This window comes from Pseudomonas sp. ANT_H4 (assembly GCF_008369295.1).
Classification (GTDB): domain Bacteria; phylum Pseudomonadota; class Gammaproteobacteria; order Pseudomonadales; family Pseudomonadaceae; genus Aquipseudomonas.
This window is the reverse complement of sequence record NZ_VOBG01000037.1, coordinates 1-44,602: the sequence shown is the minus strand read 5'-3', so window position 1 is coordinate 44,602 and position 44,602 is coordinate 1. Positions and strand designations below refer to the sequence as shown.

Sequence of the window (44,602 nt, the reverse complement as noted above, 5' to 3'; positions counted from 1 at the left end):
ACGCCGATTTGAGTAGGACATGACTCACCCTCAAAGGACTGAGTCAACCCTAGATGTTAAGCGCTAAAAATCAAGGCTTCTTGTCAATGTCTTTCTTGTTAAGCGATTCGACCCAAGGGTCTAACTTATGGAATAGCTTGGGATACCGCCCTTTCAAATCCTTCTTCACCTCGGCATAAGTACTACGCCAGAAGTTCGCCAGGTCCTGAGTCACCTGCACCGGCCTTCGCGCTGGCGACAACAGGTGCAACTTAACCACTTGCCGCCCGCCCGCAATACGCGGGGTGTCGGCCAACCCGAACAACTCCTGCAACCGCACTGCCAGGATCGGTGGTTGCTCGCTGTAGTCCAAACGCACTGATGAGCCCGATGGCACTTTCAGATGATGGGGCGCCAGTTCGTCCAGGCGTTGCGGCAACGGCCAGGGCAGAAGATTGTGGAGGAAGCTGGATACATCCAGATTGGCAAAATGGCTCAGGCGCGAGACCTTGCCCAGGTATGGCATCAACCAATGCTCCAGGCTGGCAAGCAAGGCGCTGTCGCTGACATCGGGCCACTCACTGACCTTACCGTCGTCCAGGTGGCGCAGCAGCATCACCCGCGCCTGCCACTGGCGCAGCTCCGGGGTCCAGGGCAGTAGCTCCAGGCCCTTGCGCCGCACCAGGTTGACCAGCGCTTGGCTGCGAGCGGCTTCGTCCAGACCGGTCAGCGGCTCACGGCTGAGCACCAGTTCGCCAACCTTGCGCTGGCGTTCGGCGCGCAGCACACCTTCGCGCTCATCCCAATCCAATTGATCGACGCAGCGCACCTGTTCGGCCAATACCGAATCGAACAACGCCGGATCGAAGTCCGCCGCCAGGTAAATCCGCTCTTCACGCTGGCCCTGGCGACTGCCCAGATCGGCAATCACCAGCCACGGCTGTTTCATCAGGCTGTCGGCTTCGGCAAACAGCGCGGCGCGGCCATTGGCCAGGCGGTATTCGGCACCGCCGGCGCGACGTTGTTGAGCGACGCGATCCGGGTAAGCCAGGGCCAGCAAGGCGCCGAGCCAGCGCGGATGCTCGGGGTCGGCGACCGCTTGTTCGGCCTTGCCGCGCAAGTAACCGCGATATTGCCGCGCCAACTGCTTGGCACGCTGCACGCCGCCTTGAGTGCCACGGGCCCGTTCTTCGCCAGACAACAACGCCAGGCGACTGTGCAAATCCGCCCCGGCACCGCGCAAGATATCGCGCTCGCCCAACAGCGCCGCCACATCACAGGCCATGTTTGCCAGCCCCAGATCCTGACCGCGCAACAGCAGATGAGCGATGCGTGGATGAGCCGGCAACCCGGCCATTTTCTGGCCATGGGCCGTCAACGTGTTTTCACTCAATGCCCCGAGACGTTCAAGCAAATCCTGGGCCTGTGCATAAGCGGCAGTCGGTGGTACGTCGAGCCAGACCAACTGCGCGGGCATCACGCCCCAGCGCGCCAATTGCAGGGCCAATCCAGACAAGTCCGCCTGAAGGATTTCTGCACTGGCATACGCCGCCAACGCTTCGTGCTGATCCTGGGACCACAGCCGATAACACACGCCTGGTTCCAACCGCCCTGCCCGACCGGCGCGCTGGGTGGCGCTGGCACGGGAAATACGCTGGGTGTCCAGGCGCGTCATGCCGCTGCCCGGATCGAAGCGAGGCACCCGCGCCAGCCCCGCGTCAATTACTACCCGCACACCATTGATGGTCAGGCTGGTCTCGGCGATGTTGGTGGCCAGTACCACCTTGCGCTTGCCAGGTGGCGCCGGGTCGATGGCCGACCGCTGCGCCGCCAGGTCCAGTTCGCCATGCAGCGGGCATAGCAACACGTCGCCGCGATCACCCAAGGCGTCGGCCAACTGTTGATTGACCCGCCGAATCTCCGCCTGCCCCGGCAGGAACACCAGCACACTGCCGGTTTCGTCATTCAGGGCTTCGAGGATGGTCTGCACCAGCCGCGGCTCGATAAATTCACCGGGCTGGAAGGGGCGACCCCAGCGCATTTGCACCGGGTACATGCGTCCTTCGCTGCGCAGGATCGGGGCGTTGTCCAGCAGAGCAGCCAGGCGTTCGCCTTCCAGGGTGGCGGACATCAGCAAAATTTTCAGCGGCTGCTCGTCGCGAAACAAGTCGCGGCCATTGAGGCTCAAGGCCAGCGCCAGGTCAGCGTCGAGACTGCGTTCGTGGAATTCATCGAAGATCAGCAGGCCTACGCCTTCCAGCGCCGGGTCGTCCTGCAAGCGGCGGGTGAGGATGCCTTCGGTGACCACTTCGATGCGGGTGTTGGGGCCGACTTTACTGTCCAGGCGGATGCGGTAGCCGACGGTTTCACCGACTTTTTCACCCAACTCGCTGGCCAGCCGTTCGGCTGCCGCACGCGCCGCCAGGCGCCGCGGTTCAAGCATCAGAATGGTTTGCCCGGCCAGCCAGGTCTCATTTAACAGCGCCAACGGCACCCGCGTGGTTTTACCGGCGCCGGGTGGTGCTTCGAGCACGGCTTCATGACGCGTCGCCAAGGCTTCACGCAGGGCGGGTAAAACATCATCGATTGGCAACGAATTCATACTGGCTCCAAAGCAGAGCGGCGAGTATAACGGCGAACGGCCGGGTGTCGGTGGCGGTCTCATCGACGCCGCCCCTTCACTTGGAGCGAGGGGGACGACCAGTTCTTGCTCGCGAAAAACGCGAGAGCGCCGCGCACATTCAGGCGGCACGCGTTATCGTTACGTCCAGCGCTTATTCAGGAGAGTTCCATGCGTATTGCTTCCCGTGTCATCGGCGGTGTTCTGGCCGCCACCCTGCTGAGCCAGTTGACGGCCTGCGGTTCGATTTTCTACCCCGACCGCCGTGGCCAGATCGACGGCAAGATCGACCCGGCGATTGCCGTGCTCGATGCAGTCGGCCTGCTGTTCTACGTGATCCCCGGCCTGATCGCCTTCGGTATCGACTTCGCCACCGGCGCCATCTACCTGGAGCCAGGCAAGACCGCCCAAGTAGCGCCGGAAAAACTTCAGGAAGCCATTGGCGCCGACGGCAAAGTTGATAACGCCAAGCTGCAAACCATCATCCAGACTGAACTGGGCCGCCACCTGCCACTGACCGACCCGCGCCTGATCCAGTTTAAGGGCAGCGTTGAACAACTGGCCATACTTGGCCTGCAACCCGCCGCCTGAAGGATTTGATCAACTTATGACCAGCAGTCCCGAACACGCCCGGCTGTTGCGCCTGGCTACCCGCGCCTCAGTCGGTGTGGCCTGTGTGCTGATTATCACCAAAGCCATCGCCTGGTGGCTGAGCGGTTCGGTGAGCATGCTCGCCGGGCTGACGGACTCGCTGCTCGATGGCGTGACCTCGCTGCTCAACTTGCTGGCGGTGCATTACGCCTTGCGCCCAGCCGATGACGATCACCGTTATGGCCATGGCAAGGCCGAATCTCTTTCCGGCATGGCCCAGGCGCTGTTTATTGCGGGCAGTGCGGTGCTGATCGCCTTTCAGGCCTTCGCACGCTTGCAGCATCCGGAGCCGGTGGGCGCGCCATGGCTAAGCATTGCGGTGATTCTTCTTTCCCTGGCGCTGACGGTAGCGTTGCTGATTCTGCAACACCGGGTGATTCGCGAAACCGGTTCGAATGCGGTGCGCGCCGATTCGCTGCATTACCGCTCCGACTTGCTGCTCAACGGCAGCATCCTCGTGGCGCTGGTACTGGCTGGGTTTGGCTTTCATCAAGTGGACGCCTGGTTTGGCCTGGGCATCGCCGCCTATATTTTGTGGAGTGCGATCCAGATCGCCCGGGAAAGCTTCGCGGTGCTGATGGATGAGGAACTGCCTGCGAACGTCAGCCAGCACATGCTGGAGCTGGCCTGCAGCGTGCCAGGCGTACTCGGTGCCCATGACTTGCGCACGCGGATTTCCGGCAGCCACTGGTTTGTGCAGCTGCATCTGGAATTGCCGGGAGAGTTGACTCTGACAGTGGCCCACGGCATCAGCGACCAGGCCGCCGATGCCATCCATCAAGCCTACCCACGGGCCGAAGTACTGGTGCACGCCGATCCACAGGAAGTGGTGACGGATGCCAAGGCCTAGTAGGTCACCTGATAGCCGCGACTGCTCAGGCAGTTGCCCTGGGCCTGGCGATAGGTTTGCACCACCGCAGGCGCCGGAGCATAGGTGACGGTACGAGGGTCGAAGCCGCTCTGTTGCACGGCCCAGCGATAACAATCGTAGCCATCCTGCTGCACCTGTTCCGGCGTTTGGCCGTTGCCGGGATACGCAACCACATCATAACCGTTGCCCTGTGGCGCCGGCTGCGGTGGCAGGCTCGCCACTGGCGGTTGCACCACTACGTACTGCTGGCTGCTGGTCTCGTAGGTGTAATAGGCACCGGCGGCAAGGAAAAACAGCGCACTGCCAACCCACACTTCCCGCGCATAGTCCGGCAGGTAATGCACCCGTATCCCGTACGGCGGCGTCACTATTATGTAGCGCGGGCCTTGCGGACGGTACCAGTAACCACCGGAGAAAAAGTAATCCTGGCCACGATAGGGCACGCGGTAGTTGCGGTCGGGGAACCGATCCACCATGTAGCCGGGACGATGTTGCGGCCCAGGGCCCCAACCGTTGCCATGCCCATCGGGACGGCCCGGCCAGCGGTTGTCATTGGAGTGGCCGTTGTAGCCCGGCCGTGAGCCGGGGCCGCCAGCTTCCCAATGCTGGTTACCGTCGTTGCGCCGGGGAATGTCACGGTCGCTGCCGGGCCGGGGTTGCTGGGTTTGGCGCACCGAGTCAGGACGTCCCTGGATCGGGAAGTTGTTGCCCGGCTGAGGTGCTGGCCGAGGCTGCTCATTGCCTTGAGGACGGCCTTGCCCCTGACCATTCTGACCTCCACGGTCAAAATGCTGGTTCTGGGGGCGCGGCTGATTATTTTCCGGGCGAGGTGTGTTGTTCTCAGGACGTGGCTGATTGTTGCCCGGCCGCCCGCCTTCCTGGCCTCGCTCATGTTGCCCCCCGCCACCGCCCTGCGGGCCTTGCCCCTGGCGCGGTGAATTATCTCGCTCGTCGGCCATGACCTGCGCGCCAACGGTGACCAACAGCAAACCAACACCTGCCAAACGCCAGACGCGCTTCATGCTATTCCTCACTGCGGATTAGGGCCTGTAGATGAGACTGAAAAAGCCCCGCCCGGTTCTGCAACAGGTTATCAGTCACGAGAACAATTTTCGCCAGCACACATAAAAAGGGGCGACCCGTCGGTCGCCCCTTGAGAACTTCGTCCTGGCTCAACGCTTTTGACGTTGGCTCATCTCACGCCGTCTTGTGGACAGTGTGCAGCCCGGGGGCCGGGACAACCCTGTGGGGTTGGCGGCCGCAGCTGGCCTGATTCGGCGGGCTGCAGTGGACTCTATGTCCGGGCAGTGATTCTGTTGGTAATCATAGGCCTGAGACTCCGACAGATGATTGCGAAGATTGCGTCAATAAACATCGCTTGCGCAATTTTTAACCCTGGATAGATAATTAACCGCAATAGTTATGACAAAGGCCAGCCCCATGAGCAAACTTGACCGATACGACCTGAGTATTTTGGCGGAATTGCAGCGCGACGCGAGGATCTCCAACCAGGAGTTGGCCGAGCGTATCGGACTGTCGCCTTCGCCCTGCTCACGGCGGGTCAAGCAGCTGGAAGACGACGGCTACATTGCCCGCCAGGTCGCCTTGCTGGACCGCAAGATGCTCGGGCTGAGCCTGACGGCCTACGTACTGATCGGCATGGACCGACACACACCCGAACGTTTCGAGAACTTCGAAGCGGCCATCCGCACCTTGCCCCAAGTACTGGAATGCAGCCTGGTGACCGGGATGGATGCCGACTATCAGTTGAAGGTGGTGGTGCCGGATATGGATCATTATCAGAAACTGCTGCTGGGGCATTTGACCCGAATTGAAGGCGTCACCAGCGTGCGGTCGAGCTTTGTGTTGAATCAGGTATTGAACAGCACCGAGTTGCCGCTGACCCACCTGCGCACCTAAGGCCAGCTCCCACATTGACCGCGTCTTAGCCTGCGGCAGACCGACGCAGGTCAACATTGAGCGTGTTGCCCTGGCGTATACTCGCCGCCCTGCCCCTGCTGGAGATGTTCGATGGACTCCATCGATCCTGTGCTGTTTGAAGAATGGATGATGACCGGCCTGGTCACGATCCTGATCATTTTCATGGGCTTTATCGTCTGGGACCTGGCGAAGAAATCCAAGGCCGGGCGCTTTGGTTCTTTCATCCTCTTCTTCGTGCTGGGCCTGGGTGTTGCCGCGTTCATCATCAAAAGCGTGGTGATCGGCCTGATCGAGTCCGGCGTTTTATAAGCGCGCGGGCACTTCTTTCCATTGGCCTTGATCAAGGCCTTCGATAGACCAGTCCCCAATACGCACCCGTACCAGGCGCAAGGTCGGCAAACCGACCGCAGCCGTCATGCGCCGCACCTGACGGTTACGCCCCTCACGAATCACCAGCTCCAGCCAATGAGTCGGCACGCTCTTGCGAAAGCGCACGGGCGGGTTGCGTGGCCACAGTTGCGGCTCATCCAGTTGCCGGACCTCAGCGGGCAAGGTCATGCCATCGTTCAGCTCAACGCCGTCGCGCAGACGTTGCAGTTGTGCCTCTGTCGGCTCGCCCTCCACCTGCACCCAATAGGTTTTCGCCAGTTTGTGCCTGGGATCAGCAATTCGCGCCTGCAACTGGCCGTCATTGGTGAGTAACAACAGGCCTTCACTGTCACGGTCCAGACGCCCCGCGGGGTAGATGCCGGGGATGTCGATGAAGTCCTTGAGGGTCGCCCGCCCTTCTGCGTCGCTGAACTGCGTCAGCACATCGAACGGTTTATTGAACAGGATCAACTTCGGCTCAGCCGGTGGCGCCTTGGCAACACGGCGCGGGGCTGACGAGGTTTGCGGGCTTTTCACGCCAGGGCGGCGGGAAATGGGACGGGCAGGACGGGACATGGCAAGGGAACATCTAACGGTCAGGACCGACAATGCTAGTGGCCTGACCGTTAAATAACCATCCCAACCGTTTAGCGGAACGGCGGCTCGTCGAAGCTGCGCAATTTGCGCGAGTGCAACGAGTTGAGTTCGGTGCGCAACAGATCCACCGCCTCGATGCCGATTTTCAAGTGCTGGCTGACCGCTCGCTCATAGAACGCGTTGGCCGAACCCGGCAACTTGATCTCACTGTGCAACGGTTTGTCCGAGACACACAGCAAGGTGCCGTAAGGCACCCGCAGACGATAGCCTTGCGCCGCGATAGTGCCGCTCTCCATGTCCACCGCTACGGCGCGGGACAGGTTGATCAGCGGCCGTTCCTGAGCCCAGCGCAACTCCCAGTTACGGTCGTCGTAGGTCAGCACGGTGCCGGTGCGCAGGCGTTTTTTCAGTTCTTCGCCCTTCTCGCCGGTCACGTTGGCCGCTGCTTGCTGCAAGGCCATCTGCACTTCGGCCAGGGCCGGGATCGGAATATTCGGCGGCACTACCCGATCGAGAATCCCGTCGCGACGCATATAAGCATGCGCCAGCACGTAGTCGCCGATGGTCTGGGATTGGCGCAAGCCGCCGCAGTGGCCGATCATCAGCCAACAATGAGGGCGCAACACCGCCAAGTGATCGGTGATGTTCTTGGCGTTGGACGGGCCGACACCGATGTTGACCAGGGTCACGCCGTGGCCGTCGCTGGCCATCAAGTGGTAGGCCGGCATCTGGTAACGGTGCCAGACCACGCCAGCGGCAATGGCCGACGCTTCGCCATGGTCCATGCTTTTTTCGATAATCACGTTACCCGGCAGTACCATGCGGATAAACCGTGGATCGCTGCGCAGCTTCTCCAGACCATGGACGATAAACTGGTCAACATAACGGTGATAGTTGGTCAGCAGAATCCACGGCTGCACATGCCGCCAGTCGCTCCCGGTGTAATGCACCAGGCGACGCAGGGAGAAGTCGACACGGGCCGCGTCGAACAGTGCCAGGGGCAACGGATCGGTATTTTCCCAGTCGTAAAGGCCATCAGCGATGCCATCGGTGGCCGCCGACAGGTCAGTGCTGGGAAATACCCGCGCCAGGGTGGCGGCGGTTACGCCGGAACCGGCCAGTTCGTCGCCCTGCTCCACCACATACGGATACGGAATGTTTTGCTGGCTGACACCGACTTCCACCGTCACGGTGAAGTCATGCATCAGCGGCACCAGTTGCTCCAGCAGATACTTACGGAACGCCGCCGGATGGGTGACGGTAACGCTGTAGGTACCCGGCAACTGGACCTTGGCGTAGGCCCGGGTAGTTTGTGGGACTTCGCCGTGGCAGTGGTAAGTCAGGCGCAGTTCCGGATAACGAAACATCGCGCGTTGTTCGGCGTCGGGTTCGACGCGGTCTTTGAGGTACTGCTTGAGGGCTTGATTGAGCGTACCGGTAGCACGCTCATGAAGAGCCGCCAGCCGATCCACGGCCTCTTCGGCGGTTTGAACGACAACAAAAGCTTCGGTCACGGTAAGCATCCTGTGTTCTGACTTGCAGACCTTCATCTTGCCTGCATCGCTGTCAGACGGGAACCTTGGATTGGAGTGCAGTCAACCTTGTGGCGTAGATCGCGCGACAATACCTTCCACATCCACGCCGCGTGGCAAGGTGCCATACACCCGCCCCGACGATTCCCCCAATCGACTGGCAATAAACCCGTCACTAACACTGGTATTGCCCGCCTCCAGCAGCAACTTGGCCTGCAACGCCACGGCGATATCCTCGGTCAGTTGCCGAGCACGGTACTGAATATCCTGGGTATCCATAAACGCTGACTTGAGTTGCTCAATATGTCGGGCCAAGCGCTTGTCGCCATGGCCATCCTCCAACTCGACAAACAACGCCTCCAGCACACCTGGTTCTTTCGACAGGGCTCGCAGCACGTCCAGGCACTGCACATTGCCAGAACCTTCCCACGTCGAATTGACCGGCGCCTCACGGTACAGTCGGGGCAGGATGCTGTCCTCGACATACCCGGCACCGCCCATGCATTCGGCGGCTTCGTTGATCATTGCCGGCGCACGCTTGCAGATCCAATACTTGCCCACCGCCGTCACCAGCCGGGCGAATTTGGCTTCCTGCTCATCATCGAGATGATCCAGGGCCCTGCCCATGCGCATGCTCAGGGCCAGCGCCGCTTCGCTTTCCAGGGCCAGGTCGGCCAGCACGTTTTGCATCAGCGGTTGCTCACTAAGGACGCGGCCACCCACCCGCCGATGGGCACAATGATGGCTGGCCTGGGTCAGCGCCTGGCGCATCAACGCGCTGGAGCCGACCATGCAATCAAAGCGAGTCATGGAGACCATCTCGATAATGGTCGGCACGCCGCGCCCTTCCTCGCCGATCATCCACGCCAGCGCCCCGCGAAACTCCACTTCGCTGGAGGCATTGGAGCAGTTGCCGAGTTTGTTTTTCAGGCGCTGGATATAGAACTGGTTGCGCGTGTCATCCGGGCGGTGGCGCGGCAGCAGGAAACAGGTCAACCCCTTGTCGGTCTGGGCCAGGGTCAAAAAGGCGTCGCACATCGGCGCCGAACAAAACCACTTGTGACCCACCAGCTCATAGGCCTGGCCCGGGCCACCGGCACCCACCGGGTAAGCGCGGGTGGTGTTGGCGCGCACGTCGGTGCCACCTTGTTTTTCGGTCATGGCCATGCCGATCGTGGCTCCAGCCTTGTGGGCGATGCCGACATTACGGGGGTCGTATTGAGTGTTGAGGATTTTCGGCAGCCACGCGTCAGCCAAGTCCGGCTGCAAGCGCAGGGCCGGGACGCAGGCGAAGGTCATGGTCAGCGGGCAGCCGGTGCCGGCTTCGGCCTGGCTGTGCAGGTAAGTCATGGCGGCGCGGGCGACATGGGCACCGGCCTGCGGATGGGCCCAGGGCAGCGACGGCAGGCCATGTTCCACAGCCGTGCGCATTAGCTCATGGTAGGCCGGATGAAATTCCACCAGGTCAATACGATTGCCATAGCGGTCATGACTGCTAAAGACAGGCTTGTTCTGGTTGGCCAGAAACCCGGCCTCCATCAGCGGCCCACCCGCCAGCGCGCCGTAAGTATCGATCCGTTCCTGGGCCCAGCCCGCGCCGAAGCGCTGCGACCAGTCTTGCAGGGGCAAGTCGATACGATACAGGTTGGTACCGTCCAGGGACGGTGGCTGGTTGGTGACGTCGTGGGTTTCAGCGAACTGGTGCAGGTTCATGACGGGGCTCCTGGAAAAAGGCCGCGTCGATTGTTGCTGTTTGTAGGAGCTAGCTTGCTCGCGAAAAACCTGAGAGCAACGCGTTTATCCAGGATGCGCGCGTTATCGTTGAGGTTCTTCGCGAGCAAGCTCGCTCCTACAAGGGTGCATATCGATTAAGGCCGGAATTTCAGTTAAGCATCGTCTTGGCGCTTAAAAAAGTGGCATAAGCGCCTAATTGCCGGCGCTTTCACCCTCTAACGGACACAACAAGTAACGCTGCAACACCGCCTGCAACGCCTCAAAGCGCACCGGCTTGACCAACTGCTCGGTGATGCCAACGCCATGGCAATGCTCTCGCGCCAGGCTTTGCAGCGACGCGCTCAAGGCAATCACCGGCAGCTCGCTGCATCCGGGCAACGCACGAACCTGACAGCACAGAGAGAAACCATCCACCGGCACATCCAGCAGTACCGCGTCGAAGGTCTCGCCTTGCAACATTGCCAATGCCGCAGGCCCACTGTCGACCACCTTCACCCGGTAACCCAGCTTGAGCAACATGCCGCGCATCACCAACTGCGCCACGCTGTTGTCGTCCACCAGCAACACCGCGCAGTCCTGAGGCTCCCGATGTCGATCGGGCACACGGTTCGGCGAGGATGGTTCGGGCGGCACCGCAATGACCTCCAGCTCCAGTTGGAAACGGCTGCCGCGCCGGGGCTCGGAATGATGGGTCAGGCGCCCGCCAAGCAGTTCGATCAGTTGCCGGCAGATCGCCAGGCCGATGCCCAGGCCACCATATTCACGGGTCATCGAGCCGTCGAGCTGGAAGAAGCGCTGATACAGGGTGGCCTCGTCCAGATAAGCGAAGCCGATGCCGGTGTCGGTGACGATAAAGGTCAGGCGCAGTTTGCCCTCAGCATTGAGCAGCCCAACCACCCGCATGCGCACTGCACCTTCGCCGGTGAACTTGAAGGCATTGTCCAACAGGCATTCCAGGCATTGCGTCAGCTTGTCGGCGTCACCGTCCAGGCGATCGGGCAGTTCGTTCGCCACGTCGATGGAAAACTCCAGGCCCTTGCTCTGGGCGCTGGCCAGGAATTGCTGGCGCAAGGTATCGATCAACCCTCGCAGGCTGAACACCTGGCGCTGGGCACTGAGGCGGCCAGCTTGCAATTCGGTGAGGGTGAGGATGCCGTTGACCATGCGCATCATGTCTCGGGCAGAGCCGGCCGCGGTTTGCTGGTACTGCGCCAGCTCATCTTCCAAGGGCACGGTTTGCATCAATTCCAGGGAACCGATCACCCCGTTCATGGGTGTGCGCAGCTCGTGGGTCAGCGTGGCGAGGAATTCGTCTTTCAACCGATTGCTGTGGGCCAGTTGCTGGTTGAGCACCTCCAGCTTCTGGCTAGCATCGAAGAGAGTCTGTGACTGCTGCTCACGCATCGAGTTGATGCGGTCGGCCAGGGCCAGGGACAGCAGGGCAACTTCAATCGCCGAACCGATCTGACTGGCGTACATGGTCAGGAACACATTGGGCAGGTAGCCCAGCACCATCATTGTGTTGACCACCCCGCCGATCAGGAACGCCGACCAGGCGATGATGAAGTAGCGTGCCACCCGCTGGCCGCAGCACCAGGCCTTGATCCCGGCGATAAAGATAGTCACGGTAAAAATCAACGCCAGCCCGGTGGCCAGGCGCAGGGCTAGGGCGTAACTGGTCATCAGCGACAGCAACATCACCACCGCGCCACTGGCCACCATCGCCAGCAACAGGCGGTTAAGCCAGCGGCTGTAGACGGCGGTGTGCAGGAAACTGCGAGCAAACAGGCTGCCAAACAGCGCAGACGCACCGATCATGAATGGCGTCGCGGCATTCGCCCACCACGGATTGTTCGGCCAGAAATACTCCACTGCCGCACCATTCACCGAGAGCTGGTACATGCCGAACGAGGCAATATAGAAGATGTAGTAGAGGTAGCTGGTGTCGCGCACGCTCAGATAGATGAACAGGTTGTAGACCAGCATCCCCAGGAGCACGCCGTAGATCAGGCCCAATACATAGAGACGCAGCGGCTGTTCTTCCAGGTACGCGGTGCTTGACCAGAGGGTCAGCGGAGCCTGGATCGAGCCTTCGCTTTGCAGGCGCAGGTAGAGGTTTTTCTGCTCGCCGGGGGCGAAGTGGACGTTGAACAAGTAGTTGTTCTGGCGAATTTCGCGACCGCTGAAGGGCATGGCATCGCCGGTACGCCCCGCCAATCGATAGCCGCCAGCGCCGTCGGGCACGTACAGTTCAAGATGATCAAGGGGCGGATAGGCCAGCTCCAGCAGCCAGGTGCGCTGTGCGTCCGGATCCTTGGGCAAATAATGCAGGTTGACCTTGAGCCAGAACACCGAGCGCGAGTAGCCGGCATTTAGGGTGGTTTTGTCATGGGGTTTGAATCGACTGGCCATAGCCTGCGAGCTGACATCCGCAATGGCGACGGTGTCATTGGGGTCTTCAAGCACTTGCATGACTTGGCCCAGAGGAAGGCTTCGGGTGAGCTCATTGAACTCGACTGCGCTGGCCAGCATCGGCAGCCAGCTCAACAGTAACATCAGCAAATAGCGCATAGAGCCCCAGCGTGACCTGTCCGGTATGTCAAAAGCCCCCCATTCCTTTTGAGAAGACGTATACCGGCGATACAGTTATTGTTTGGATCCACTCTAGCATAGCCGGTAAAGGCCAAAAGACACCATTGAAATAAGATTTTTAAAGGCTCTAAACCGGTACTTTCAGGGGATTCCCTCTAAATATCGGGTGATAACTAACAGCCGCTTAGCGGCACTTCCAAGCCTAAAATTCAGCCATCGCCCGACAGCCACGCAAAAAGCGTTTGGTGGTAAGCTCGCGCACCATGAATATCTACAGTTCTCGCCCTGTTGTCCTCTGTCTCTCCGGCCATGATCCCAGTGGTGGCGCCGGCTTGCAGGCAGATATCGAAGCCCTGCTTGCCCAGGGTTGTCATGCGGCCCCGGCCGTCACCGCGCTGACCGTGCAAAACACGGTCAATGTCAGCGATTTCCGTGTGCTGGACCGCGAATGGGTGCTGGCCCAGGCCAACGCAGTGCTCAGCGACTGCGAAGTCGCGGCGGTCAAGCTGGGCATGCTCGGCTCCACCGCAATGGTCGACACCGTGGTCGAACTGCTCAAGGAGCATCCGCACCTGCCAGTGGTCTGCGACCCAGTCCTGCGGGCGGGCGGCGGCGGCAGCCTGGGCAAGGACGAAGTCGGCTACGCCATGCGCGAACGGCTTTTGCCACTGTCGCTGATCGCCACGCCCAACCTGCCAGAAGCACGCATCCTCGCTGAATTGCCCGAAGGCAGCGCCGACGAATGCGCCGAGAAACTGCTGCCGTTTATCAAGTACCTGCTAATCACCGGCGGCCATGGCGACGAGCATGAAGTACACAATCGCCTGTACAGCCGCGACGGCAGCCACCGCACCTTTACCTGCCAGCGTTTACCCGGCAGCTATCACGGTTCCGGCTGCACCCTGGCCAGCGCCCTTGCCGGGCGCCTGGCCCAGGGCGAAGGGCTGGTCAGCGCCGTGAAATCAGCGCTCAATTACACATGGCGCACCCTACGTGACGCCGAACAACTCGGCCAGGGGCAATTTGTGCCTCGTCGTCTGCCGCTGGATTTCTGCTCGTAACACCAAGAGGCCTGCCCGATGAAACTACGTGGCCTTTACGCCATTACCGACAGCCAACTGCTGGCCGGCAAGTTCCTGGCCTACGTCGAAGCGGCGTTGGACGGTGGCGTGACCCTGCTGCAGTACCGCGACAAAAGCAACGACGACGCGCGCCGCCTGCGTGAAGCAGAAAAACTGCGTGACCTGTGCTCACGTTACAAGACGCAGTTGATCATCAACGATGACGCCGAGCTGGCTGCGCGCCTGGGTGTCGGCGTGCATTTGGGCCAGACCGACGGCCCGCTGACACCGGCCCGTGCGCTGCTAGGTTCCAAGGCAATCATCGGCTCGACCTGCCACAGCCAGATCGAACTGGCCGAGCAGGCTGCCAAGGAAGGCGCCAGCTACGTCGCCTTCGGCCGTTTCTTCAATTCCAATACCAAACCCGGCGCCTCCGCCGCCACCGTTGAACTGCTGGCTCAGGCCCGCTCCCGGTTGCACCTGCCAATCTGCGTGATTGGCGGTATCACCCTGGAGAACGCCGAGCCGCTGGTGGCCCACGGTGCCGACCTGCTGGCGGTTGTCCACGGTCTGTTTGGCGCCGACAGCACCCAGGAAGTGACGCGCCGCGCCCGCGCCTTCAACGAACTGCTCACGTCTAAATAATCGATTTCAGAGAGCCCAATCATGTCCCGTTCCGAAACCCTGTTTGCCAATGCCCAAAAACACATCCCCGGTGGCGTGAACTCGCCCGTGCGTGCCTTCAAAAGCGTTGGCGGCACGCCGCTGTTCTTCAAGCACGCCGAAGGCGCCTACGTCACCGACGAAGATGACAAGCGTTATGTCGACTACGTGGGTTCCTGGGGCCCGATGATCCTCGGCCACAGCCATCCGGACGTGCTGGACGCGGTGCGTAAACAGTTGGAACACGGCTTGTCCTATGGCGCACCGACCGCCATGGAAACCGAGATGGCTGATCTGGTCTGCTCGATCGTCCCGTCGATGGAGATGGTGCGGATGGTCAGCTCCGGCACCGAAGCCACCATGAGCGCCATTCGCCTGGCCCGTGGTTTTACCGGCCGCGACAGCATCATCAAGTTCGAAGGCTGCTACCACGGTCACTCCGACAGCCTGCTGGTCAAGGCCGGCTCCGGCGCGCTGACCCAGGGCGTACCGAGTTCCGCCGGGGTGCCGGCAGCGTTTGCCAAACACACATTGACCCTGCCGTTCAACGACATCACCGCCGTTGAGCAGATGCTCAATGACGTGGGCCAGGACGTGGCGTGCATCATCGTCGAGCCAGTAGCAGGCAACATGAATTGCGTACCGCCAGCGCCTGGCTTCCTTGAAGGCCTGCGTACCCAGTGCGACAAACACGGCGTAGTGCTGATTTTCGACGAAGTGATGACCGGCTTTCGCGTCGCCCTCGGCGGCGCCCAGGCCCACTACGGCGTGAAGCCGGACCTGAGCACCTTCGGCAAGATCATCGGTGGCGGCATGCCGGTGGGCTGCTTTGGCGGCAAGCGGGAAATCATGCAGCACATCGCACCGCTGGGCCCGGTCTACCAGGCAGGCACCCTGTCGGGTAACCCGCTGGCCATGGCCGCCGGCCTGACCACTCTGCGCCTGATCAGCCGCCCAGGCTTCCACGCCGAGTTGACCGACTACACAACCCGGCTGCTGGACGGCCTGCAGCAGCGCGCCGATGCCGCCGGCATTCCGTTCGTCACCACCCAAGTAGGCGGCATGTTCGGCCTGTACTTCAGCGAGGCCGACGACATCGTCACCTTCGACGACGTGATGGGCAGCGATGCTGACCTGTTCAAGCGCTTCTTCCACCTGATGCTGGAAGGTGGTGTGTACCTGGCACCCAGCGCCTTCGAAGCCGGTTTCACCTCCATCGCCCACGGCGACGCCGAGCTAAAACTGACTCTCGATGCCGCCGAGCGCGCCTTCGCTGCCCTGAAATAAGCGGGTAAACACCTGACGTCGCCCATGGCGGCGTCAGATTTGTTACCTTGCCTGTAGAATTTTCCTTCTTTTTTCGAGAAATAACCTGCAAACCGGCAGATAACTTGCCCACGTAGCAGAAAAACGAGTAAAGACTTTGTAAGCAGAGGCCTGCTTATTTCATAATGCGCGCTTATTGGATCCCCAGCGGGTCCACGCGCCCTGTCAGAGGTAAGTCGATTCCCATGAAACGCACCGGCCGCACCCTGGTTCTGGGCTGCCTGTTGCTCCTTCAGCCCCTGCTCGCGCACGCACAAGCAGGCGGCAACTCGTTGTTAATCCCAGCGATAGGTCGTTGCACCCTCAATACCCAGCCAGAAAGCCAGGCCGAAGCCATGAGCGCGTGCCAGCAATTGGCCGAGAGTGGGGATGCGCAGGCGCAATACGAGTTGGGCGAGTTCTTCTACGACAGCAAAAATCCCTCCCGCGACCTCAACAAAGCCTTGAGCTACTTCGAGAAAGCCTCGTTGCAGGGCCATGCCCAGGCGCAATTCCAGTTGGGCACCATGTTTTTCCATGGCGAAGGCGTGCCGGCCAATAACGTTCAGGCGTATATCGTGCTGAAAATGGCGGCGGTCAACGGTGCTGAGGATGCGCTGGACACGGCCGACGAAGTGGCCGAACACATGCAGCGTGGTGAACTTGAAGTGGCGACGCAGGTACTGGGGCAGATTTTCCGTAACTATCTGCAGGAATTGCAGAGTGCAGATGGGCGCTCGCCGTTCTCGCCACTGCCTTGAGCCCAAGCGGGCTTGACACAAGCCCGCTTGCCACAAAGGTTCTGAACCCTATTTTTCAGGCATCGGCATCGGAAACGGCATGACATTGCTCATGCCCCGGGCCTCGCTGATTTTCGGCGTGCCCAGGCGCTCGACTTCGTCGATGCGCACAATCGAATGCATCGGCACAAAACTGCGCACCACGCCTTCGAACTGGGCCTTGAGTTTTTCCTCGCCCGGGTCGACGACCAGCTGTGTGCGCTCGCCAAAGACGAACTCTTCCACTTCCAGGAAGCCCCACAGATCACTTTGATAGATCTGCTTGGCGTACATTTCGAACACCTGGCCCTGGTTAAGGAAAATCACCTTGTAGATTGGAGCTTCACGTTTGGTCATGGTGGGCGGGTAACACATCGGGGATATAAAAGAGGGCGCGAACTATAGCATGGCACCCGATGCACAGTGCTAGGAACCTATCGGCATGCCCCCTATAATGCGCGGTTCTTTACCACCAGTTGACGATCCCCATGGCCAAGAAGCTTTACATCGAAACCCACGGTTGCCAGATGAACGAGTACGACAGCTCGCGCATGGTCGATCTACTGGGTGAACATCAGGCCCTGGAAGTCACCGCCCGCGCTGAAGATGCCGACGTGATCCTGCTCAATACCTGCTCGATCCGCGAACGGGCCCAAGACCGGGTCTACTCGCAACTGGGCCGCTGGCGCGAATTGAAACTGGCCAACCCGGACATGGTGATCGCCGTCGGCGGTTGCGTGGCCAGCCAGGAAGGCGCAGCGATCCGCGACCGCGCGCCCTATGTCGACGTGGTCTTCGGTCCGCAGACCCTGCACCGCCTGCCGGAAATGATCAACGCCGCCCGCCTCACCAAGCTGCCTCAGGTTGACGTCTCGTTCCCGGAAATCGAAAAATTCGACCACCTGCCCGAGCCGCGCATCGATGGCCCGAGCGCCTACGTGTCGGTGATGGAAGGCTGCAGCAAGTACTGCACCTTCTGTGTGGTGCCGTATACCCGCGGCGAAGAAGTCAGTCGTCCGTTCGACGACGTGCTGGCAGAGATCATCCACCTGGCCGAAAACGGCGTACGCGAAGTCACCCTGCTGGGGCAGAACGTCAACGGCTATCGCGGCCAGACCCACGACGGGCGCATGGCAGACCTGGCGGAGTTGATCCGCGTAGTAGCCGCCGTCGACGGCATCGAGCGTATTCGCTACACCACCTCACACCCGCTGGAATTCTCCGACAGCCTGATCCAGGCCCACGCCGAAGTGCCGGAACTGGTCAAGCACCTGCACTTGCCGGTGCAATCGGGCTCAGACCGCATCCTTTCGGCGATGAAGCGCAACCACACCGCCCTGGAATACAAATCCAAACTGCGCAAGTTGCGCGCGGCGGTGCCAGGCATCTGTATCAGTTCGGACTTTATCGTCGGCTTCCCCGGCGAGACCGAGAAAGATTTCCAGCAGACCATGAAGCTGATTGAAGACGTCGGTTTCGACTTCTCCTACTCCTTCGTCTACAGCCAGCGCCCGGGCACACCGGCTGCCGACCTGGCAGATGAAACACCGGAAGCGCTGAAAAAGGAACGCTTGAACGCCCTGCAGCATCGGCTTAACCAGCAAGGTTTCGAAATCAGCCGACAGATGGTGGGTTCGACCCAGCGCATTCTGGTCACGGACTACTCGAAGAAAGACCCGGGCGAACTGCAAGGCCGGACCGAGAACAATCGGATCGTCAACTTCCGCTGCGATAACCCGACGCTGATCGGGCAATTTGCCGATGTGCACATCGATGCGGCGCAGCCGCACTCGCTACGCGGCTCGCTGGTGCAATAATTTTCAACGCAATGAAGATCAAATGTGGGAGCTGGCTTGCCTGCGATAGCGATGTAGCAGGCAACATCGCGATTGGATGTGCCGGCCCCATCGCAGGCAAGCCAGCTCCTACAGTGGATCTCCTTTGTTCTTGAGAGCGAGGCCAGGCTATATAAGTGCTTTCGCACACCGCCTGCTGGCGTTATCCTTGATTTCATCTTAATTGCCCCAGGGCGGCTAAAAACGACCTTGAACGCACCCATAGAACCACATCGTTTTCTCCTTGAGCCCTTTGAGGCTCGCCGTTTCGCCAATCTGTGCGGACAGTTCGACGAACACCTGCGCCTGATCGAACAGCGCATGAGCATCGAGATCCGCAACCGCGGCAATCAGTTCGAGCTCATTGGTGAACCCCAACACACCACGTCTGCAGAAAACCTGATCCGTCGCCTCTACCGGGAAACCAAAGGTAGCGAGCTGTCGCCGGAAACGGTGCACCTGTACCTGCAGGAGTCGGCCGTGCAAGACCTGGCCAGTAACCCGGTGGCCGAAGCCAGCGTGGCGCTGCGCACCAAAAAAGGCATGATTCGCCCTCGCGGCTTGAATCAGCAGCGCTACGTCAAAGAGATCCTCGGTAACGACATCAACTTTGGCGTAGGCCCCGCCGGCACCGGCAAGACCTATCTGGCTGTGGCCTGCGCGGTAGACGCCCTGGAGCGCGAACAAGTGCGACGCATCCTGCTGGTGCGCCCGGCAGTGGAAGCCGGCGAGAAACTGGGTTTTCTGCCCGGCGACCTGGCACAGAAAATCGACCCGTACCTGCGCCCGCTCTACGACGCCCTCTACGAAATGCTCGGCTTCGAATACGTGGCCAAGCTGATCGAGCGCCAAGTGATCGAGATCGCTCCGCTGGCCTACATGCGCGGGCGCACCTTGACCAACAGCTTCATCATTCTCGACGAAAGCCAGAACACCACCGTCGAGCAGATGAAAATGTTCCTAACCCGTATTGGCTTCGGCTCCACGGCGGTGATCACCGGTGACATCACCCAGGTTGACCTGCCCAAGGGCACCAAGTCGGGCCTGAGCCAGGTGATCGAAGTGCTCAAGGACGTACCAGGCATCAGCTTCACCCACTTCATGCCCAAAGACGTGGTGCGCCACCCACTGGTCCAGCGCATTGTCGAAGCCTATGAGCGCTTCGAACACCGCGATGACGCATTGTCCAAGGACACTCGCCGCGATGCTTGAGCTTGATCTCCAACTGGCTACCGAAGCGGCCGCCCCCAGCGAAGAACTGTTTCGTCAATGGTGCACACTGGCCCTGCGCCAGCGCACCGCCGACTCGGAACTAACCATTCGCCTGGTGGATGAGCCCGAAGGCCGTGAACTGAATCACACCTGGCGCCAAAAAGACTACGCGACCAACGTGCTGTCGTTTCCCGCAGATGTGCCGGACGAGTTCCTGGATATCCCGCTGCTGGGGGATATGGTGATCTGCGTCGAAGTGGTAGAGCGTGAAGCGGCGGAACAAGGCAAGGAACTTGAGGCACACTGGGCCCATCTAGTCATCCACGGCTGCTTGCATCTCTTGGGTTACGACCATATAGATGATGAGGAGGCCGAGGAAATGGAAGCTCTGGAACGAACGTTGCTTGCTGAACTGGGTCATCGTGATCCGTATGCAGACGACGAAAACTGAAACAACACTTAACTGAAACAACAAAGGATTTAGAGTAATCGCTATGAGCGAAGACCGATCGAGCAACGGGCAAAAGTCATGGCTGGGGAAACTCACCCAGGCCTTTGCCCACGAGCCGAAAAACCGCCAGGAGCTGCTGGAGCTGCTGCGCGAGGCCCATCAGAACAAGTTGCTGGACAGCGAAGCGCTGGCCATCGTCGAAGGTGCCATCCAGGTCGCTGACCTGCAAGTACGGGACATCATGGTCCCGCGCTCGCAGATGATCAGCATCAAGGCGACCCAGACACCCCGGGAATTCCTCCCGGCCGTCATCGATTCGGCGCACTCGCGCTACCCGGTGATCGGCGAAAGCCACGATGACGTCATGGGCGTCCTACTGGCCAAGGACCTGCTGCCGCTGATCCTCAAGGAGAACGGCGACAGCTTCAACATCAAGGACCTGCTGCGTCCTGCCACCTTCGTTCCCGAATCCAAGCGCCTGAATGTGCTGTTGCGCGAGTTTCGCGCCAACCACAATCACATGGCCATCGTCATTGACGAATACGGCGGCGTCGCAGGTCTTGTGACCATTGAAGACGTGCTGGAACAGATCGTCGGCGACATCGAAGACGAGCACGACGTCGAAGAAGACAGCTACATCAAGCCTCTGCCCAGCGGTGATTTCCTGGTCAAGGCCCTGACGCCCATCGAGAACTTCAACGAGTTCTTCGACAGCGAATTCTCCGACGATGAATTCGACACCGTCGGTGGCCTGGTGATGAGTGCGTTCGGGCACCTGCCCAAGCGCAACGAGACCACTGAAATCGGCGCCTATCGCTTTCGCATCCTGAATGCCGACAGCCGTAGGATTCATCTGATTCGCCTGACACCTATTGCCCGCTAAGGAATGACATGCAGCGCCTAACCCGCCCCGGCTGGCCCGGTAATTTGCTGGCCGTGGTGGCCGGTGCTATCACCACACTGGCGCTGGCGCCGTACGATATCTGGCTGCTGGCGCTGCTGGCGGTGGGGTTCTTCTATGCAGGACTGCGCACACTGACGCCGCGTCAGGCCATGGGCCGAGGCTGGTGCTTCGGTTTTGGCCTGTTCGGCGCGGGCACCAGCTGGATCTACTACAGCATTCATCACTTCGGCGGCGCTTCGGTGCTGTTGGCCGGGCTGCTGATGCTGGCGTTTACCGCAGCAATTGCCTGGTTCTTTGCCTTACCCGCCTGGCTCTGGGCGCGCTGGCTGCGTCGCAATGAAGCGCCGCTGGCCGATGCCCTGGCCTTTGCTGCGCTGTGGGTGGCCCAGGAAGCCTTTCGCGGCTGGTTCCTCACCGGTTTCCCGTGGCTCTATTCCGGTTACAGCCAGCTTGACGGCCCCCTCGCCGGCCTCGCGCCGATGGGTGGGATTTGGCTGATTTCCTTTGCCCTGGCGCTGACTGCGGCGCTGATCTGCAACCTGCCGCGCTTGCTGGTCGCCAAACGTAATGCGTTTATCGGCGCGGGCCTGGTGCTGCTGGTGGCTCCGTGGGCGATTGGCCTGGCACTCAAGCACTATGCCTGGACCAGCCCGGCAGGCCCGGCGCTGACAGTGGCGGCGCTTCAGGGCAATATCGAACAAAGCATGAAGTGGGACCCGGATCAGCTCAATGCACAGCTGGCGCTTTACCGCGATATGAGTTTCGCCTCCAAGCGTGTCGATCTACTGGTCTGGCCGGAAACCGCAGTCCCGGTGCTCAAGGAATCCGTCGAAGGCTACCTGGGCATGATGGGCAAGTTCGCCGCTGATCGGAACACTGCGCTAATCACTGGCGTACCTATTCGCCAGGAACTGCACGGTGAAAAGCGCTACTTCAATGGCATCACCGTGGTCGGCGAAGGTGATGGCACTTACTTGAAGCAAAAACTGGTGCCCTTTGGCGAATACGTGCCGCTGCAAGACCTGCTGCGAGGCCTGATTGCCTTCTTCGACTTGCCGATGTCAGACTTCGCCCGCGGCCCTGCTGACCAGGCGCTGCTGCAAGCCAAGGGCTATCAGATTGCGCCGTACATTTGCTACGAAGTGGTCTACCCGGAGTTCGCCGCCAGCCTAGCGGCCCGCAGCGATCTGTTGCTGACCATCAGCAATGACACCTGGTTCGGCACCTCTATCGGGCCGTTGCAGCACCTGCAAATGGCCCAGATGCGCGCCCTTGAAGCCGGTCGCTGGATGATTCGCGCCACCAACAACGGCGTCACTGGCCTGATCAACCCGTTTGGCCAGATCACCGAGCAGATCCCGCAGTTCGAGCGCGGCATTCTCTATGGCGAAGTGGTGCCGATGCACAATCTGACGCCGTACCTGCAATGGCGGTCGTGGCCGTTGATCATTGTGTGTCTGGGGTTGTTTGGCTGGGCGTTATTGGCCGGTCGGATGTCGAAGACCGTGTAGGGGCTAGCTTGCTCCTACCGGTAAAACAACCGATAGCCCACTTGCCCCACTGCCTCATTCATCAGTTGCCCGCTCTGCCACACCGACTTGAACTCCGGCATCCAGCCGCCCAGCGGCCTGGCATTGTCCACACCGAGAAAGCCCACTGGCGCGGGCACCACGGTGAAGCCCGCCTTTTCAAAGCTCCAGCGCGAACGGGGCATGTGCCAGGCCTGGGTCACGACCACTACCCGTTTGATCCCCAACGGCAACAACACTTCGGCGCTCATCCGGGCATTTTCCCACGTGGTGCGGCTGCGCTCTTCCTTCCAGTGCACGGTCACGCCAAAGTCATTCAACATCGACTCGGCCATCAACGCCGCCTCGCTGGGCGGCATGCCGTAATGCAGGCCACCGCTGGTCAGCACCGGCAAGCCCGAAGCCTTGGCCAATCTCGCGGCATAGCGTTCCCGCTCAAGGCCAATACCGGTCGGCTGATCTGAGCCCCAGGCCGGATCACCCCGTTCACGCCCCGAACCCAACACCACAATGGCATCGGCTCGCTGCGCCAGGGCTGCCCAGCTATCCAGGGCCAACGGCGGCTCGGTTTCCAGGGCTCTCGCGCTCCACTCCACGACTACCGGCAAACTCATCAGCCACATCCCGCCCAGCCCCAAGGCAAAACACGCCCCGGCCAGTCGCGGGCGGCTGCGTCGAAACCACCAGGCAAGCGCCAACAACAGCAAGAGAATGCCGGGCGGCAACAGCAACTGCTTAATGAAATAACGAATAGGCATCGAGCATCTCCAAAGATGCCCGAAGCCTAAGGTGTAACGGGGTTTAACGACAATCTTTACAAGAACAAAACAGCGACAATTGCGAGGTAACGCTGATCAAACGACACATGACGACGCACGTTACTTGAACCGCACGGACCGGAGTTTTTCCGGCCCGCGGCCAGCCGACAAGTCCTTGAGCCACACCACCTTGGCCGATCGCGCGGGCTCGCTGGCTGGCGGGGGAGCCACCCATTGCGGTGCCGTACGCTCGCTCAAGTCCAGATAGGCCTTGATCACTTCAAACTCCGCAGGGCTCAAACCCCGCAGTTCCAACTCCTCGGGCCGTTCATCACGCAACCGAGCTGCTGTCCTTGCTACATCCAGTGCACGACCCAAACGGTCGATCAGTCCTTCATAAACTTCCGGTTTCGTTAACATTCGCTGCGAATCAACCATCCCCTCACCTCATTGAAGATAAGACTCACTCCCCACTAAACAGCGTAGCTGCGCTGGCGAAACCAATCTGGCGCCGCGACCAACGGCCAGCGGGGCGCAATCAGGGTTTCCCTCGATAGAGTGGGGTCATGTATGCTACGGCGCTTCCTGTAACTCCACTTCCAGCAGGGTTTGGGCATGGACGCGCCGTTTTTGGTGTCGATCAACCCGAGCAGTGCATTGAAGAGGATTAGGCCACCCCTATTCAGTTCAAAAGTAGCCATGCACGAACATTACCAGCCCCGTGAAATAGAAAATGCCGCCCAGTCGTTCTGGGACGAGCAAAAGTCCTTTGAAGTCAGTGAACAGCCAGGCAAGGAGACTTTCTATTGCCTGTCGATGTTCCCTTACCCCAGCGGAAAGCTACACATGGGGCACGTGCGTAACTACACCATCGGCGACGTGATCTCCCGCTACCAGCGCATGCAAGGCAAGAATGTCCTGCAACCCATGGGTTGGGACGCCTTCGGCATGCCGGCGGAAAACGCCGCGATGAAAAATAACGTGGCCCCCGCCAAGTGGACCTACGAAAACATCGCCTACATGAAGACCCAGCTGCGCAGCCTGGGCCTAGCGGTGGACTGGTCCCGCGAAGTGACCACCTGCAAGCCCGATTACTACCGTTGGGAACAATGGCTGTTCACTCGCCTGTTCGAAAAAGGCGTGATCTACCGCAAGAACGGCACCGTCAACTGGGACCCAGTGGACCAGACCGTACTGGCCAACGAACAGGTAATCGACGGTCGCGGCTGGCGTTCCGGCGCGCTGATCGAAAAGCGCGAAATCCCGATGTACTACTTCAAGATCACCGCCTACGCGGATGAACTCTTGTCGAGCCTCGATGACCTGCCGGGTTGGCCCGAGCAAGTCAAAACCATGCAACGTAACTGGATTGGCAAATCCCGTGGCATGGAAGTGCAGTTCCCTTACAACGTCGATTCCATTGGCGAAGCGGGCGTACTGAAAGTCTTCACTACCCGTCCGGACACCCTGATGGGCGCGACCTACGTCGCCGTGGCCGCCGAACACCCGCTGGCCACCCTCGCCGCACAAAACAACCCTGAGCTGCAGGCGTTCATCGCTGAATGCAAAGGCGGCAGCGTCGCCGAAGCCGACGTCGCCACCCAAGAGAAAAAAGGCCTGCCGACCTCGCTGTTCGTCGAGCACCCGCTGACCGGCGAGAAGCTGCCGGTGTGGGTCGCCAACTACGTGCTGATGCACTACGGCGATGGCGCCGTAATGGCAGTGCCGGCTCACGACGAGCGTGATTTCGAATTCGCCACCAAGTACAGCCTGCCAATCAAGTCGGTAGTGCGTACCAGCTCCGGTGACACCAACCCGGCCCCGTGGCAGGACGCCTACGGTGAACACGGCGAACTGATCAACTCCGATGAATTCAACGGCCTGGACTTCGAAGGCGCCTTTGACGCCATGGAAGTCGCACTGATCAAGAAAAACCTCGGTGCCTCGCGCACTCAGTTCCGCCTGCGCGACTGGGGCATCAGCCGCCAGCGCTACTGGGGCTGCCCGATCCCGATCGTCCACTGCGAAACCTGCGGTGACGTGCCGGTGCCGGAAGACCAGTTGCCGGTAATATTGCCGGAAGACGTGGTACCGGATGGCGCCGGTTCACCGCTGGCGCGCATGCCCGAGTTCTACGAATGTGCTTGCCCGAAATGCGGCGCGCCTGCCAAGCGTGAAACCGACACCATGGACACCTTCGTCGAGTCCTCGTGGTACTACGCCCGCTACGCCTCGCCACATTATGAAGGCGGCCTGGTAGAAAAATCCGCGGCCGACCACTGGTTGCCAGTGGATCAATACATCGGCGGCATCGAACACGCGATTCTGCACCTGCTGTATGCGCGCTTCTTTCACAAGCTGATGCGTGACGAAGGCCTGGTCAGCTCCGACGAGCCGTTCAAGAACCTGCTGACCCAAGGCATGGTGATTGCCGAGACTTACTACCGTCGCGAAGCCAATGGCGCCTACACGTGGTTCAACCCGGCGGACGTCGAGTTGGTGCGTGACAGCAAGGCCAAGGTTATCAGCGCCAAGTTGATCTGCGACGGCCTGCCGGTGGAAATCGGCGGCACCGAGAAGATGGCCAAGTCGAAGAACAATGGCGTCGACCCGCAGTCGATGATCGACCAGTTCGGCGCAGACACCTGCCGCCTGTTCATGATGTTCGCCTCACCGCCTGACATGAGCGCTGAATGGTCCGACTCCGGCGTCGAAGGTTCCCATCGTTTCCTCAAGCGCGTCTGGCGTCTGGCCCATGCCCACGTCAGCCAGGGCTTGCCGGGCAAGCTGGACCTGAACAAGCTCAACGATGAACAGAAAGCCATTCGTCGCAGTACCCACCTGGCCATCAAGCAAGCCAGCCAGGACGTTGGCCAGCACCACAAATTCAACACCGCCATCGCCCAGGTGATGACGCTGATGAACGTGCTGGAAAAAGCACCTCAGGTCACTGCACAAGATCGCGCACTGGTACAGGAAGGCCTGGAAACGGTCACCCTGCTGCTGGCACCGATCACTCCGCACATCAGCCATGAGTTGTGGAGCCAATTGGGCCACAACGACGTAGTCATCGACGCCGGCTGGCCGGTGCTGGATGACAGCGCGCTGGTGCAGGACACACTGCAGTTAGTGATTCAGGTCAACGGCAAACTGCGCGGCCAGATCGACATGCCTGCCAGCGCCAGCCGTGAAGACGTTGAAGCCGCCGCTCGCAGCAATGAAAACGTGCTGCGCTTTACCGAAGGCCTGACCATCCGCAAAGTGATCGTCGTGCCCGGCAAACTGGTCAACATCGTCGCTAGCTAATCGGATCGGGCGCCAGGGCATGCACCTGGCGCCGAACAAAACCTCCAGGGCCTCGATAAGGCCCACATGGTTTCAAGGGGAGCAACAAAATGATCAAACGCAATCTGCTGGTTATGGGTCTTGCCGTGCTGCTGAGCGCTTGCGGCTTCCAGCTGCGCGGCACCGGCACCACTGAACTGGCGATCAAGGAACTGGACCTCAGCGCCCGCAACGCCTACGGTGATACCGTGACGCAACTGCGCCAGGTGCTGGAAAACAGCGGCGTCAAAGTCTATACCGGTGCGCCTTATAAGCTGGTCCTGGTCAACGAGCAGGAAACCCAGCGCAACCTCAGCTACGCCAGCGCGGGCCGTGCGTCGGACATCGAACTGAGCACCGTGCTCAACTTCGAGATCCAGGGCCACGACAACCTGCCGTTGATGGGTGACAAACTGCAAGTGCAGAAAGTCGTAAGCCACGATGGCAACAACCTGGTGGGTTCAGATTCGGAAACCATCCAGGTTCGCAAGGAAATGCGTCGTGACTTGGTCCAGCGCATGGTCCTGCGCCTGCAACTGCTGAGCCCGGCACAACTGGATGCCCTGCAGCAGACCGCTGATGCCAAGGCCAAGGCTGACGCCGATGCGCTGAAAGCTGCGCAAGAGTACGAAAACAGCACACCGAAGCAGTCGCCAATCGAAATCCCTGCCGAGTAAGCCACACGGGGCGCGTCACGCGCCCCGTTTGCCCCGCCTATGAAACTCGCCCCCGCCCAACTCGCCAAACACCTGCAAGGCAGCCTTGCGCCCGTCTACATTGTCAGCGGTGATGATCCGCTGCTGTGTCAGGAGGCTGCGGACGCCATTCGCGCAGCCGCACGCCAGCAGGGCTTCGACGAGCGCCAGGTGTTCAGCGCCGACGCCAGTTTCGACTGGGGCACACTGCTGCAAGCCGGTGCGAGCATGTCGCTGTTTGCCGAAAAACGCCTGCTAGAGCTGCGCCTGCCTTCGGGCAAGCCCGGCGACAAAGGCGCGGCGGCGTTGATGGAATACTGCGGGCGGCCAGCCGAAGACACGCTGTTGCTGATCAGCTTGCCCAAGCTCGATGGCAGTGCGCAGAAAACCAAGTGGGGCAAGGCATTGGTGGAGGGTCAGCAGACCCAGTTCATCCAGATCTGGCCAGTGGACAGCAATCAGCTGCCGCAATGGATTCGCCAGCGCCTGTCGCAATCCGGGCTGTCCGCCAGCCAGGACGCGGTAGAGCTGATCGCCGCTCGGGTCGAAGGCAACCTGCTGGCTGCTGCGCAAGAAATTGAAAAGCTCAAGCTGATGGCCGAAGGTGGGCAGATTACCGTCGAAACCGTGCAAGGTGCGGTGGCTGACAGTGCGCGCTTTGACGTGTTCGGCCTGGTGGACGCAATCCTCAATGGCGAAGCCGCCCACACTCTGCGCATGCTCGAAGGCCTGCGCGGCGAAGGCGTCGAGCCTCCGGTGATTCTCTGGGCTCTGGCCCGTGAGTTGCGGTTGCTGGCCAATATTGCCCTGCAATACAGCCAGGGTATACCGCTGGACAAGGCCTTCAGCCAGGCCCGACCGCCGGTGTGGGACAAGCGCAAACCCTTGATTAGCAAAGCCCTGCAACGACACTCGGCGCAACGCTGGGCGCAGTTGTTGCTGGAAGCGCAGCGCATTGATGCGCAGATCAAGGGGCAGGCAGCAGGCTCGCCGTGGATGAGCCTGAGTCGCTTGTCTCTGCTTATGTCAGGACAACGCCTGACGTTACCCGCCGAATAACACCGCTCTTTGTAGGCGCGAGCTTGCTCGCGAAAAACCCGAGAGCGCCGCGTTAAACCAGAAATCCCGCGTTATCGTTGACGCCCTTCGCGAGCAAGAACTAGGCATCCTCCTCGTTCCTACAGGGCACGCCGTATTTACTGACAAATCGCCGGGCTGGACAGAATCCAAACTTCGGCCGATGATTCGCACCGCATCATCCCACCCAAAACGAGAGTACCCATCATGAGCAAAAAGCCATCCAAGCATGGCCCCAACAAGGCCAAATCCATCATCGCCCAGCCCCTGTTCCGCAGTCGTCAGGAACCCGCCGGCAAGGGCAAGGGCAGCTACCGCCGCGAAGCCTTCCAGTCTAATAGCTGGGAGGCTTCTTACTTTCTGGCTGCCTGAAGGCAAGTGCCCCTCTGGCATGATAAGGTCTGCACCTGATTCGTATTTTCTGGACCTGTGCATGCCCTCTAGTCTTTCCCGTCGTTGGCACCTTCGCCAACTGATCGCTGCCTCCAGCCTCATTCTGTTAGTCGCCTGCGCGGAAAAACCTACCGCCGCCGACGCTCAACCCCTGCCCCCGCTCCAGACCGCACCGGTGACCGCCCCTGCCGTGGTTGCGCCGCTGGCGGTGGACAATCTCGATATCCAGCCGACCCAGACCTTCGCCGAATGGCAGGCGGGTTTTCGCGCTGAAGCCTTGAAAGCGGGTATTACCCCTGCGGTGTTTGATACTGCGTTTGCCAACGTCAGCCCCGACATGGCGGTAATCCGCGCTGATCGCAGCCAGCCGGAATTTTCCCGACCCGTGTGGGAATACCTCAACGGCGCGCTGTCGCCGCTGCGGGTGCGTAACGGCCAGGCCTTGCTGATCAAGCACGCCGATATCCTGCAAAGCATCGAGCAGCGCTATGGCGTCGACCGTCAGGTATTAGTCTCGGTATGGGGCATGGAAAGCAACTTTGGCCAGTTCCAAGGCAATAACTCGGTGATCCGCTCCCTGGCGACCCTGGCCTATGAAGGCCGCCGGCCTGCGTTCGCACACGCGCAATTGCTGGCGGCGCTGCAAATCATCCAGCACGGCGATATCCAGGCCGACCAGATGCTCGGTTCCTGGGCCGGGGCCATGGGCCAGACCCAGTTCATCCCGACCACCTACAACACCCATGCCGTGGATTTCGACGGCGACGGTCGCCGCGACATCTGGAACAGCCCGGCCGACGCCCTCGCTTCCACCGCGCACTACCTGCAAAGCTCCGGCTGGCAGAAAGGCCAGCCGTGGGGTTTTGAGGTGCAGCAGTTGCCCGCAACCTTTGACTACGCACTGGCTGATGGCGTAGTGCGCAAACCGGTTGGCGAATGGTTGAAACTGGGAATTCAGGTGCCTGCAGGCGCCAGCGTCCCGCCCAACGTGGACCAGCTTTCCGCCGCTCTGTTGCTGCCGGCAGGTCATCGTGGCCCGGCGTTCCTGCTGCTGGATAACTTCCGCGCGATCCTCAAGTACAACAACTCGTCGTCCTACGCCTTGGCAATCGGCCTGCTGTCCGAGCGGTTTGCGGGGGGCGGGGTGATTCGTGGGGAGTGGCCAAAAGACGAGCTGCCGTTGACCCGCTCCCAGCGCATTGAGTTACAGACAGTACTCAGCGCCAATAACTACGCTGCGGGCAACCCGGACGGGATCATTGGCGCCAATACGCGCAAGGCGATTCGGGCCGCACAGCAGGCGCTGGGCTGGCCTGCGGATGGGTATCCGACGGTGAAACTGCTGGAGACCTTGCGTAACAAATAGACCGTTGTGCGGCGACTATCGCTATCGCGGGCAAACCGGGCTTACCCGCGATGAGGTCTTCACTGGCGATAAGAACTTCAGGCCTTAAAGACCACATCCTGCTCCAACACCAACGTCCTCTCCCCCGCATCCAGCCGCACCCACGCGCCCATCGGCAACGTCAGGTTCGGATCGCAATGCCCGCTGCGCCAACCCGACAGTACTGGAATGCGCAACGGTTCAAAGGTTTGCTTGAGCAAGCATTCGAGCGCAGCGCTTTCGACACCCGCCACATCCCCCACCAACACCCCGGCAACCTGAGCCAGCTTGCCTGCCAACCGCAAATGGGTAAGCAAGCGATCAATGCGGTACAGCGGCTCATTGATGTCTTCGATAAACAGGATGATGCCCTTGGCATCAAGTTCGTAGGCCGTGCCCATGGTCGCAGCGATCATCGACAGATTGCCACCCAGCAGACGCCCGCGAGCGATGCCTGGCTCGATTGTCGTCAACGGGAAGGCCACCGGGTGGCTCAACGCACTACCGGCCTTCAACTGCCCACGCAGCAGGCTGAACAGCGACGACTCGGTAGGCTGCTGCTTTTCACCGAGCAGGTCGGCATTGAGCATCGGCCCGTGAAAAGTCACAAAGCCAGCGTAGCGGTTGATCGCCACGTGCAGCGCAGTGATATCGCTATAGCCTACAAACGGTTTAGGGTTGGCCTTCAGCAGGTCAAAATCCAGGCGATCCAGTAGGCGCGGGGTGCCGTAGCCACCCCGCAGGCAAAAAATGGCATCAATAGAAGTGTCGGCAAAGGCTTCATGCAGATCGTTGATCCGAACGTCATCGCTACCTGCCAGGTAGCCATCACGCTGCCCCACACCGGGGAAAACACGCAAGGTATAACCCCTGGAGTCCATCCACCGACGAGCCTTATCGACATCCAGTGCTGCAGGCCCTGCAGGAGCGATCAGTCCGATCACCCCCTCGGCACGCAAGGCCGGCACCGCCTTGCTCATTCTCAGGAAACCAGGCTGGCCTTGACCAGTTTTGCCTGTTCGTCGGCATGGTACGAAGAACGCACCAGCGGGCCCGACGCAACGTTCTTGAAGCCCATCTTGTAGCCTTCTTCGGCAAACCAGGCAAACACGTCAGGGTGCACGAAGCGCTGGACCGGCAAGTGGCTGCGGGAAGGTTGCAGGTATTGGCCGATGGTCAGCATGTCGATGTCGTGTTCGCGCATACGCTTCATGACCTCGATGACTTCTTCGTCGGTCTCGCCCAGGCCGAGCATCAGGCCGGACTTGGTAGGAATGTGCGGCATCATCTGCTTGAATTTTTGCAGCAGGGTCAGCGACCACTGGTAGTCTGAACCCGGACGCGCAGCCTTATACAAGCGCGGCACAGTTTCTAGGTTGTGGTTGAACACATCTGGCGGCTCGGCGGCGGTGATTTCCAGGGCGACGTCCATGCGGCCACGGTAATCCGGGACCAAGGTCTCCAGCATCACTCCCGGCGACAGCTTGCGGATTTCGCGGATGCAGTCGGCAAAGTGCTGGGCACCGCCGTCACGTAGGTCATCGCGGTCCACGGAGGTGATCACCACGTACTTGAGTTTCAGGTCGGCGATGGCGATGGCCAGGCTTTGCGGTTCGTTGACATCCAATGGCTTCGGACGGCCGTGGCCGACGTCGCAGAACGGGCAACGACGGGTGCAAATGTCACCCATGATCATGAAGGTCGCGGTACCGCCGGAGAAGCACTCACCCAGGTTCGGGCAGGAGGCTTCTTCGCAGACGCTGTGCAGCTTGTGTTTGCGCAGCAGGGCTTTGATCCGATCGACTTCCGGCGAGATCGGGATGCGTACACGAATCCAGTCGGGCTTTTTCGGCAGTTCGGTGGTCGGGATGATCTTCACCGGGATGCGTGCAACCTTCTCGGCGCCGCGCAGCTTGACGCCGGCTTCCACCTTGGCACGCGGGGCCGGACGCTCGGTAATGTTCAGCGTCGGGATCATGGTTTGCACAACATCAGTAGTCATAATCAGTCGATTCCGCCCGTTAGGGTCGTCTGCTCAGCATAGTCGAGGTGTTTGACGAGCTGCGCGCGCAGCCGGGCACTTACCTCGGCAAATTCTATCGGTCCTGCGTGCTCGCTCAGCTGCGTCATGGCCAGCCCAGCGTAACCACAGGGATTAATCCGTCGAAACGGTGCCAGGTCCATGTCCACATTCAGGGCCAGGCCATGAAAGGAACAGCCGTGGCGAATCCGCAGGCCCAGGGAGGCGATTTTCGCGCCGTCAACATACACGCCCGGCGCATCAGGCTTGGCTACGGCAGTCACACCGTAACTGGCCAACAGCTCGATCAGGCATGTCTCCATGCGACTGACCAGCTCACGCACGCCAAAACCCAGCCGGCGCACATCCAGCAATAGGTACGCCACCAATTGGCCAGGACCATGGTAAGTCACCTGCCCGCCGCGGTCGACCTGCACCACCGGGATTTCTCCCGGCAGCAGCAGATGCTCGGCCTTGCCGGCCTGGCCCTGGGTGAAAACCGGCGGGTGCTCCACCAGCCAGATTTCATCCGGGGCTTCGGTGCCGCGCTCGTTGGTGAACCGCTGCATGGCGTGCCACACCGGCTCGTATGCCATTTGGCCGAGCTCGCGAAAGCCCAGAGTCTGTGACATCACAACACCATGTGCACGAAGCCGGTGGCCCGCAGATCACTGTTGATGTCGTACAGCTGGTCTTGCCCGGTGGCAATGATGTGCAACTGGATAGTGGTGTACTTGCCATTGGTGCTTTGACGTTCGGCCAGGGTCTTGTGGTCGACGGTGGCGTGCTTCTCAAGGATCTCGATGATCTTGTCCTTGAAACCCACGCCGGTGTCGCCGATTACCTTAATAGGGTAATCCGCGCAGGGGAATTCGATCTTTGGCGCCTTTACTTCGGTATCGGTCATGGCGTAACGGCCTCGTAAGCGTAAGCCGTGGCGACGGGCATGACCTGCGCGCCGGATCGGCGCGAGGTCATGCAGGTGCACACTATCAGTTGAACAAGCCGTAGAAGAATAGACGGATGCTATCCCACACGCGGCGGAAAATACCACCTTCGTCGACAGCGTCAAGAGCGATCAGGTCGGCGCTGTGCACCACTTTGTCGTCCAGTTTCACTTCGACTTTACCAATCACATCGCCCTTGGCGATTGGCGCGACCAATTGAGGGTTCATGGTCATGCTGGCAGCCAGCTTCTTCAATTGGCCTTTAGGCATGGTCAGGGTCAGGTCTTCAGCCAGGCCTGCCTTGATTTGATGCTCAGTGCCTTTCCATACCTGGGCCTGGGCGAGTTCGGCGCCCTTCTGGTAGAAGGTCTGGGTTTCGAAGAAGCGGAAACCGTAGGTCAGCAGCTTTTGCGTCTCGGCCGCACGGGCCTGCTCGCTGTTGGTACCGAACACCACGGCGATCAGCCGCTGGCCGTCACGCACGGCCGAGGACACCATGCAGTAACCGGCTTCGTCGGTATGACCGGTTTTCAGACCGTCGACAGTCTTGTCGCGCCACAGCAGCAGGTTGCGGTTAGGCTGCTTGATGTTGTTCCAGAAGAACTCTTTCTGTGAGTAGATCGCGTAGTGCACCGGGTCGACACGAATGATCGCGCGGGCCAGGATCGCCATGTCGTGAGCCGACGAGTAGTGCTCAGGGTTCGGCAGGCCAGTCGGGTTCATGAAGTGGCTGTTGGTCATGCCCAAGTCAGTCACGGTTTTGTTCATCATGTCGGCGAATGCGTCTTCGCTGCCGGCGATGTGCTCGGCCAGGGCGACGCTGGCGTCGTTACCCGACTGGATGATGATGCCGTGCAGCAGGTCGCTGACAGTCACCTGGGTACCGACCTTGATGAACATCCGCGAACCGCCGGTGCGCCAGGCGTTTTCGCTGACGGTCACCGGATCGCTTTCACCGATCTGGCCGCGACGGATTTCCAGGGTGGCGATATAAGCAGTCATCAGCTTGGTCAAGCTGGCCGGTGGCAGGCGCTGGTCACCGTTGCTCTCGACCAGCACGTTGCCGCTGGCGGCATCCATGAGCACCCAGGATTTGGCGGCAAGTTGCGGTGAAGCCGGCACCATTTCGACCGCCCAGGCGGCAGGTGTGATGATCAGCGGGACAAGCAGGCACAGGCGTTTGGCTAAGGTGGTGATGTTCATCCGTCTCTCGAAATTACTTATGGAAACTTGCCCTAGCGGGCAAAACTATTCAGACAGCCCGTTACCAGACTGTCGCGTGTTCAGTTGCCTGCTCAACCCTTGCCTTCGGGTTTTTATTATTCCAAGAGCCAACAACCAGGGTCCTGGCCCGCAAGCGAGCCTGAACCATCAATCCGATATCACTTATTCCGCGCTGACCACACTGGGCTGCCCCAGGTTGGCCAGCCGCACGCTGTTCTGCACTTGCGTGATCTCACCCGGCGTACCAATTGGCCCTAGGCGAACCCGGTGCAGGGTCTGCTGATTACGCACAATAGAGCTGATAAAGACTGGCGCACTGACCATCCCGCTGAGCTTGGACCTTAACAGCTCTGCCGCGTCTGGGTTGGCGAAAGCGCCGACTTGCAGGTACTGCCCGCCCGCCGTCTGGCCACCAGGCGCCGCTTGCGGCACGGCCACCACGGGCGCGGCGTGTTGCTGCGGCGGTGGCGTCCATTGTTCGACCTTGCCGGCCGATGCGGTGATTTGTGGCTGCGGGGTTTGCGGTTCGTTGAGCATCAACGGTGCCGGCTTACCACGCTGGGCCCAGTACTGTTGTGGATCGATACCTTCGACCTTGACCCGTGCGGTGCCGGTTTCGGCGTAGCCAAGTTTCTTCGCGGCAGCGTAGGACAAGTCGATGATCCGGTCCGAATAGAACGGCCCGCGATCGTTGACCCGCAGGATCACCGTGCGGTTGTTGTCCAGGTTGGTCACCTTGACGTAGCTGGGCAGCGGCAAGGTCTTGTGGGCCGCGCTCATGCCGTAAAGGTCATAGACCTCGCCATTGGCGGTGTTCTGGCCGTGGAACTTGGTGCCGTACCAGGAAGCGGTACCCGACTGCACGTAAGTCTTGGACTCTTGCAACGGGAAGTACGACTTGCCCAGCACCGTGTAAGGGTTGGCCTTGTAGGGGCCGGTGTGCAGGGTTGGAGTGGCATCCGGGATGCGCGAGACATCAACGTCCCACCAAGGCGCGCCGTCTTTGTGGGCGCGGTTGATGTCCAGGCCCGGCGCCGAGCGCACGGCAGCCCCGGATTTCTGGGCAGGCGCGCGACTGGTGCTGGTGGAGCAACTGGCCACCATCAACGACAATGCGGCAAGCGCCACCAGCTTCAGGGGTTTATTGATCGGCAATACCCGCATTACTTGACGCCCCGTGCTTGGACCAGCATGTCTGACAGCTGATGCACGGCCATGGCGTACATCACACTGCGGTTATAACGCGTGATTGCGTAGAAATTCTTCAGGCCCATCCAGTATTCAGGGCCATTTTCGCCTTCGAGGCGAAATGCAGTAACCGGCATATCATCGCGCAGCGCATCATGACTTGACCAGCCCAGCGCCCGCAACTCTGCGACGGTCTTGACCGGCTCGATGCCTTGGGTCAGGCCTTCGTCGGCGCGATCTCCCCTGACATCGGCGCGAATCACCACCGGCTCACCACCGACCCAGCCGTGACGTTTGAAATAGCTGGCCACGCTGCCGATGGCATCATCGGGGTTGCTCCAGATATTGATATGGTTGTCACCGTCAAAATCCACGGCGTAGGCGCGAAAGCTGCTCGGCATAAACTGCGGCAGGCCCATGGCCCCGGCATAGGAACCCTTGAGGGTCAGCGGATCGATCTGTTCTTCACGGGCCAGTAGCAGGAACTCACGCAGTTCCTTGCGGAAGAAGTCCGCGCGCGGCGGGTAATCGAAACCCAGGGTCGACAAGGCGTCGATCACCCGGTAGCTGCCAGTGTTGCGGCCATAAAAGGTTTCAATCCCAATGATCGACACAATGACCTGCGCCGGCACGCCGTACTCCTGCTCGGCGCGGGCCAGCACCGCTTCGTGCTCGCGCCAGAAGTCCACGCCCCGTGCCACGCGGGCATCGGTGAGGAACATCGGCCGGTATTCCTTCCACTGCTTCACGCGCTCGGCGGGACGGGAGATGGCATCGAGAATCGACTGTTTACGCTGAGCTTCACGAAACACGCCCATCAGCTGTTCACCGGCGAAACCATAGTCACGGGTCATCTCGCCGACAAATTCGGCGACCTGGGGCGAGCCGTCGTAGTCGCCGGCCAGCACTTGCTGCGTGGCGCCCAGAAGGCCCACCAGGCCTACACAGGGCGCGTACCGGGCAGCCCAGCCGCGCATTACTTGCATTGACATCTTCACCTTATTCAAACCTGTGCGATCCACTTACGATGGGTATGGATCGACATCAAAACCCCAAACGCTGACAGCAATGTCACCAGCGAAGTTCCGCCGTAGCTAATAAACGGCAACGGCACCCCAACCACCGGCAACAGGCCACTGACCATACCGATGTTGACGAAAACGTAAACAAAAAAAGTCATTGTCAGGCTGCCGGCAAGCAATTTGCCGAACAGCGTCTGCGCTTGCGCGGTGATCACCAGGCCGCGACCGATCAACAGCAGATAGATCAGCAACAGCGCGCAAATGCCCACCAGGCCGAACTCTTCGCCCATCACCGCGATAATAAAGTCGGTGTGGCTTTCCGGCAAAAAGTCCAGGTGCGACTGGGTGCCCAGTAACCAGCCCTTACCAAATACACCGCCGGAACCGATGGCGGCCTTGGACTGGATGATGTTCCAGCCAGTGCCCAACGGATCGCTTTCCGGGTCAAGGAAGGTCAGGATTCGCTGTTTCTGATACTCGTGCATGAAAAAGAACCACATGGCCACGGCCACCGGTATCGCCGCCGCCAGCACGCTGAGAATCCAGCGCCAGCGCAGGCCACCCATGAACAACACGAACGCACCGCCGGCGAGGATCAGCAACGAAGTACCGAGGTCCGGCTGACGCACGATGAGAACAAAGGGGATGCCGATCAGCATCAGGCTGATCCCCACATGTTTGAGCTGCGGCGGCAAAGTGCGCTTGGACAGGTACCAGGCGATGGTCGCCGGCATCAGGATTTTCATGAATTCCGAGGGTTGGAAGCGGATCACCCCTGGAATATTGATCCAGCGGGTGGCGCCCATGGCGTTGTGGCCCATCACGTCCACCACCACCAGCAGCAAGACCCCGGCGACGTAGCCCAGCGGCACCCAGCGGGCCATGAAACGCGGTTCCAACTGGGCAATCACCACCATCGACAACAGCCCAAGCCCGAACGACGACGCCTGCTTGATCAATAAATCCCAATTTTTGCCACTGGCCGAATACAGCACGAACAGGCTCCCGGCGGCCAGGGTCAGCAGCAGGATCAGCAACGGGCCATCAATATGCATGCGCTGCAGCAAGGTGGCGCGGCGACGCATCACATCCTCGCTGGAGAGAATGCGGTCAAAATTACTCTTCACGGGCCGTAGCCTCCGCGCTTGAAGGGTTGGCGTACTCGGGCTTGAGCTTGCCGTCCTGATCCAGCAACCAGGCGTCCATGATCTGGCGCACCACCGGCGCAGCCACGCCGGAGCCGGACTCGCCGTTCTCGACCATTACCGCCACGGTGATCTTCGGGTTGTCGGCCGGAGCAAAACCAACAAACAAGGCGTGGTCGCGGTGGCGCTCCTGAACCTTGGAGCGGTCGTACTTCTCACCCTGCTTGATCGCTACCACCTGGGCGGTACCGCTCTTGCCGGCAATCCGGTACTGCGCGCCGGCCGCAGCCTTGCGCGCAGTGCCACGGGCGCCGTGCATCACTTGCTGCATGCCGTGGTTGACCTTGGCCCAGTCGGACGGGTCGCGCAGGATGATGTCCGGAATCGGGTTTTCATCGACAGGCTTTTCACCCTCTATGGTCCTGGCCAGGTGCGGGCGGATCCACTTGCCCTTGCTGGCCACCAACGCTGTGGCCTGGGCCAATTGCAGCGGGGTGGCCTGCATATAGCCCTGGCCGATCCCGAGAATCAGCGTTTCACCGGGGAACCAGGCCTGACGACGGGTAGCGCGCTTCCATTCCCTGGACGGCATCAAGCCTGGGGATTCCTCGAACATGTCCAGGGACACTTTTTGACCGAGGCCGAACTTGCCCATGTAGGTCGACAAACGATCGATCCCCAGCTTGTGGGCCAGATCATAGAAGTAGGTGTCATTGGAGCGCATGATCGCCGTGTCCAGGTCCACATAGCCGTCGCCGGTACGGTTCCAGTTACGGTATTTGTGATCGTAGTTGGGCAGCATGTAATAACCAGGGTCGAATACCCGGCTGGACGCGGTGACAACACCGGAATCCAGGCCGGCAATCGCCACTGCCGGCTTGATGGTCGAGCCCGGCGGATACAGGCCGCGCAGCACCCGATTGAACAGCGGTCGGTCGATGGAATCGCGCAGCTCGGCGTAGGCCTTGAAGCTGATCCCGGTCACGAACAGGTTCGGATCGAAGCTCGGCTGACTGACCATTGCCAGTACTTCGCCAGTGCTCGGGTCCAGCGCCACCACCGCACCACGACGTCCGCCCAGGGCCATCTCTGCGGCTTCCTGCAGTTTGATGTCCAGGCTCAGGACGATGTCCTTGCCGGGAATCGGGTCGGTGCGCTTGAGCACTCGCAACACTCGACCACGGGCGTTGGTCTCGACTTCTTCGTAACCCACCTGGCCGTGCAGTTCCGGCTCGTAGAAACGCTCGATGCCGGTCTTGCCGATATGGTGGGTGCCGCTGTAGTTGACCGGATCGAGGCTCTTGAGCTCTTTCTCGTTGATCCGCCCCATATAGCCGACCGAGTGGGCAAAGTGCGCACCTTGCGGGTAATGGCGCACCAACTGCGCCACCACTTCCACACCCGGCAGGCGGAACTGGTTCACCGCGATACGGGCAATCTGCTCTTCGGTCAGCTCAAACAGGATCGGCACCGGCTCAAACGGCCGTCGTCCCTGTTTCATGCGCTTCTCGAAGATCACCCGGTCTTCCGGCGTCAGTTGCAACACTTCGACGATGACATCGAGAATCTGCTGCCAGTCCCCGGAGCGCTCGCGGGTCATGCTCAGGCTGAAACTGGGCCGGTTATCCGCCACCACCACGCCGTTGCGGTCGAAGATCAGGCCACGGGTCGGCGGAATCGGCTGCACATGCACCCGGTTATTTTCCGACAACGTGGAGTGATAGTCGTACTGGATCACCTGCAGGAAATACAGGCGGGCGATCAGCACGCACATCAGAACGACCACCATAATGGCGCCGAACACGACCCGAGCGCGTACCAGACGTGCGTCTTTCTCGTGGTCCTTGATGCGGATCGGCTGGGTCATCAGGCAGGGCGCAGATTATTTGTGATAAGGGTGCCCGGACAGAACTGTCCAGGCGCGATACAGCTGTTCACCGATCAGAATCCTTACCAACGGGTGTGGCAGCGTCAGCGGCGACAGCGACCAGCGCTGATCGGCACGCGCGCAGACTTCCGGCGCCAGCCCCTCAGGGCCGCCGACCATGAAGTTCACCGTGCGAGAATCCAGGCGCCAGCGATCCAGTTCCACCGCCAACTGCTCGGTGCTCCAGGGCTTGCCATGCACTTCGAGGGTGACAATCCGCTCATTGGGGCCGACCTTGGCCAGCATGGCTTCGCCTTCCTGACGGATAAAACGCGCCACGTCGGCATTCTTGCCCCGGGTATTGAGCGGTATTTCCACCAGTTCCAACGCCAGCTCGGATGGCAGACGCTTGGCATATTCATGCCAGCCTTCTTCCACCCACTTGGGCATGCGTGAACCGACAGCGATCAGACGCAGGCGCACAGCCGGTCCTTATTCCTGGTCTTTGTTGAGCTTGGTGAAATGCTCGTGACCGACTTCAGGGCTGTGGTGCTTGCCATCGGCGGCACGGCTCTGCTCGGCACCTTTCCACAGGCGCTCCAGGTCGTAGAACTGGCGAGCGTTGGAGGTCATCATGTGGACGATCACGTCGTCCATGTCCAGCAGTACCCAATCGCTGTCGCCCTTGCCTTCTTCGCCCAGTGGCTTGACGCCCTGCAGCTTGACCATCTCGCGGACCTTATCGAGCATCGCGCCGATCTGGCGGTTGGAGGTACCGGTAGCGATGATCATGTAGTCAGTGATGCTCTGCTTGTCACGGACATCAATCACCAGCACGTCCTGGGCCTTGACGTCTTCCAGGGCCGCTACAGCGACCTTGACCAGTTCGTCACCCTTGAGGGGCTCATTACGAAACACCACTTCCGGCAGCGGGGCGCTCTTGAATGTGCCTTTGCGCTTAACTTTGCTTACGTCTTTGTTCGTCATATAAAACTCGTTTTGCTCGTATGTTCGGGCGCTTCAATACACGACTATTCGTGCCTTCAAGCGCGCCTTTTCAGTTCGACGCACGGTAAAGTCCGTGCGCATCGATGTAGGCCAAGACCGCGTCAGGCACCAGGAAACGTACCGACTTCCCGCTGGCCAGCAGTTGACGGATCTGGGTGGCAGACACCGCAAGCGGGGTCTGCCAGACGAATGCAATATTCCCGCTCGGCCCGGTCAGGGCCTGCGGGTCACTTACCGACCGCGCTGCCAGCAGGTTGCGCAAGGCATCCGGCGGTTCGCTGTCGGCATCCGGGCGTTGCAGCACCAGGATGTGGCAATGCTGGAGCAACTCTTCCCAGCGGTGCCAAGTGGGTAGGCCGCAAAATGCGTCCCAGCCCAAAAGTAGAAACAACTGGTCATCAGCGGCCAGTTCGGCCCGCGTCAGTTCCAGGGTGTCGATAGTGTAGGACGGCTTGTCGCGTTTGAGTTCGCGGTCGTCCACCACCAGCGGTGAAATACCGGCAACGGCACACTGGACCATCGCCAACCGGTCAAGCGGTGAAACCTGAGGCGTGTCCCGATGGGGCGGCCTGGCATTCGGTGTCAGGCGCAGCTCATCCAGCCCGAGGGCGTCTGCGACTTCCAGGGCACTGCGCAAATGGCCGATGTGCACGGGGTCGAAGGTGCCGCCGAGCAGCCCGATGCGTTTACCCATCAAGCGCGCACATGACCGTCGCCGAAGACCACGTACTTCTCGCTGGTCAGGCCTTCGAGGCCAACTGGGCCGCGGGCGTGGAGCTTGTCGGTGGAAATGCCGATCTCCGCCCCCAGGCCATATTCGAAACCGTCGGCAAAGCGCGTCGAGGCGTTAACCATCACCGAAGCGGAATCCACTTCGTTGAGGAAACGCCGGGCATCGCTGAAATGCTCGGTGACGATGGCGTCGGTGTGCTTGGAACCGTAGGTGTTGATGTGTTCGATGGCCTGGTCCAGGTCGTCGACGATGCGGATCGACAGGATCGGCGCCGTGTACTCGGTGTACCAGTCCTGCTCGGTGGCTTCGATGATGTCGGCGCCAAGCAAGGCGCGGGTGCGTTCGCAACCGCGCAACTCCACGCCCTTGTCACGGTAGATGGCGGCCAGCGGCGGCAACACGCGCTCGGCAATCGCCACGTGTACCAGCAGGGTTTCCATAGTGTTGCACGGAGCGTAACGGTGCGTCTTGGCGTTGTCGGCAATGCGAATGGCCTTGTCGAGATCGGCAGCGACATCTATGTAGACGTGGCAGACGCCGTCCAGGTGCTTGATGACCGGCACCTTGGCATCGCGGCTGACCCGCTCGATCAGGCTCTTGCCACCGCGCGGGACGATCACGTCGACGAACTCGGGCATGGTGATCAAGGCACCGACGGCGGCGCGGTCAGTGGTTTCCACCACTTGCACCACTTCGGCCGGCAACTCGGCCACCGCCAGGCCCTGCTGGATACAGGCGGCAATGGCACGATTGGAATTGATCGCCTCGGAACCGCCCCGCAGGATGGTGGCGTTGCCAGACTTGAGGCACAGGCTGGCGGCGTCGATGGTCACGTTCGGACGGGACTCATAGATGATGCCAATCACGCCCAGGGGCACGCGCATCTTGCCAACCTGGATTCCCGACGGCATGTAGCGCATGTCGCGGATTTCACCGATGGGGTCAGGCAGCTTGGCCACCTGACGCAAACCTTCGATCATTTCGTCGATGCGCACCGGCGTAAGCGCCAGGCGATCCAGCAATGCCGGTTCCAGACCAATGGCCCGACCGTTGGCCAGGTCCAGCTCGTTGGCGGCACTGAGCTCGGAGCGCGAAGCATCCAGGGCATCAGCAGCGGCCAGCAGCGCACGGTTCTTCTGCGCGGTGCTCGCACGGGCGATCAACCGCGAGGCCTGACGGGCAGCGCGACCCAGGCGGGTCATGTAGTCAAGAACGGACTCAGTCATAGTCTGGCGGGGTCTTGGCAAAGAGGAAAGCGGCAGATTATAGCTGTCGCGCCCGTCCACGGACAGCGGTGAGGGGCGTATGGTTGAAATGAACTGTAAAAAACCGACGTTCAGCCGTGATTAAGGCTGAAGTTGTTATCATCCTGTCACATTTAGTCGCCTTAACCCTTTATGCCATGTCCAACTTTTCACCCTTGATCCCCGCCAACGCCCTACCCGACGGCTTCTTCGATCGCGATGCGCAACAGCTCGCGAAAGATTTGCTGGGCAAAGTCATTCGCCATCGGGTCGGCGATTTGTGGCTGTCGGCGCGAATCATCGAGACCGAAGCCTATTACGAGGCCGAAAAGGGCAGCCACGCATCCCTCGGCTACACAGAAAAGCGTAAGGCTTTGTTTCTGGATGGCGGCCATATCTATATGTACTACGCCCGTGGCGGCGACTCCCTGAACTTTAGCGCCCAGGGGCCGGGCAACGCAGTGTTGATCAAGACGGGCGTATAATACCCGTAAGATTTGACCTTATAGGGAGCGGCTTGTGGCACGGTTAATTTCATACCTTCGGATGTCTACAAGTGAGCAATTACGGGGCTTTTCGCTTGAACGTCAGCGAAAGCTGATAGCCGATTTTGCAGCAAAAAATGACTTGTCACTAGAAAATAGTCACGTTCTTGAAGACATCGGCCATTCTGCCTTTTCCGATGATACGCAACAAAAAGAGCTTACTAAATTCTTTGAAGACCTTGAAAAAGGTAGGTTTCAGCCGGGTGATGTGTTTGCACTAGAAAACATTGACCGGTTAACAAGACGTGGCCCTATTGATGCTTTAATGAAGGTTAACGCGATAATTTCAAAAGGCTTGAAGCTCGCAATCATCAGTGATAAAGAACAAAAAATCCTTGAAGAAATTGATGTTTATACAATCATCACTTTATCAATTGATGCTACCCGTGCAAATGTGGAAAGCAAAAACAAAAGCGATAAAGGTCTATTAAATTGGGCAAGTAAAAGAGAGCTTGCCGCCGTTCATAAAATCGCAATGACTGCACAAGCCCCAGCGTGGCTTGATACCCAAACCTTCGACGTATTTGATGAAGAAAAACGAAAAGACATTAAACGTCGTCGATACGTTCTCAATCCTGAAAAAGCCGAAACGGTCAAACTCATTTTTGACCTTTTCCAGAATGGTAACGGCTCGTTAAAAATCAAGAACATCTTAAATGAAAGAAAAATCCCAACATTCAAAAACGTTGAGTATTGGGAACCTTCCATAATTTCTAAAATTTTGAGAAATCCGGCAACCTTTGGACTTTATCAACCAAAGAAGCAAAACACTGGCAAACGTGACTTGATTGCAGCTTGTGAACCTATTGAGGACTATTTCCCGGCAATCATTAGCCGTGAAACGTTCGAACAATGTCAGCGTATTGCTGCAACAAATACCACACGAAAAGGACGCAAAGGCAAAGTCTTTACCAACTTATTTACAGGATTATTGAAATGTGCCGATTGCGGCGGTCCTGTTCACTTATTAAATCCGGGCATTGATAAACGTGCAAAGATTCCCAAGTCGGTCAATTATATTGTGTGTAAGAAGGGGAAATTTACACGCGAATGTATTTTGAAACGTTTACGATATGACGACTTTGAAAATACATTATTAAAAGCTATTCAAGAAATCAATCTCGCCGACATTTTAGACGAAAATAATCCGCTTGATGTTTTAACCAAAAAACTACGGACAATTGAAATCAAGATTGATAAAAATAAAAAGCTACTTGAAAACTTCCAGAAGTCTTTTATTGAAAATGATGGTGCCTTGCCTTCATTCATGATTGATGGAGGGCGGTTGCAGGAGCTGAGTGCAACACGGTCATTGAATTGAAGCTGGAGCATCATGCCGCATAGCCATGGCCTTCTGCATCACCTCGCCCATAACTTCGATTGGGCATTTGAAGTCGAAGCGC

At 59.8% G+C, this 44,602-nt stretch carries 41 protein-coding genes and 1 pseudogene; 20 read left to right on the top strand and 22 right to left on the bottom strand.

Annotated features, from left to right (window positions below):
- Window positions 1-70: 70 nt before the first annotated feature.
- Window positions 71-2,581 (bottom strand): ATP-dependent helicase HrpB, encoded by a 2,511-nt coding sequence (gene hrpB / locus FQ182_RS27555; protein ID WP_149414725.1) that lies wholly within the window; start codon window positions 2,579-2,581, stop codon window positions 71-73.
- A 189-nt stretch (window positions 2,582-2,770) separates the two neighbouring features.
- On the opposite strand from hrpB, the gene FQ182_RS27550 reads away from it, so the two are divergent.
- Together FQ182_RS27550 and FQ182_RS27545 are read left to right on the top strand one after the other, a co-directional pair.
- The gene (locus FQ182_RS27550; RefSeq protein ID WP_149414726.1) at window positions 2,771-3,190 is read left to right on the top strand and encodes a polyribonucleotide nucleotidyltransferase; all 420 of its coding nucleotides are present in this window, start codon (window positions 2,771-2,773) and stop codon (window positions 3,188-3,190) included.
- A 16-nt stretch (window positions 3,191-3,206) separates the two neighbouring features.
- Window positions 3,207-4,100, top strand: coding sequence for a cation diffusion facilitator family transporter (locus FQ182_RS27545; protein ID WP_149414727.1), 894 nt, complete (start codon window positions 3,207-3,209; stop codon window positions 4,098-4,100).
- On the opposite strand, the gene FQ182_RS27540 is transcribed toward FQ182_RS27545, so the two are convergent.
- Entirely contained in the window at window positions 4,097-5,143 is a 1,047-nt protein-coding gene (locus FQ182_RS27540; protein WP_149414728.1) for a DUF6515 family protein, read from the bottom strand. The two genes, FQ182_RS27545 and FQ182_RS27540, sit on opposite strands and share 4 nt — an antisense overlap.
- Window positions 5,144-5,561: 418 nt before the next feature.
- Between FQ182_RS27540 and FQ182_RS27535 the strand changes: the two genes are divergently transcribed.
- A complete protein-coding gene (locus FQ182_RS27535; RefSeq protein ID WP_003194418.1) occupies window positions 5,562-6,041 on the top strand; it encodes an Lrp/AsnC family transcriptional regulator in 480 nt (159 codons plus the stop codon).
- 120 nt (window positions 6,042-6,161) lie between these two features.
- Complete coding sequence (locus tag FQ182_RS27530; protein WP_133100109.1) at window positions 6,162-6,371, top strand: DUF2788 domain-containing protein; 210 nt, start codon at window positions 6,162-6,164, stop codon at window positions 6,369-6,371.
- On the opposite strand, the gene FQ182_RS27525 is transcribed toward FQ182_RS27530, so the two are convergent.
- From FQ182_RS27525 to FQ182_RS27510, 4 genes are all read right to left on the bottom strand, one after another.
- Window positions 6,366-7,007, bottom strand: coding sequence for a pseudouridine synthase (locus FQ182_RS27525; protein WP_149414729.1), 642 nt, complete (start codon window positions 7,005-7,007; stop codon window positions 6,366-6,368). The two genes, FQ182_RS27530 and FQ182_RS27525, sit on opposite strands and share 6 nt — an antisense overlap.
- Before the next feature lie 71 nt (window positions 7,008-7,078).
- Window positions 7,079-8,578, bottom strand: coding sequence for an AMP nucleosidase (gene amn / locus FQ182_RS27520; RefSeq protein WP_178114543.1), 1,500 nt, complete (start codon window positions 8,576-8,578; stop codon window positions 7,079-7,081).
- Window positions 8,579-8,623: 45 nt separating this feature from the next.
- Window positions 8,624-10,273 (bottom strand): acyl-CoA dehydrogenase family protein, encoded by a 1,650-nt coding sequence (locus FQ182_RS27515; protein ID WP_149414731.1) that lies wholly within the window; start codon window positions 10,271-10,273, stop codon window positions 8,624-8,626.
- A gap of 213 nt (window positions 10,274-10,486) precedes the next feature.
- On the bottom strand, window positions 10,487-12,865 hold the full coding sequence (locus tag FQ182_RS27510) for a hybrid sensor histidine kinase/response regulator (RefSeq protein ID WP_149414732.1): 2,379 nt from the start codon (window positions 12,863-12,865) through the stop codon (window positions 10,487-10,489).
- A gap of 284 nt (window positions 12,866-13,149) precedes the next feature.
- On the opposite strand from FQ182_RS27510, the gene FQ182_RS27505 reads away from it, so the two are divergent.
- From FQ182_RS27505 to FQ182_RS27490, 4 genes are all read left to right on the top strand, one after another.
- Entirely contained in the window at window positions 13,150-13,947 is a 798-nt protein-coding gene (locus FQ182_RS27505) for a hydroxymethylpyrimidine/phosphomethylpyrimidine kinase (RefSeq protein ID WP_149414733.1), read from the top strand.
- Window positions 13,948-13,965: 18 nt separating this feature from the next.
- Complete coding sequence (gene thiE, locus FQ182_RS27500) at window positions 13,966-14,592, top strand: thiamine phosphate synthase (RefSeq protein ID WP_149414734.1); 627 nt, start codon at window positions 13,966-13,968, stop codon at window positions 14,590-14,592.
- Window positions 14,593-14,613: 21 nt separating this feature from the next.
- A complete protein-coding gene (hemL, locus tag FQ182_RS27495; protein ID WP_149414735.1) occupies window positions 14,614-15,897 on the top strand; it encodes a glutamate-1-semialdehyde 2,1-aminomutase in 1,284 nt (427 codons plus the stop codon).
- Between the two features lie 224 nt (window positions 15,898-16,121).
- The gene (locus FQ182_RS27490) at window positions 16,122-16,676 is read left to right on the top strand and encodes a tetratricopeptide repeat protein (RefSeq protein ID WP_149414736.1); all 555 of its coding nucleotides are present in this window, start codon (window positions 16,122-16,124) and stop codon (window positions 16,674-16,676) included.
- Between the two features lie 48 nt (window positions 16,677-16,724).
- Here the strand turns inward: FQ182_RS27490 and FQ182_RS27485 are convergent, their stop codons facing one another.
- Complete coding sequence (locus FQ182_RS27485) at window positions 16,725-17,051, bottom strand: DUF1820 family protein (protein WP_003215457.1); 327 nt, start codon at window positions 17,049-17,051, stop codon at window positions 16,725-16,727.
- A gap of 131 nt (window positions 17,052-17,182) precedes the next feature.
- Here FQ182_RS27485 and miaB point away from each other — a divergent pair, with 131 nt between their 5' ends.
- The 5 genes from miaB to lnt all read left to right on the top strand — a co-directional run bounded on the left by miaB (window position 17,183) and on the right by lnt (window position 22,607).
- Window positions 17,183-18,511 carry a tRNA (N6-isopentenyl adenosine(37)-C2)-methylthiotransferase MiaB gene (gene miaB / locus FQ182_RS27480; protein WP_149414737.1) on the top strand — a complete coding sequence of 443 codons (1,329 nt, stop codon included), beginning with the start codon at window positions 17,183-17,185 and terminating at the stop codon, window positions 18,509-18,511.
- Between the two features lie 228 nt (window positions 18,512-18,739).
- Window positions 18,740-19,741, top strand: coding sequence for a PhoH family protein (locus FQ182_RS27475; RefSeq protein ID WP_149414738.1), 1,002 nt, complete (start codon window positions 18,740-18,742; stop codon window positions 19,739-19,741).
- Window positions 19,734-20,192, top strand: coding sequence for an rRNA maturation RNase YbeY (gene ybeY, locus FQ182_RS27470; RefSeq protein ID WP_149414739.1), 459 nt, complete (start codon window positions 19,734-19,736; stop codon window positions 20,190-20,192). Before FQ182_RS27475 ends, ybeY begins: the two co-directional genes overlap by 8 nt.
- A gap of 43 nt (window positions 20,193-20,235) precedes the next feature.
- Window positions 20,236-21,075, top strand: a complete 840-nt coding sequence (locus tag FQ182_RS27465) for an HlyC/CorC family transporter (RefSeq protein WP_005791724.1) — start codon at window positions 20,236-20,238, stop codon at window positions 21,073-21,075.
- Window positions 21,076-21,083: 8 nt separating this feature from the next.
- Window positions 21,084-22,607 carry an apolipoprotein N-acyltransferase gene (lnt, locus tag FQ182_RS27460; protein WP_149414740.1) on the top strand — a complete coding sequence of 508 codons (1,524 nt, stop codon included), beginning with the start codon at window positions 21,084-21,086 and terminating at the stop codon, window positions 22,605-22,607.
- A gap of 14 nt (window positions 22,608-22,621) precedes the next feature.
- Here the strand turns inward: lnt and FQ182_RS27455 are convergent, their stop codons facing one another.
- Window positions 22,622-23,383, bottom strand: a complete 762-nt coding sequence (locus FQ182_RS27455; protein ID WP_149414741.1) for a YdcF family protein — start codon at window positions 23,381-23,383, stop codon at window positions 22,622-22,624.
- Window positions 23,384-23,503: 120 nt separating this feature from the next.
- A complete protein-coding gene (locus FQ182_RS27450; protein WP_149414742.1) occupies window positions 23,504-23,821 on the bottom strand; it encodes a hypothetical protein in 318 nt (105 codons plus the stop codon).
- Window positions 23,822-24,082: 261 nt separating this feature from the next.
- On the opposite strand from FQ182_RS27450, the gene leuS reads away from it, so the two are divergent.
- From leuS to FQ182_RS27425, 5 genes are all read left to right on the top strand, one after another.
- A complete protein-coding gene (gene leuS, locus FQ182_RS27445; RefSeq protein WP_149414743.1) occupies window positions 24,083-26,689 on the top strand; it encodes a leucine--tRNA ligase in 2,607 nt (868 codons plus the stop codon).
- An 89-nt stretch (window positions 26,690-26,778) separates the two neighbouring features.
- A complete protein-coding gene (lptE, locus tag FQ182_RS27440) occupies window positions 26,779-27,384 on the top strand; it encodes an LPS assembly lipoprotein LptE (protein WP_133100057.1) in 606 nt (201 codons plus the stop codon).
- A 39-nt stretch (window positions 27,385-27,423) separates the two neighbouring features.
- Window positions 27,424-28,461: a DNA polymerase III subunit delta gene (gene holA, locus FQ182_RS27435; RefSeq protein WP_149414744.1), complete on the top strand. Its 1,038-nt coding sequence runs from the start codon at window positions 27,424-27,426 to the stop codon at window positions 28,459-28,461.
- A gap of 225 nt (window positions 28,462-28,686) precedes the next feature.
- Window positions 28,687-28,851: an alternative ribosome rescue factor ArfA gene (gene arfA / locus FQ182_RS27430; RefSeq protein ID WP_056744572.1), complete on the top strand. Its 165-nt coding sequence runs from the start codon at window positions 28,687-28,689 to the stop codon at window positions 28,849-28,851.
- A 61-nt stretch (window positions 28,852-28,912) separates the two neighbouring features.
- A complete protein-coding gene (locus FQ182_RS27425) occupies window positions 28,913-30,238 on the top strand; it encodes a lytic murein transglycosylase (RefSeq protein ID WP_149414745.1) in 1,326 nt (441 codons plus the stop codon).
- Between the two features lie 77 nt (window positions 30,239-30,315).
- Here FQ182_RS27425 and FQ182_RS27420 read toward each other — a convergent pair whose 3' ends face one another.
- The 13 genes from FQ182_RS27420 to FQ182_RS27360 all read right to left on the bottom strand — a co-directional run bounded on the left by FQ182_RS27420 (window position 30,316) and on the right by FQ182_RS27360 (window position 42,636).
- Complete coding sequence (locus FQ182_RS27420; protein ID WP_149414746.1) at window positions 30,316-31,236, bottom strand: LD-carboxypeptidase; 921 nt, start codon at window positions 31,234-31,236, stop codon at window positions 30,316-30,318.
- A 2-nt stretch (window positions 31,237-31,238) separates the two neighbouring features.
- On the bottom strand, window positions 31,239-32,258 hold the full coding sequence (lipA, locus tag FQ182_RS27415) for a lipoyl synthase (protein ID WP_149414747.1): 1,020 nt from the start codon (window positions 32,256-32,258) through the stop codon (window positions 31,239-31,241).
- 2 nt (window positions 32,259-32,260) lie between these two features.
- Entirely contained in the window at window positions 32,261-32,908 is a 648-nt protein-coding gene (gene lipB, locus FQ182_RS27410) for a lipoyl(octanoyl) transferase LipB (protein WP_149414748.1), read from the bottom strand.
- Window positions 32,908-33,183: a DUF493 domain-containing protein gene (locus tag FQ182_RS27405; protein ID WP_133100063.1), complete on the bottom strand. Its 276-nt coding sequence runs from the start codon at window positions 33,181-33,183 to the stop codon at window positions 32,908-32,910. Before FQ182_RS27405 ends, lipB begins: the two co-directional genes overlap by 1 nt.
- A gap of 85 nt (window positions 33,184-33,268) precedes the next feature.
- A complete protein-coding gene (locus FQ182_RS27400; RefSeq protein WP_133100064.1) occupies window positions 33,269-34,426 on the bottom strand; it encodes a D-alanyl-D-alanine carboxypeptidase family protein in 1,158 nt (385 codons plus the stop codon).
- Window positions 34,427-34,609: 183 nt separating this feature from the next.
- Window positions 34,610-35,611: a septal ring lytic transglycosylase RlpA family protein gene (locus tag FQ182_RS27395; protein ID WP_149414749.1), complete on the bottom strand. Its 1,002-nt coding sequence runs from the start codon at window positions 35,609-35,611 to the stop codon at window positions 34,610-34,612.
- On the bottom strand, window positions 35,611-36,621 hold the full coding sequence (gene mltB, locus FQ182_RS27390; protein ID WP_149414750.1) for a lytic murein transglycosylase B: 1,011 nt from the start codon (window positions 36,619-36,621) through the stop codon (window positions 35,611-35,613). The genes FQ182_RS27395 and mltB overlap by 1 nt, the downstream gene beginning before the upstream one ends.
- Window positions 36,622-36,638: 17 nt before the next feature.
- Complete coding sequence (gene rodA / locus FQ182_RS27385; protein WP_178114544.1) at window positions 36,639-37,742, bottom strand: rod shape-determining protein RodA; 1,104 nt, start codon at window positions 37,740-37,742, stop codon at window positions 36,639-36,641.
- A 31-nt stretch (window positions 37,743-37,773) separates the two neighbouring features.
- Window positions 37,774-39,669 carry a penicillin-binding protein 2 gene (gene mrdA, locus FQ182_RS27380; protein WP_149414751.1) on the bottom strand — a complete coding sequence of 632 codons (1,896 nt, stop codon included), beginning with the start codon at window positions 39,667-39,669 and terminating at the stop codon, window positions 37,774-37,776.
- A gap of 15 nt (window positions 39,670-39,684) precedes the next feature.
- Window positions 39,685-40,152: a 23S rRNA (pseudouridine(1915)-N(3))-methyltransferase RlmH gene (gene rlmH, locus FQ182_RS27375; protein WP_003185785.1), complete on the bottom strand. Its 468-nt coding sequence runs from the start codon at window positions 40,150-40,152 to the stop codon at window positions 39,685-39,687.
- A gap of 9 nt (window positions 40,153-40,161) precedes the next feature.
- On the bottom strand, window positions 40,162-40,656 hold the full coding sequence (gene rsfS, locus FQ182_RS27370) for a ribosome silencing factor (RefSeq protein WP_149414752.1): 495 nt from the start codon (window positions 40,654-40,656) through the stop codon (window positions 40,162-40,164).
- A 70-nt stretch (window positions 40,657-40,726) separates the two neighbouring features.
- Window positions 40,727-41,371 carry a nicotinate-nucleotide adenylyltransferase gene (gene nadD, locus FQ182_RS27365; RefSeq protein WP_149414753.1) on the bottom strand — a complete coding sequence of 215 codons (645 nt, stop codon included), beginning with the start codon at window positions 41,369-41,371 and terminating at the stop codon, window positions 40,727-40,729.
- Window positions 41,371-42,636 (bottom strand): glutamate-5-semialdehyde dehydrogenase, encoded by a 1,266-nt coding sequence (locus tag FQ182_RS27360; RefSeq protein ID WP_149414754.1) that lies wholly within the window; start codon window positions 42,634-42,636, stop codon window positions 41,371-41,373. The genes nadD and FQ182_RS27360 overlap by 1 nt, the downstream gene beginning before the upstream one ends.
- Before the next feature lie 176 nt (window positions 42,637-42,812).
- Between FQ182_RS27360 and FQ182_RS27355 the strand changes: the two are divergent.
- Together FQ182_RS27355 and FQ182_RS27350 are read left to right on the top strand one after the other, a co-directional pair.
- Window positions 42,813-43,133: pseudogene (locus FQ182_RS27355) on the top strand (DNA-3-methyladenine glycosylase); the annotation flags it as partial.
- Window positions 43,134-43,173: 40 nt separating this feature from the next.
- Entirely contained in the window at window positions 43,174-44,520 is a 1,347-nt protein-coding gene (locus tag FQ182_RS27350; RefSeq protein ID WP_149414755.1) for a recombinase family protein, read from the top strand.
- Window positions 44,521-44,602: the final 82 nt, after the last annotated feature.

Coding starts and splice junctions, on each gene's coding strand:
- hrpB (WP_149414725.1), bottom strand. CDS start 2,581: ATGAATTCGTTGCCAATCGATGATGTTTTACCCGCCCTGCGTGAAGCC.
- FQ182_RS27550 (WP_149414726.1), top strand. CDS start 2,771: ATGCGTATTGCTTCCCGTGTCATCGGCGGTGTTCTGGCCGCCACCCTG.
- FQ182_RS27545 (WP_149414727.1), top strand. CDS start 3,207: ATGACCAGCAGTCCCGAACACGCCCGGCTGTTGCGCCTGGCTACCCGC.
- FQ182_RS27540 (WP_149414728.1), bottom strand. CDS start 5,143: ATGAAGCGCGTCTGGCGTTTGGCAGGTGTTGGTTTGCTGTTGGTCACC.
- FQ182_RS27535 (WP_003194418.1), top strand. CDS start 5,562: ATGAGCAAACTTGACCGATACGACCTGAGTATTTTGGCGGAATTGCAG.
- FQ182_RS27525 (WP_149414729.1), bottom strand. CDS start 7,007: ATGTCCCGTCCTGCCCGTCCCATTTCCCGCCGCCCTGGCGTGAAAAGC.
- amn (WP_178114543.1), bottom strand. CDS start 8,578: ATGAAGGTCTGCAAGTCAGAACACAGGATGCTTACCGTGACCGAAGCT.
- FQ182_RS27515 (WP_149414731.1), bottom strand. CDS start 10,273: ATGAACCTGCACCAGTTCGCTGAAACCCACGACGTCACCAACCAGCCA.
- FQ182_RS27510 (WP_149414732.1), bottom strand. CDS start 12,865: ATGCGCTATTTGCTGATGTTACTGTTGAGCTGGCTGCCGATGCTGGCC.
- FQ182_RS27505 (WP_149414733.1), top strand. CDS start 13,150: ATGAATATCTACAGTTCTCGCCCTGTTGTCCTCTGTCTCTCCGGCCAT.
- thiE (WP_149414734.1), top strand. CDS start 13,966: ATGAAACTACGTGGCCTTTACGCCATTACCGACAGCCAACTGCTGGCC.
- hemL (WP_149414735.1), top strand. CDS start 14,614: ATGTCCCGTTCCGAAACCCTGTTTGCCAATGCCCAAAAACACATCCCC.
- FQ182_RS27490 (WP_149414736.1), top strand. CDS start 16,122: ATGAAACGCACCGGCCGCACCCTGGTTCTGGGCTGCCTGTTGCTCCTT.
- FQ182_RS27485 (WP_003215457.1), bottom strand. CDS start 17,051: ATGACCAAACGTGAAGCTCCAATCTACAAGGTGATTTTCCTTAACCAG.
- miaB (WP_149414737.1), top strand. CDS start 17,183: ATGGCCAAGAAGCTTTACATCGAAACCCACGGTTGCCAGATGAACGAG.
- ybeY (WP_149414739.1), top strand. CDS start 19,734: ATGCTTGAGCTTGATCTCCAACTGGCTACCGAAGCGGCCGCCCCCAGC.
- FQ182_RS27465 (WP_005791724.1), top strand. CDS start 20,236: ATGAGCGAAGACCGATCGAGCAACGGGCAAAAGTCATGGCTGGGGAAA.
- lnt (WP_149414740.1), top strand. CDS start 21,084: ATGCAGCGCCTAACCCGCCCCGGCTGGCCCGGTAATTTGCTGGCCGTG.
- FQ182_RS27455 (WP_149414741.1), bottom strand. CDS start 23,383: ATGCCTATTCGTTATTTCATTAAGCAGTTGCTGTTGCCGCCCGGCATT.
- FQ182_RS27450 (WP_149414742.1), bottom strand. CDS start 23,821: ATGGTTGATTCGCAGCGAATGTTAACGAAACCGGAAGTTTATGAAGGA.
- leuS (WP_149414743.1), top strand. CDS start 24,083: ATGCACGAACATTACCAGCCCCGTGAAATAGAAAATGCCGCCCAGTCG.
- lptE (WP_133100057.1), top strand. CDS start 26,779: ATGATCAAACGCAATCTGCTGGTTATGGGTCTTGCCGTGCTGCTGAGC.
- holA (WP_149414744.1), top strand. CDS start 27,424: ATGAAACTCGCCCCCGCCCAACTCGCCAAACACCTGCAAGGCAGCCTT.
- arfA (WP_056744572.1), top strand. CDS start 28,687: ATGAGCAAAAAGCCATCCAAGCATGGCCCCAACAAGGCCAAATCCATC.
- FQ182_RS27425 (WP_149414745.1), top strand. CDS start 28,913: ATGCCCTCTAGTCTTTCCCGTCGTTGGCACCTTCGCCAACTGATCGCT.
- FQ182_RS27420 (WP_149414746.1), bottom strand. CDS start 31,236: ATGAGCAAGGCGGTGCCGGCCTTGCGTGCCGAGGGGGTGATCGGACTG.
- lipA (WP_149414747.1), bottom strand. CDS start 32,258: ATGACTACTGATGTTGTGCAAACCATGATCCCGACGCTGAACATTACC.
- lipB (WP_149414748.1), bottom strand. CDS start 32,908: ATGTCACAGACTCTGGGCTTTCGCGAGCTCGGCCAAATGGCATACGAG.
- FQ182_RS27405 (WP_133100063.1), bottom strand. CDS start 33,183: ATGACCGATACCGAAGTAAAGGCGCCAAAGATCGAATTCCCCTGCGCG.
- FQ182_RS27400 (WP_133100064.1), bottom strand. CDS start 34,426: ATGAACATCACCACCTTAGCCAAACGCCTGTGCCTGCTTGTCCCGCTG.
- FQ182_RS27395 (WP_149414749.1), bottom strand. CDS start 35,611: ATGCGGGTATTGCCGATCAATAAACCCCTGAAGCTGGTGGCGCTTGCC.
- mltB (WP_149414750.1), bottom strand. CDS start 36,621: ATGCAAGTAATGCGCGGCTGGGCTGCCCGGTACGCGCCCTGTGTAGGC.
- rodA (WP_178114544.1), bottom strand. CDS start 37,742: ATGCGTCGCCGCGCCACCTTGCTGCAGCGCATGCATATTGATGGCCCG.
- mrdA (WP_149414751.1), bottom strand. CDS start 39,669: ATGACCCAGCCGATCCGCATCAAGGACCACGAGAAAGACGCACGTCTG.
- rsfS (WP_149414752.1), bottom strand. CDS start 40,656: ATGACGAACAAAGACGTAAGCAAAGTTAAGCGCAAAGGCACATTCAAG.
- nadD (WP_149414753.1), bottom strand. CDS start 41,371: ATGGGTAAACGCATCGGGCTGCTCGGCGGCACCTTCGACCCCGTGCAC.
- FQ182_RS27360 (WP_149414754.1), bottom strand. CDS start 42,636: ATGACTGAGTCCGTTCTTGACTACATGACCCGCCTGGGTCGCGCTGCC.